The 57,166-nt window shown below is 69.1% G+C and carries 49 protein-coding genes and 6 pseudogenes; 31 read left to right on the top strand and 24 right to left on the bottom strand.

Features of this window, described 5'->3' with window-relative positions; all coding sequences use genetic code 11:
* Positions 1-33 precede the first annotated feature (33 nt).
* From IO33_RS0105510 to mdlC, 4 genes are all read left to right on the top strand, one after another.
* Positions 34-1,323 carry an acyl-CoA dehydrogenase family protein gene (locus IO33_RS0105510; RefSeq protein WP_078963303.1) on the top strand — a complete coding sequence of 430 codons (1,290 nt, stop codon included), beginning with the start codon at positions 34-36 and terminating at the stop codon, positions 1,321-1,323.
* 81 nt (positions 1,324-1,404) lie between these two features.
* A complete protein-coding gene (locus IO33_RS0105505; RefSeq protein WP_031160841.1) occupies positions 1,405-2,622 on the top strand; it encodes a CaiB/BaiF CoA transferase family protein in 1,218 nt (405 codons plus the stop codon).
* Positions 2,623-2,664: 42 nt separating this feature from the next.
* Positions 2,665-3,444, top strand: a complete 780-nt coding sequence (locus IO33_RS0105500; protein WP_031160838.1) for a crotonase/enoyl-CoA hydratase family protein — start codon at positions 2,665-2,667, stop codon at positions 3,442-3,444.
* Between the two features lie 93 nt (positions 3,445-3,537).
* A complete protein-coding gene (gene mdlC / locus IO33_RS0105495) occupies positions 3,538-5,148 on the top strand; it encodes a benzoylformate decarboxylase (protein WP_031160835.1) in 1,611 nt (536 codons plus the stop codon).
* A gap of 18 nt (positions 5,149-5,166) precedes the next feature.
* Here the strand turns inward: mdlC and IO33_RS0105490 are convergent, their stop codons facing one another.
* Positions 5,167-6,429 (bottom strand): PucR family transcriptional regulator, encoded by a 1,263-nt coding sequence (locus IO33_RS0105490; protein ID WP_031160834.1) that lies wholly within the window; start codon positions 6,427-6,429, stop codon positions 5,167-5,169.
* Positions 6,430-6,764: 335 nt separating this feature from the next.
* On the opposite strand from IO33_RS0105490, the pseudogene IO33_RS54040 reads away from it, so the two are divergent.
* Together IO33_RS54040 and IO33_RS52215 are read left to right on the top strand one after the other, a co-directional pair.
* A pseudogene (locus tag IO33_RS54040) lies at positions 6,765-6,992 on the top strand (PAS domain S-box protein); the annotation flags it as partial.
* Between the two features lie 84 nt (positions 6,993-7,076).
* Positions 7,077-7,962: pseudogene (locus IO33_RS52215) on the top strand (AMP-binding protein); the annotation flags it as partial.
* A 199-nt stretch (positions 7,963-8,161) separates the two neighbouring features.
* On the opposite strand, the pseudogene IO33_RS46980 reads toward IO33_RS52215, so the two are convergent.
* Together IO33_RS46980 and IO33_RS43795 are read right to left on the bottom strand one after the other, a co-directional pair.
* Positions 8,162-8,521, bottom strand: a pseudogene (locus tag IO33_RS46980) (transposase); the annotation flags it as partial.
* A gap of 35 nt (positions 8,522-8,556) precedes the next feature.
* On the bottom strand, positions 8,557-9,129 hold the full coding sequence (locus tag IO33_RS43795; protein WP_037684901.1) for a TetR/AcrR family transcriptional regulator: 573 nt from the start codon (positions 9,127-9,129) through the stop codon (positions 8,557-8,559).
* A 146-nt stretch (positions 9,130-9,275) separates the two neighbouring features.
* On the opposite strand from IO33_RS43795, the gene IO33_RS0105475 reads away from it, so the two are divergent.
* The 8 genes from IO33_RS0105475 (at position 9,276) to IO33_RS0105440 (ending at position 16,300) form a co-directional block, all read left to right on the top strand.
* Positions 9,276-10,094 (top strand): SDR family oxidoreductase, encoded by an 819-nt coding sequence (locus IO33_RS0105475; protein ID WP_031160826.1) that lies wholly within the window; start codon positions 9,276-9,278, stop codon positions 10,092-10,094.
* Between the two features lie 142 nt (positions 10,095-10,236).
* The gene (locus IO33_RS0105470; protein WP_031160824.1) at positions 10,237-11,190 is read left to right on the top strand and encodes an SDR family NAD(P)-dependent oxidoreductase; all 954 of its coding nucleotides are present in this window, start codon (positions 10,237-10,239) and stop codon (positions 11,188-11,190) included.
* Between the two features lie 56 nt (positions 11,191-11,246).
* Positions 11,247-12,005: an SDR family oxidoreductase gene (locus tag IO33_RS0105465; RefSeq protein ID WP_031160822.1), complete on the top strand. Its 759-nt coding sequence runs from the start codon at positions 11,247-11,249 to the stop codon at positions 12,003-12,005.
* Between the two features lie 354 nt (positions 12,006-12,359).
* Complete coding sequence (locus IO33_RS50275) at positions 12,360-12,518, top strand: hypothetical protein (protein WP_157857797.1); 159 nt, start codon at positions 12,360-12,362, stop codon at positions 12,516-12,518.
* Positions 12,519-12,599: 81 nt separating this feature from the next.
* Complete coding sequence (locus tag IO33_RS53475) at positions 12,600-12,725, top strand: hypothetical protein (RefSeq protein ID WP_280921748.1); 126 nt, start codon at positions 12,600-12,602, stop codon at positions 12,723-12,725.
* An 801-nt stretch (positions 12,726-13,526) separates the two neighbouring features.
* Positions 13,527-14,501 (top strand): zinc-dependent alcohol dehydrogenase family protein, encoded by a 975-nt coding sequence (locus IO33_RS0105450; protein ID WP_031160819.1) that lies wholly within the window; start codon positions 13,527-13,529, stop codon positions 14,499-14,501.
* A 118-nt stretch (positions 14,502-14,619) separates the two neighbouring features.
* On the top strand, positions 14,620-15,237 hold the full coding sequence (locus IO33_RS0105445) for an NADPH-dependent F420 reductase (protein WP_031160817.1): 618 nt from the start codon (positions 14,620-14,622) through the stop codon (positions 15,235-15,237).
* A gap of 55 nt (positions 15,238-15,292) precedes the next feature.
* Entirely contained in the window at positions 15,293-16,300 is a 1,008-nt protein-coding gene (locus tag IO33_RS0105440; protein WP_031160815.1) for a zinc-binding dehydrogenase, read from the top strand.
* 99 nt (positions 16,301-16,399) lie between these two features.
* Here the strand turns inward: IO33_RS0105440 and IO33_RS0105435 are convergent, their stop codons facing one another.
* A complete protein-coding gene (locus IO33_RS0105435; RefSeq protein WP_031160813.1) occupies positions 16,400-17,035 on the bottom strand; it encodes a TetR/AcrR family transcriptional regulator in 636 nt (211 codons plus the stop codon).
* A 258-nt stretch (positions 17,036-17,293) separates the two neighbouring features.
* Here IO33_RS0105435 and IO33_RS0105430 point away from each other — a divergent pair.
* Positions 17,294-17,880, top strand: a pseudogene (locus IO33_RS0105430) (winged helix-turn-helix domain-containing protein); the annotation flags it as partial.
* 7 nt (positions 17,881-17,887) lie between these two features.
* Here the strand turns inward: IO33_RS0105430 and IO33_RS52205 are convergent.
* Positions 17,888-18,373 (bottom strand): transposase, encoded by a 486-nt coding sequence (locus tag IO33_RS52205; protein ID WP_245235700.1) that lies wholly within the window; start codon positions 18,371-18,373, stop codon positions 17,888-17,890.
* Between the two features lie 10 nt (positions 18,374-18,383).
* Positions 18,384-18,545 carry a hypothetical protein gene (locus IO33_RS52200; RefSeq protein ID WP_245235699.1) on the bottom strand — a complete coding sequence of 54 codons (162 nt, stop codon included), beginning with the start codon at positions 18,543-18,545 and terminating at the stop codon, positions 18,384-18,386.
* A 340-nt stretch (positions 18,546-18,885) separates the two neighbouring features.
* Here IO33_RS52200 and rpmF point away from each other — a divergent pair, with 340 nt between their 5' ends.
* Both rpmF and IO33_RS0105415 read left to right on the top strand, forming a co-directional pair.
* On the top strand, positions 18,886-19,056 hold the full coding sequence (gene rpmF, locus IO33_RS0105420) for a 50S ribosomal protein L32 (RefSeq protein ID WP_031160809.1): 171 nt from the start codon (positions 18,886-18,888) through the stop codon (positions 19,054-19,056).
* A gap of 6 nt (positions 19,057-19,062) precedes the next feature.
* The gene (locus tag IO33_RS0105415; protein ID WP_031160807.1) at positions 19,063-20,244 is read left to right on the top strand and encodes a GTP-binding protein; all 1,182 of its coding nucleotides are present in this window, start codon (positions 19,063-19,065) and stop codon (positions 20,242-20,244) included.
* 244 nt (positions 20,245-20,488) lie between these two features.
* Here IO33_RS0105415 and IO33_RS0105410 read toward each other — a convergent pair whose 3' ends face one another.
* On the bottom strand, positions 20,489-20,983 hold the full coding sequence (locus IO33_RS0105410; protein WP_245235710.1) for a TetR/AcrR family transcriptional regulator: 495 nt from the start codon (positions 20,981-20,983) through the stop codon (positions 20,489-20,491).
* A 148-nt stretch (positions 20,984-21,131) separates the two neighbouring features.
* Here IO33_RS0105410 and IO33_RS0105405 point away from each other — a divergent pair, with 148 nt between their 5' ends.
* The 4 genes and pseudogenes from IO33_RS0105405 (at position 21,132) to IO33_RS0105390 (ending at position 24,880) form a co-directional block, all read left to right on the top strand.
* Positions 21,132-22,379 (top strand): MFS transporter, encoded by a 1,248-nt coding sequence (locus IO33_RS0105405; protein WP_051926409.1) that lies wholly within the window; start codon positions 21,132-21,134, stop codon positions 22,377-22,379.
* A 114-nt stretch (positions 22,380-22,493) separates the two neighbouring features.
* Entirely contained in the window at positions 22,494-22,901 is a 408-nt protein-coding gene (locus IO33_RS0105400; RefSeq protein ID WP_031160804.1) for a nuclear transport factor 2 family protein, read from the top strand.
* Between the two features lie 2 nt (positions 22,902-22,903).
* A pseudogene (locus IO33_RS43780) lies at positions 22,904-23,764 on the top strand (alcohol dehydrogenase catalytic domain-containing protein).
* 201 nt (positions 23,765-23,965) lie between these two features.
* Positions 23,966-24,880 (top strand): NmrA family NAD(P)-binding protein, encoded by a 915-nt coding sequence (locus IO33_RS0105390; RefSeq protein ID WP_051926408.1) that lies wholly within the window; start codon positions 23,966-23,968, stop codon positions 24,878-24,880.
* A gap of 199 nt (positions 24,881-25,079) precedes the next feature.
* Here IO33_RS0105390 and IO33_RS0105385 read toward each other — a convergent pair whose 3' ends face one another.
* A complete protein-coding gene (locus IO33_RS0105385) occupies positions 25,080-25,706 on the bottom strand; it encodes an isochorismatase family protein (RefSeq protein ID WP_031160801.1) in 627 nt (208 codons plus the stop codon).
* A gap of 222 nt (positions 25,707-25,928) precedes the next feature.
* Here IO33_RS0105385 and IO33_RS53470 point away from each other — a divergent pair, with 222 nt between their 5' ends.
* Positions 25,929-26,306: a MarR family winged helix-turn-helix transcriptional regulator gene (locus IO33_RS53470; protein WP_280921746.1), complete on the top strand. Its 378-nt coding sequence runs from the start codon at positions 25,929-25,931 to the stop codon at positions 26,304-26,306.
* A 1,082-nt stretch (positions 26,307-27,388) separates the two neighbouring features.
* Here IO33_RS53470 and IO33_RS52190 read toward each other — a convergent pair.
* The 4 genes from IO33_RS52190 to IO33_RS0105350 form a co-directional block, all read right to left on the bottom strand.
* Positions 27,389-27,676, bottom strand: coding sequence for a hypothetical protein (locus tag IO33_RS52190; RefSeq protein WP_245235696.1), 288 nt, complete (start codon positions 27,674-27,676; stop codon positions 27,389-27,391).
* 234 nt (positions 27,677-27,910) lie between these two features.
* On the bottom strand, positions 27,911-28,366 hold the full coding sequence (locus IO33_RS0105360; protein WP_031160797.1) for a hypothetical protein: 456 nt from the start codon (positions 28,364-28,366) through the stop codon (positions 27,911-27,913).
* The gene (locus tag IO33_RS0105355) at positions 28,363-29,097 is read right to left on the bottom strand and encodes a metallophosphoesterase family protein (protein ID WP_037684899.1); all 735 of its coding nucleotides are present in this window, start codon (positions 29,095-29,097) and stop codon (positions 28,363-28,365) included. Before IO33_RS0105355 ends, IO33_RS0105360 begins: the two co-directional genes overlap by 4 nt.
* Positions 29,097-29,390 carry a plastocyanin/azurin family copper-binding protein gene (locus IO33_RS0105350; protein WP_031160792.1) on the bottom strand — a complete coding sequence of 98 codons (294 nt, stop codon included), beginning with the start codon at positions 29,388-29,390 and terminating at the stop codon, positions 29,097-29,099. The genes IO33_RS0105355 and IO33_RS0105350 overlap by 1 nt, the downstream gene beginning before the upstream one ends.
* Positions 29,391-30,418: 1,028 nt before the next feature.
* Between IO33_RS0105350 and IO33_RS0105345 the strand changes: the two genes are divergently transcribed.
* The 4 genes from IO33_RS0105345 to IO33_RS0105315 all read left to right on the top strand — a co-directional run bounded on the left by IO33_RS0105345 (position 30,419) and on the right by IO33_RS0105315 (position 35,604).
* A complete protein-coding gene (locus IO33_RS0105345; protein ID WP_078963328.1) occupies positions 30,419-31,021 on the top strand; it encodes a sigma-70 family RNA polymerase sigma factor in 603 nt (200 codons plus the stop codon).
* A 25-nt stretch (positions 31,022-31,046) separates the two neighbouring features.
* Complete coding sequence (locus IO33_RS0105340) at positions 31,047-31,835, top strand: anti-sigma factor family protein (RefSeq protein ID WP_031160787.1); 789 nt, start codon at positions 31,047-31,049, stop codon at positions 31,833-31,835.
* Positions 31,836-33,202: 1,367 nt separating this feature from the next.
* Positions 33,203-33,625: an ATP-binding protein gene (locus IO33_RS45790; protein ID WP_031160785.1), complete on the top strand. Its 423-nt coding sequence runs from the start codon at positions 33,203-33,205 to the stop codon at positions 33,623-33,625.
* Positions 33,626-34,326: 701 nt separating this feature from the next.
* Positions 34,327-35,604 (top strand): vanadium-dependent haloperoxidase, encoded by a 1,278-nt coding sequence (locus tag IO33_RS0105315; protein WP_031160783.1) that lies wholly within the window; start codon positions 34,327-34,329, stop codon positions 35,602-35,604.
* A 912-nt stretch (positions 35,605-36,516) separates the two neighbouring features.
* Here the strand turns inward: IO33_RS0105315 and IO33_RS46970 are convergent.
* The 11 genes and pseudogenes from IO33_RS46970 to dnaK all read right to left on the bottom strand — a co-directional run bounded on the left by IO33_RS46970 (position 36,517) and on the right by dnaK (position 46,932).
* Positions 36,517-36,933, bottom strand: coding sequence for a DUF2267 domain-containing protein (locus IO33_RS46970; protein ID WP_078963326.1), 417 nt, complete (start codon positions 36,931-36,933; stop codon positions 36,517-36,519).
* Between the two features lie 273 nt (positions 36,934-37,206).
* Positions 37,207-37,344, bottom strand: a complete 138-nt coding sequence (locus IO33_RS51060) for a hypothetical protein (protein WP_167349429.1) — start codon at positions 37,342-37,344, stop codon at positions 37,207-37,209.
* Positions 37,345-37,495: 151 nt separating this feature from the next.
* Positions 37,496-37,738, bottom strand: a pseudogene (locus IO33_RS52185) (Hsp20/alpha crystallin family protein); the annotation flags it as partial.
* Between the two features lie 155 nt (positions 37,739-37,893).
* Entirely contained in the window at positions 37,894-39,708 is a 1,815-nt protein-coding gene (locus tag IO33_RS0105295; protein WP_031160780.1) for an FAD-dependent oxidoreductase, read from the bottom strand.
* Positions 39,708-39,971, bottom strand: a complete 264-nt coding sequence (locus IO33_RS0105290) for a UBP-type zinc finger domain-containing protein (RefSeq protein ID WP_031160778.1) — start codon at positions 39,969-39,971, stop codon at positions 39,708-39,710. Before IO33_RS0105290 ends, IO33_RS0105295 begins: the two co-directional genes overlap by 1 nt.
* A 5-nt stretch (positions 39,972-39,976) precedes the next feature.
* A complete protein-coding gene (gene trxA, locus IO33_RS0105285; RefSeq protein ID WP_031160776.1) occupies positions 39,977-40,423 on the bottom strand; it encodes a thioredoxin in 447 nt (148 codons plus the stop codon).
* Positions 40,420-43,059 carry an ATP-dependent chaperone ClpB gene (gene clpB, locus IO33_RS0105280; RefSeq protein ID WP_031160774.1) on the bottom strand — a complete coding sequence of 880 codons (2,640 nt, stop codon included), beginning with the start codon at positions 43,057-43,059 and terminating at the stop codon, positions 40,420-40,422. Before clpB ends, trxA begins: the two co-directional genes overlap by 4 nt.
* A complete protein-coding gene (locus tag IO33_RS0105275) occupies positions 43,050-43,457 on the bottom strand; it encodes a chaperone modulator CbpM (protein ID WP_031160772.1) in 408 nt (135 codons plus the stop codon). The genes clpB and IO33_RS0105275 overlap by 10 nt, the downstream gene beginning before the upstream one ends.
* The gene (locus tag IO33_RS0105270; protein WP_031160770.1) at positions 43,454-44,407 is read right to left on the bottom strand and encodes a DnaJ C-terminal domain-containing protein; all 954 of its coding nucleotides are present in this window, start codon (positions 44,405-44,407) and stop codon (positions 43,454-43,456) included. Before IO33_RS0105270 ends, IO33_RS0105275 begins: the two co-directional genes overlap by 4 nt.
* A 6-nt stretch (positions 44,408-44,413) precedes the next feature.
* Positions 44,414-45,022 (bottom strand): nucleotide exchange factor GrpE, encoded by a 609-nt coding sequence (locus tag IO33_RS0105265; protein ID WP_031160768.1) that lies wholly within the window; start codon positions 45,020-45,022, stop codon positions 44,414-44,416.
* Positions 45,023-45,030: 8 nt separating this feature from the next.
* The gene (gene dnaK / locus IO33_RS0105260) at positions 45,031-46,932 is read right to left on the bottom strand and encodes a molecular chaperone DnaK (protein ID WP_031160766.1); all 1,902 of its coding nucleotides are present in this window, start codon (positions 46,930-46,932) and stop codon (positions 45,031-45,033) included.
* Positions 46,933-47,206: 274 nt separating this feature from the next.
* Between dnaK and IO33_RS0105255 the strand changes: the two genes are divergently transcribed.
* Positions 47,207-48,988, top strand: a complete 1,782-nt coding sequence (locus tag IO33_RS0105255; RefSeq protein ID WP_031160764.1) for a PucR family transcriptional regulator — start codon at positions 47,207-47,209, stop codon at positions 48,986-48,988.
* 224 nt (positions 48,989-49,212) lie between these two features.
* Here IO33_RS0105255 and IO33_RS0105250 read toward each other — a convergent pair whose 3' ends face one another.
* Positions 49,213-50,022: a LysR substrate-binding domain-containing protein gene (locus IO33_RS0105250; RefSeq protein ID WP_245235695.1), complete on the bottom strand. Its 810-nt coding sequence runs from the start codon at positions 50,020-50,022 to the stop codon at positions 49,213-49,215.
* Between the two features lie 343 nt (positions 50,023-50,365).
* Between IO33_RS0105250 and IO33_RS52180 the strand changes: the two genes are divergently transcribed.
* From IO33_RS52180 to IO33_RS0105230, 4 genes are all read left to right on the top strand, one after another.
* Positions 50,366-50,785 carry an MFS transporter gene (locus tag IO33_RS52180; protein ID WP_483414654.1) on the top strand — a complete coding sequence of 140 codons (420 nt, stop codon included), beginning with the start codon at positions 50,366-50,368 and terminating at the stop codon, positions 50,783-50,785.
* A 759-nt stretch (positions 50,786-51,544) separates the two neighbouring features.
* On the top strand, positions 51,545-52,666 hold the full coding sequence (locus tag IO33_RS0105240; RefSeq protein ID WP_031160760.1) for a hypothetical protein: 1,122 nt from the start codon (positions 51,545-51,547) through the stop codon (positions 52,664-52,666).
* Positions 52,667-52,965: 299 nt separating this feature from the next.
* Positions 52,966-54,141: a glutathione-independent formaldehyde dehydrogenase gene (locus IO33_RS0105235; RefSeq protein WP_031160758.1), complete on the top strand. Its 1,176-nt coding sequence runs from the start codon at positions 52,966-52,968 to the stop codon at positions 54,139-54,141.
* A gap of 315 nt (positions 54,142-54,456) precedes the next feature.
* Complete coding sequence (locus IO33_RS0105230; RefSeq protein ID WP_031160756.1) at positions 54,457-56,634, top strand: FUSC family protein; 2,178 nt, start codon at positions 54,457-54,459, stop codon at positions 56,632-56,634.
* Positions 56,635-57,166: the final 532 nt, after the last annotated feature.

Below are 57,166 nucleotides of genomic sequence, written 5' to 3'. Positions count from 1 at the left end.
CGCAATCGGATCCCCGATGGGACGGAGCGGAACATGAAGGCGACACAGGGCACGACAGCCGACCCGGGCCAGACCGTGCTGAACGGCGCTCTCCCGAGCGGCAACGGAAAGCCGTCCGGGGTGGAGCCGCCGGTACTGGGCGGACCGGAGCACACCGACTACTACCTGCTGGACAACCTGCTCTCCGACGAGCAGCGGGCCCTGCGGAAGAAGGTCCGCTCGTTCATGGACCAGGAGGTCACCCCGATCATCAACCCGTACTGGGAGCGGGCGGAATTCCCCTTCGAGCTGGTGCCCAAGCTGGCGCAGCTGGACATCGCCGGCTTTCAGATTTCCGGCTACGACTGCCCGGGGATGAGCAACCTGACGGCCGGCCTGGTGATCCTCGAACTGGCCCGGGGCGATCTGAGCATTTCGACGTTCATGGGGGTCCACTCGGCCCTGGCCATGATGTCGGTCGGACTGCTGGGCTCCGAGGAGCAGAAGCAGCGCTTCCTGCCGCCGATGGCGCGCCTGGAGAAGATCGGCGCCTTCGGCCTGACCGAGCCCGCGCACGGCACGGACGTGGTCAAGCTGGAGGCGACCGCGCGCCGGGACGGTGGTTCCTACGTCCTCAATGGCCACAAGAGGTGGATCGGCAACGCGAGCTTCGCCGACTACGTGATCATCTGGGCCCGCGGCGACGACGGGCATGTGGGCGGCTACGTGGTCGAAAAGGGCACACCCGGGTTCGACGCCCAGGTCATCCAGGGCAAGACGGCTCTGCGCTGTGTCCAGAACGCACAGATCTCCCTCACCGACGTCCGGGTGCCCGCCGAGAACCGGCTGGCGAACGTGAACACCTTCCGCGACACCGAGAAGGTCCTGCTTGCCTCGCGCTTCTGCGTCGCCTGGGAGTCGATCGGCGCCGCCATCGCGGGCTACGAGACGGCTTTGGCCTACGCCAAGCAGCGCAAGCAGTTCGGGATGCCGCTGGCCGCCTTCCAGCTCGTCCAGTACCGGCTCTCCCGGATGCTGGCAGACATCACTGACATGCTGTGCATGCAGTTCCGTCTCAGCCAGCTCCTGGACGAGGGCGAATACTCGATGCCCCGGGTCGCGCTGGCCAAAATGCACTACACCGAACGAGCCCGGGCCATCCTCGCCGACGCTCGCGACATGCTCGGCGGCAACGGGATCCTGCTCGATTACCACGTCGCCCGGCACCTCTGCGACATCGAGGCCATCGACACCTACGAGGGCACCGACACCGTGCAGGCGCTGATCGTCGGCCGCGACATCACCGGCTACAACGCCTTCGTGCCTGTGGCGCCCAGTCACTGACCCGGCGTGTCTCGCGACGCCCCGTGACAGCGGGGCGGTTCCGGGCGCCGCGCGCGACCCCACTGAGGACAAGGAGTAGTCATGAGCAACACGCCCCTCCTGGAGGGACTTCACGTCGTCGACCTCGCGAGCTTCATCGCCGGGCCCGCCGCGGCCACCGTACTCGGTGACTTCGGCGCCGACGTCGTCAAGGTGGAACCACCGCATGTGGGCGACGCATACCGTTCGCTCAGCCGCATCCCTCCCAACCCCCATGTCGAAGGGGTCAACTACCCCTGGCAGCTGGACAACCGCAACAAGCGCAGCATCGCGCTCAACCTCAAGTCGCCCGGCGCCCGGCCCGTGCTCGAGAGTCTGGTGCGGTGGGCCGACGTGCTGGTGACCAACTTCCCGCCGCGGACGCGCGAGAAGCTGGGCCTGGAGTACGACGCTCTGGCCGCCCTCAATCCCCGGCTGATCTACGCCGATGTCACCGGCTTCGGCGAGGAAGGCCCGGACGCGCATCTGCCCGGCTTCGACGTGACGGCGTACTGGGCGCGCAGCGGCCTGATGGACCTCACACGCCAAAGGGACGTGCCGCCGGCCATGAACGCGTTCGGATCGGGCGATCACTCCACGGCGATCACCCTGTTCGCCGGCATCATGACCGCGCTGTACCGGCGGGAGAAGACCGGCCAGGGCGCACGCGTCACGGCCTCACTGCTCGCCGAAGGCGCCTGGGCGGCGAGCATGTGGCTGCAAGCCGTGCTGGTCGGGGCGAAGTCCCCCAGGCCCATCGACCGGTCCGACCCGCCCAACGCGCTCGGGAACATGTACCGGACGGCGGACGACCGCTGGATCGTCCTCGTCTTCGCCAACGAGGACAAGCAGGTCCCGCTCTTCCTCAAGGCCATCGGTCATCCCGAGGCAGCGGAGAACCCGCGCTACGCCGACAGCCCGAGCCGCCGCGCCCACGCCGCCGAGATCGTTGCCCTGCTGGACAAGACGTTCGCGGCTCGCTCTCTGGCCGAGTGGCGCGAGGTGCTCGACGCCGCGGGCCTCACGTACGGAGTCGTCCAGACGCTCGAAGAGTGCGCCCACGACCCTCAGCTCCTCGCCAACCGGGTGTTCGTACCGATCGACGACGGCAACGACGACCCGCACCTGACCATCGACAGTCCGGTCCGACTGGACCAGGAACAGAAGGTCCGTCCGGGCCCGGCCCCCGACCTGGGCGAACACACCGAGTCAGTGCTCCGCGACCTCGGCTTCGCCCCCGCCGGAATCGAGGAACTGCGCAAGGCCGAAGCCATCGACTGAAGCCACAGCTCAGCAGCGCCAGGGAAGAAGGGAACCACCACCATGACCACGGTCACAGACACGCCGACCGTACGGACCGAGGAACGCGACGGCATCTTCGTGATCACGATCGACCGGCCGAAGGCCCGCAACGCCATCGACGGGGCCACCGCCAGGGCCTTGGCCGCCGCCGTCGACCGCCTGGAGTCCCGCGACGACCTCAGGGTCGGCATCATCGGCGGGGCCGGCGGTGTCTTCAGCGCCGGCATGGACCTCAAGGCCTTCGCGGCCGGAGACACGCCCATCGTCGAAGGACGGGGCTTCGCCGGCATCACACGCTCCCAGATCAAGACCCCGCTCATCGCCGCCGTCGAGGGCTATGCGCTGGGCGGTGGAACCGAGATGGCGCTCGCCTGCGACATGATCGTGGCTGCGCGGAACGCCACCTTCGGGCAGACCGAGGTCCACTACGGCATCGTGCCGCCCGAAGGAGGCATGGTGCGCCTGCCCGAGCGTATCCCGCGCAACATCGCCCTGGAGCTTCTGCTCACCGGCGAGCCGCTGCCCGCCGAGCGCGCCGAGCGATTCGGCCTGGTCAACTACCTCACAGAACCGGGCCAGGCCCTGAAGCGGGCCCTGGAACTGGCCGCTCTTGTGGCGCACAACGCGCCGCTGGCCGTGACAGCCGTCAAACGCGTCGTCAACGAGCGGCGGGCGTTCAGCGACCAGGACGCCTTCGTCGAGCAGGACCGGATCGTCGCACCAGTGCTGGCGTCCCACGACGCGCAGGAGGGCGCCCACGCCTTCGCGGAAAGGCGCCCACCGCACTGGCAGGGCCGATGACACCAGCCCCGCCTGACAAGTGCTTGCGGGCCCCCGCCCAGGGCCGCCACACAGGCACAGCCACCTCCGCACCGCACGAAAGGGCGACCCATCATGACTGAGCAATCCACCGTCCGTAGCGTGACCTACGACCTGCTGCGGACCCTGAAACTCACCACGGTCTTCGGCAATCCCGGCTCCACCGAGCAGACGTTCCTTCAGGATTTCCCCGCTGACTTCACCTATGTCCTGGCGCTGCAGGAGGCGTCCGTCATCGCGATGGCCGACGCCTTCGCCCAGGTGACCGGCCGCCCCGCGCTGGTCAACGTGCACTCCTCGGCCGGGCTGGGCAACGCTGTGGGCAACCTGGTGGCGGCCTACCACGGAAACACGCCCCTGATCATCACCTCGGGACAGCAGCATCGGGAACTGGTGATCGGGGATCCGTATCTCGGCAACCGTGAGGCCACCACACTGCCGAAGCCGTGGGTGAAATGGTCCTACGAGTCGGCCCGCGCTGAAGACGTCCCCGACGCCTTCATGCGGGCCTACGCGGAGGCGCTGCAGCCGCCGGCAGGACCTGTCTACCTGTCGATTCCCATGGACGACTGGAAGCGGCCCCTGTCCGGTTTTACCCGGGTGCGGACGGTGAGCGACCGCGTCGCCCCCGACACCGAGCGACTGCGCGGATTCGCCGACCGCATCTCCGCAAGCCGGCGTCCCGCGCTGGTCTTCGGGCCGGATGTCGACCGTGCCGGCGGCTGGGACGGGGCCGTCGCCCTGGCGGAAAAGCTGCGCGCGGCCGTCTACGGCGCCCCGCTCCTGGACCGCGCCTCCTTCCCGGAGGACCATCCCCTCTTCCGTGGCCCGCTCGGCATGTCGGTGAAGACCATCAGCGACCGGCTGACCGGGCACGACCTGGTGGTCGTGATCGGCGCGGAAGTGTTCCGCTACTACCCCTACGTGCCCGGCGACTACCTCCCCGCAGGCACCGAGCTCCTGCAGATCACCGGTAATCCGGGGGTTGCCGCGGCGGCACGCGTGGGCGACAGCCTCCTGGGCGATCCCAAGTTGGCGGTCGAGCTGCTCCTGGACATGGTCGCTGAGGGATCCGCGAGGACCGCTCCGGAACCGATGCCTCGGCCCCGTGAGCTGCCGCAGGCGCCGAACAGCCCGCTCACCCCGCCGGAGGTCTACGCCACCCTGAGCAGAGTTCGGCCGTCCGACGCGGCCATCGTCAACGAGTCGACCTCCACGATGGCGCAGCAGGTCGAGTGGCTTCCCACGGTCAGGCCCGGATCGTTCTTCGCCACGGCCAGCGGAGGCATCGGCTGGGGCACCCCAGCGGCGGTGGGGGTCGCGCTGGGCGACCGGGACAGGGGCGTCGACCGGCCGGTGATCGGCCTGATCGGCGACGGCTCCTTCCAGTACTCCGTGCAGGCCATCTATACGGCGGCCCAGCACAACCTCCCGATCGTCTACGTGGTCATGCGCAACCACGAGTACTCCATCCTCAAGTCGTTCGCGGTACTCGAGGAAACGCCAGGCGTTCCGGGACTCGACCTGCCGGGGCTCGACATCGCCTCCGTGGCCCGCGGCTTCGGATGCCGCGCGGTCGACGTGGAGACAACCGAGGACCTGGAGCGGGAGTTCAAGGCGGCCCTCTCCACCGACGACACCACAGTCATCGTGGTCCCCACCCAACCCCAGAACGCCATGTTGTAGGGCACGATCCCATGCATGTCAGGCGGGGTGGGCGCGAAGGAGCGTCGAGCCGAGGTACTGAACGGCGCGCAGTGCGACTTCCAGATCAGTGTGCCCTTTCTGGACCGGCCGTCCCATGATTTCCTCGGCTTTGCGGATGCGGTACTGCACGGTGTTCTTGTGCAGAATTTGGGCGCTGGCGGTGGCAGTATAACTGCAGTTGGCGTCCAGGAAGATTTGTGCCGTCTCCCGAAGTCGTGCGGAGTTCTCGTCATCGACGGCCAACGGACCGAGGATGCCCCACACCCATGCGCGCATGTCGTCGATGTTCGTGGCCATCAAGGCGATGGGAGCGACAGTGGAGAAGTCGGTGAACTGGGGGGCCGGATTGGCCGCTGCCGCAAGTTCCTGCGTGCGCAGTGCCTGTCGGTGCGTGGAGCGGAATCCCTCGATGCCGTAGCCCACGCATCCAGCGCTCATGTGCACAGAAGGATCGCTGCGCTCGACCACATTCGACAGCTGTTTCCAGGAGACGTCGCTGTGCGAGCCGAGCGGCAGCCAGGCCCAGGACACCATGGCGTCTCGGGGGACGAAGAGCGGCCTGGCGGGGCAGTCGAGCTTCCGGGCGATCTCGTTGATGATCCGGCCGAGTACGGCCAGCCCCTCGCCCTCACCCTTCAGTGCGGGCAACCAGGCCACCAGCCCGAGGTGATACTGCAGGATCCGGTAACCAAGAGTTGGTTCAGCCCAGTTGAGATCGATGTCCTTCTCGGTGAGGATGTCTCGCACGCGCGCGGCGCGCGCGGCGGTCTGGCTGAGCAGCCAGTGATCGCGTTCCTGTTGGTAGACCACGATGACATGCTCGGTCACCCGGTCGATGTAACCGAAGCTCACCTGAAGCATGCGCCGGTTGGCCGCAGTCACGAGATCCGCGTCGGCGCCCTGTCGGTTGAGTTCGTCCAAACACCACTGCAGAAAACGCCAGTGGCCGATCCTGTAGGCCCTGACCATCGCGCTGAGAGAGATGTCCCTCTGAGCCAGCCTCCTGGCGTACTCAAGAGCAGCTGCAGGGCCCTCGACCTTTTCCAGAGGAATACCATTATCGAAAATGTGCAACAATGTGGCGACATTTTCAGCGATACTCGCATTCAGGATTTTAGTGACGGTTGCGTCGCCCCTGAGTTCCGGAATCTCGGCAATAACATACTCCCCTATGTCGCGGCCAACTTCCGGGAGGTGTGACCCTACGTTCTCCGCGACCACGGACAGTTGTTTTGCCGCCTCTGGATGCTCCGCAGCCATACCTCAACCCTACAGGGTGGTCCTGGCCCGTACGCAATCGTCAAGACGCGATAGGCCGCACTCCCTCGAGCCTGCGCGAATACCGCCGACGGATTGGTTCATCGGCACCAATTCCGACCCGGAGGTCGTACTGTGCGCCCAGTGGCTGTCGTGCGGTCCACGCCTAGCCTCTGGTTACTGAAGGGACTCTCCGACGTGCCGATCCGGGGGGAATCGACTCGTCTTCAAGCCGTTCTTCGGAAACGTCCCAGGGGTGATCCGAGTTGAGCAATATTCTCCGATACAGCGTCACAGAGCCGCTGAGCCCTCGAGAGGTACCCGACTCTGCGATTGCGATGATCGACGGCGAGGGGACGGTGGTCGGTTGGACCAGCACCGCGCAGCAGCTTGTCGGATACGCCGCCGGGGAGGTGGTGGGTCGGCCCGTCTGGTTCGCGCTGCCATTTCTCCAGAACGCATTTCACGCATGGGCGGCCTGCGAGCAGCGCCGCGCCAGGGGCGGCTGGTCCGGCACAGCGACGATCCGTCACCGCGACGGCCGCACACTCCATGCAAGCCTGCGTGTATCGCTGTTGTGGGGGCGCGACGGAGCAGCCCACTGGCTCGTCTCCGGCACCGATATCGCCGCGCTCTCCGCGGGGAAGACCGCCGCCCGCATGGCCGGGCTGCTCCAGGACCGTGGCGTGAAGCCCGGCGACCGAGTTGCGGTCATGCTGCCCAACGTGCCCGAGTTCGCCCTCGCCTACTTCGGCGTACTGCGGGCCGGCGGCATCGTCGTCCCGATGAACCCCCTGCTCAAGTCCCGCGAGGTCGCCTACTACCTCGGCGACTCGGGTGCCCGGCTCCTGCTCGCCTGGGACGCCTTCGCCGACGAGGCACGGGCCGGTGCGCAGCAGGGCGAGGCCGAGGTGGTCGCCGTCGGTGCCGGCGGATTCGGTCCTCCGCTTGCGTCCGCCCCATCCGCCGAGGACCTGGCCGACCGGCACGAGGACGACACCGCGGTGATTCTCTACACCTCGGGTACGACCGGTCAGCCGAAAGGCGCTGAACTGACCCACGCCAACCTCACTCGCAATCGTGATCCGCGGGCACAACGTGATGAAGCGGTACTGGCAGCGCCCCGAGGAGACCGCCGCCGCGATCCGGGACGGCTGGTTGCACACCGGCGACCTCGGCCGGATCGACCAGGACGGATACTTCTGGATCGTCGGACGGAAGAAGGACATGATCATTCGGGGCGGGTACAACGTGTACCCCCGCGAAGTCGAGGATGTGCTGTACGAGCACCCTGCGGTCGCCGACGCCGCGGTCATCGGCCTCCCCGACGCCGATCACGGTGAGGAGGTCGGGGCGGCGGTCGTTCTCAGGCCGGGCTCACAGGTGACAGCCGAGGAACTGCGTGAGTACGTCAAACGCCAGGTCGCCGCCTACAAGTATCCGCGCAAGCTATGGATCGTGGACGCGCTGCCCAAGGGACCGACCGGCAAGATCCTCAAGCGCCAGATCGTCCCGCCGAATGAGCCGGACAGATGAGGCGACTGGGCTCGTTCATGCTTTCGTCGCAGCCGGCCAGACGGCGGACAGTCGGCGATCACCCACCAAGTAATAGCTCAGGTCGGCCCCGGCCCCTTCGCTCTGGTCGCCGAGGGCGTGCCGGACGCGGTCGCTCTTGCGTCCGCCGCTGTACCAGAACCGGGTGTGCGTCGCCCAACTGCGGCTCCTGCAACCAGGCCCTGTCCGACAGACAATCTTGGGTGGGTTCACGGAGCCAGAGGATGAGTGCGGCGAGGTGGACTCCCACCGTGTAGCGAGCGGCGAGTTTGTCCAAGCGGGTGGCGATCGCGCGGAACTGCTTCAGGCGGCTGAAGCAGCGTTCGACGACATTGCGGGCCGTCTAGAGATCGCGGTCAAAGGCCGGCGGTCTGCCGCCGGCCTGCCCGCCCCGCACACGGTTGGCCTTCTGGTCCGCCCGCTCCGGTATCACGGCTCGGGCGCCGCGCCTGCGCAGGGTCTGGCGGATGGCCCGGGACGAGTAGGCCTTGTCCGCGATGACCGCGTCGGGCCTGCTGCGGGGTCGTCCAGGGCCGGTCCGCCTCCACCCCCAGGCAGAAGCCTTCCCCTCACCCGTCACTCGACGGGCGTGCCGGGGCCGGCCTGCCGTAGGCAGCGTTCCAGGCGTCGCAGATACCCGTTGAAAGTCTCTTCCGCAGGCCAGGTCTCGTAGGCGGTGATCGTGGCGGCTACCGCGAGGTTCAACTGGAGGATGGGGGTCAAGTCGTCGGCATCGGTGATGCGGGACTCCACCCAGCGCCTCAGGTCGTTGAAGAACTGCTCGCCGAAGCGCTGGGCCGACTGGGCGAAAGCCGGTGATTGCGCCTTGAGACGGCGCTGCAGCGGCATACGGTCGCGCAGACTCTCGCAGAACCCCGTCAGGATCGCGGTGAGCGAGTCCCAGAGCGGTTCGTCCGCAGGGCGCTCGTCCATCAGGCCCTGCCAGGTGAGCCGTTCCTCAGGGTCCTGATCTAGGACCGCGGCGTCCTTGCCGGCGAAGTAGTTGAAGAAGGTGGCGCGCGAGACATTCGCCGCTTCCGCGATCTGCTCGACCGTCGTGGCCTCATAGCCCTGCTCGTCGAAGAGCCGCAGCGCGGCGGTCTGGATGGCACGCCAGGTCGCCAGCTTTTTGCGCTCGCGCAGGTTCATGTGGTTCCTCCCATGAGCCCATGTTACGTCGATACCTGTACGGATACATTTCTGGATGAGGCTATCTTTGGACTAGTCTAACTTTATGGGTTACAGTGAATCCCGGTGCCGGGGCAGCCCCGGGAGGCCACCCTCAAGGAGAAGTAGTGAACAAGGTCTGGTTCATCACCGGTACATCCCGCGGCATCGGCCGCGCCTTCGCCGAGTCCGCGCTGGCGCGCGGGGACAAGGTCGCTGCGACCGCGAGGAACGCGGTGACGCTAGAGGATCTGGTCACCAAGTACGGCGACGACGCGGTCCTGCCACTGACACTCGACGTCACCGACAAGGCGGCCGTCGCCGCCACCGTGGATGCGGCGCACGAGAAGTTCGGCCGCCTCGATGTCGTGGTCAACAACGCCGGCTACGGACTGTTCGGCATGGTCGAAGAGGTCACCGAGCAGCAGGTGCGCGACCAGATGGAGACGAACTTCTTCGGCGCGTTCTGGGTAACCCAGGCCGTGCTGCCGATCCTGCGCGCGCAGGGTAGCGGCCACATCGTGCAGGTCTCGTCCGTCGGTGGCGTCGCCGCCTTCCCGTCGCTGGGCGCGTACCAGGCATCCAAGTGGGCGCTGGAGGGCTTCAGTGACTCCCTCTCCCAGGAGGTCGCCGGCGCGGGGATCAAGGTCACCATCGTCGAGCCGGGCGGCTTCAGCACCGACTGGGCCGGTTCCTCGGCCACGCATGCCGAGCTGAACCCTGCCTACGACGCGGTCCGTGAGGTGATGGCGGCCCGCATGGGCGAGGCCCGCTACAGCGAACCGGCCAATGCCGGTGCCGCCCTGCTGCAGATCGTCGACGCGGAGAACCCGCCGCTGCGTGTGCTGTTCGGGACCGAGCCCATCGAGATCATCGAGCCGCTCTACGCCGAACGACTCAAGACCTGGGCCGACTGGCAGCACGTCTCCCAGGTCGCGCAGGGCTGACCAACCCGTCACAGACCGGCGACGCAGGAACCCCTCCCACCCCCTGGGCCTGGCGGCCAACCCTTGCCGAGTGTCGGACTCGTTCGACAGTGACCACACATGACGTGGTCCTCGGCTCCTCACACATCAGGAGACACAGTTCATGTCCGTCCCTCAGACTCCCCGCACGTTCAGTGCGACCACAACTGCCGCCGAAGTGATCGACGGCGTTGACCTGCACGGCCGCCGCGCCGTGGTCACCGGAGCCAGTTCCGGGATCGGGGTGGAGACTGTCCGCGCACTCGCCGCGGCAGGCGCCGACGTCACCTTGGCCGTCCGGAACACCGACGCGGGCGCACAGGTGGCGGCGCGCCTGGAGGCGGAGCTTCCGTCCGGCTCGGGAAAGTTGTCGGTTGGCCGGCTCGATCTGTCAGACCGGTCGACGGTAGCTGCGTTCGTGGCGGCTTGGGACGGTCCTCTGGACATCCTTGTCAACAACGCCGGAGTGATGGCGCCACCCCAGATCGCCCGCACAATTGACGGCCGGGAATGGCAGTTCGGTGTCAACCACCTGGGCCACTTCGCCCTCACTGTCGGCCTCCACCCGGCGCTCGCAGCGGCGGACGGCGCCCGGGTCGTCGCCGTGAGCTCCATCGGGCACCTCTTCTCCCCGGTCGTCTTCGACGACCTCGACTACCGCTATCGCCCCTATGACCCGTGGACCTCCTACGGGCAGTCCAAGACGGCTGTCGTCCACTTCGCCGTAGCCGCCGCCGAACGCTGGGCCGACGACGGGATCAGCGTCAACGCCGTGATGCCGGGCAACGTCGGTGACACCGGCCTGTCCCGCAACACCGACATGGAGGCGGTGGCCGGGATGATGGCCGCAGGCGAACTCGCCCTGCCGCCGGGCAAGACCGTCCAGCAGGGCGCCGCGACCTCCGTCCTGATAGCCGCATCCCCGGCCGTGGCCGGCGTCACGGGCCGCTACTACGAGGACTGCGCCGAGGCCAAACCCGTCACCGAGCGCGCCGGAGCCATAGCCGGTGTCGCTCCCTACGCCCTCGACCGCGACAACGCCGCGCGTCTTTGGGCCGTATCCGAGTCCTTGATCTAGCGCCTCTCCCGGGACTAGGAGCGACACGTTCGAACCCGAACTGGAATGAGCGAGAAATGACCGATCTGACAGGCAAGACAGCCCTGATCACAGGCTCTGCGCGAGGTCTCGGCAAAGCGATCGCGCTGCGTTACGCGACCCTCGGTGCCAACATCGTCGTAAACTACGCCGCCAACCGGGAGGCAGCGGACGCCACGGTCGCGGAGATCGAGCAGCTGGGCGTCAAAGCGCTCTCCCTGCAGGCTGACATTTCCAAGGTGTCCGACATCGAGCAGCTCTTCGCCCAGGCCCTTGAGCAATTCGGGCAGATCGACATCGCCGTCGCGAACGCCGGCATCGAACTGATCAGCGTTCCCTTCGTCGAGATCACCGAGGATCAGTTCGACCGTCAGTTCGCCATCAACACCAAGGGCACTTTCTTCACCCTTCAAGCAGCGGCCCGTCACGTCGTCGACAACGGCAGGATCATCTACATCAGTTCGAGCACGGCGGCTCTGCCGTTCGCCGGTGAGGCACTGTACGGCTCGAGCAAGGTGGCGCCGCATTACGTCGTGCGCGTGCTGGCGCAGGAGCTCGCGGACCGGGGCGTCACGGTCAACACCATCATGCCGACGGCGATTGACGGCGCGGGCGTCTTCACCGCGGCCGACCCAGATCACCCGATCCGGCAGTTCGTCACCAGCCAGCCCGGGCGCATCGGCCGACGGATGGGGACCGTGGATGACGTCGCTGACGCAGCCGAGTACCTTGCCTCGGACCTGGCTGGCTGGGTCAGCGGGCAGGGTCTGGTAGTGGCCGGCGGCGCGCTGCAGTGACCGTGTCGCGCCATCGGGCGGCACAGCCAGGGTTGGCCGAGGCGCTCGTACCGGTCTCGGCAGCGAGCACCAGCGGGTGATCTCCTGTCGCCGACTGGCCGCCTATCGGGTGAGTCGGTGACGCATGAAGCGGACCGCGGGGCCGATACGGGTCCTACTAGTAGAGCTTGGTCAGCTTCACTCGTGAGTGGCGTGTCTGTTGGGCTGTCGGTGTCGTTGTGGTGGTGTGCCACCTGGGGAGATGGCCGAGGTCCGGGAGGACTTGGAGGCGTTCACGCCGGAAGAAGACGGCCTCGCCCGTTTTCGAAGACGAAGAGTGGCTTGGCGTCGAGGGCGGGTGTTTCGGCGCGCGCGATGGCTTCAGGGAACCGTTCGAGCGGGAACGGCTGGCCCTGGGGGATGCTCAGCGGCAAGGGCGGCGGATCGGCGCAACTGGCCCAGGGCGGCGGCCTGTCCTCGGACCGTCTGCGGCACGCCCTGGAGTCCGTACCGACAACTCTCCACGAACGCTGAGGTCTTACGGCTCGCCTCCGTTCGAGCGAACGTGCGGCCGCATGCGACAACTCCCGCCACAGTGAGGGGAGATATGAATACATGACCGTTACCGTTCAGGTCGACACGACCCGCCTTGGGGCCACCCTCATCAATGTGTTCACGGTCTCTCCCGACCGTCAGGACGAGCTGATCGAGCGCTCGCCCGTGCGACTGAGGAGACCATGAAGCACCAGCCCGGCTTCGTCTGCGCCAACTTCCACGCCTCACTCGACGGTGAGCGGGTGCTCAACTACGCCCAGTGGGAGACCGAGGAGCACTGCAGGACGATGCTTGACAACCCCGAGAATGTAGGAGAGCCCCGACCAGGCGGGGCGGGCTCCCGCCTCTTGGACCGGCCGGCGCCTGGCCGTGCGAGGGCCGGAGGCACTGCGCTTCCCTCACTCGTCCGGGGCGGACGAGGATCGATGACGAGACGGCCCCCGCCGCTGACCGCAACCGGTTTGGCCAGGTGGTGGCCTGAGTCGTTCGCTTGACTGAGGCCACCCTGCGTCTGCCCGACCTGGGTCAGGCCGCCTCGACCACTGCCTCGAATGCGGCACCGGTCAGGGCGAGTGCCTCTCCGGTTGCGGCGCCCCGGTAAGGGTTCTTTAGTGGTAGGTACAAATCTGGCTGCACCAAGCGGTGCACGAGGTGGCGGGCCGGAGCAATCCGTCGTCGGTGGGCGTTACAAAGTTGCCGGGCACGAGTTGCCGCGGGTCTCTGTGCTGTGGTTTCAGCCGGTCTCCGGAGGCATTGCATCGAAGAAGAAGCGGACAACAGCAGACAACTGAATGGCAAGGCCGGTTTGGTGGCTGCTTGACCGGCATCAGTCTGTCTCCAGCCCGCCGGTTCCTCTCCGAGGGCTCTGCCGTTCCCCTCGCGGGCCGAGCAGGACCGAACTGGATGCACCCGCGGAAACCCTCGGGGCCGAGCCGTCGACGTCCAAAGCGGTCTCTCGAACTTCGACGAGGCAAGGAGTCGTGTCCCATGCTCGCCATCCACCTCACCGAGTTCGGGGAACCGGAGAAGAGCCTGGAGGTGACGGACGTGCCCGAGCCCCCGGCCCCCGCCGCCGGACAGGCGCTGATCCAGGTTGAGTACGCCCCGCTCGACCACCACGACCTCCTCCTGGCGCAAGGCATCTACCCCGTACGCCCTGAGCTGCCCACCGCCATCGGCAACGAGGGCGTCGGCACGGTCGTGTCCGTGGGGCCCGGCGTCACGGAGGTCCGTCCCGGCGAGAGGATCCTGCTTCCCTTCGGGGTCTTTTCCTGGTCCGAGCGGGTCGTGGCCGAGGCAGCGGACCTGACCGTCGTGGACAGGTCCATCAGTCTGGAACAGGCAGCGATGCTCACCATCAATCCCGTCAGCGCGGGACTTCTGGTCGGCATGCGTGACCTTCCGGCCGGTTCCTGGGTGGTGCAGAACGCGGCCAACAGCGGGGTGGGCCGGTCCGTCATCGTGTTCGCCAAGGAACGAGGGTTGCGCACGATCAACATCGTGCGCCGTGCGGAACCCGTGAGCGAACTCCGTGACCTCGGCGCCGACATCGTGGTGGTCGACTCCGCGGACGCCGGCGCGCGCGTGCGGGAAGCCATCGGATCCGATCCGGTGCTCCTCGGCCTCGACGGTGTCAGCGGAGCGGCGACCGCGCTGTTGCTGGACGTGTTGACCGACGGCGCCCTGCTGGTGGTCTACGGGTATCTGAGCGGCCGGCCGTTCACGCCCGATCCTGACGTGCTGGGGACGAAGAACATCACCACGACGGAGTTCTGGATGTACCAGGACGAGTTTCTTCCCCGGCTTCCGGCTTTGAACGCGGAGTCCGCGCGGCTGGTCGCCGAGGGAAGACTCGTCCTGCCCTCCGCGCCCGTCTACGAGGCGGCGGACTTTCCCGAGGCGCTCGCGTACTTCCGGGAGAACGGCAAGGTCCTCCTGGACTTCAACCCGCATCGCGCGTAGGCGCCGCCGCACCTGCCGCTGAAGCCGGGACCATCCCGGCAGGAAGCGGCCGGAGCCGATCACACCGCCGCTGCCGGGGCGTCGGCACGGACCCGACATACGATCAAGGATGGGCAGCATGGCCGCATACAGCACCATCGGCATTCTCGGGGCGGGCGAGATCGGGCGGCCCATCGCCGACAAGGCCGTCCGTCACGGACATGAGGTACTCATCGGCAACAGCCGGGGCCCGGAGACACTCAAGGCGGTCGTGGAGCAGCTGGGGCCGAAGGCCCACGCCGTGACAGCAGAGGAGGCGGCCCAGCCGGACCTCGTCTTCCTCGCCGTGCCGTTCTTCGCCGTCACCGACCTGACCGGCCTTACCGACTGGTCCCGGAAGATCGTCGTCGACACGACGAATCAGTTCGCCGCGGCCAACCCCTGGAGGGGCCGGTACGACGTCGGTGACCTCACGGGCAGCGAGTGGGTCGCCGAGCGCCTACCCGGGGCGCGGATCGTGAAGGCGTTCAACAGCCTGTTCGCCGCGTTCATCGCCGCGGACCCGCAGCACGAGGAAGGCCGTCAGGTGGTCTTCTACGCGGGCGACGACGCCGACGCGAAGGCGGCCGTGTCCGGTTTGCTGGACCAGTTCGGGTTCGCCGCACTGGACCTTGGCGGTCTGCGGGAGGGCGGGCGGCTGATGCAGCTCGACGGCCCGCTCAACGCACGGCACTTCCTGCTTCAGGATGCCGGCTGACGTCCCAGACCTCGCGCCCCCCGGCCACGCACGCCGAACACACAGGAGGAGCGTCATGAGCCGTCGTGCCGTCTACACCTGCGGCGGGTCTCCCGCCGACGTCCTGACCGTCATCGAGGAGCCCGAGCCGGCTGCGCCCCAGACCGGGCAAGTACTCGTCCGCGTCACCGCGTTCCCCATTCACCCTGGTGATCTCCAAGCGGTCGAGGCGTACCAAGGCAGCGGCGGACAACCGGTCCCGGCCGGTGTCGAGGCCACCGGCGTGGTGGAGGCCGTCGGCCCGGACACCCCGGTGGCGCCGGGGGTCGAGCCCGGCGCACGGGTGACGGTCTTCCCGCACCCGGGCGCCTGGTCCCAGTGGATCACGGCGGCCTCCCGGGCGGTGGTCGCCGTACCGTCAGGGGTGTCGGACGAGGTCGCCGCGCAGATGCTGGTGAACCCGATCACCGCCGTGATGCTGCGCCGCGAGGCGGAGGCACACGCCTCCATCGGGTACGACGGTGTGTTGCTGCAGACTGCCGCCGGCTCGTCGGTCGGACGTCTGCTGACCGCCGTGAGCCTGGCCCACAACATCTCGCTCGTCAACGTCGTCCGCAGTGAACGCGGTGCCGCGGCACTGCGAAACCGCTTCCCGGACGTGCCGGTGGTGACGACGGACCATGCAGGCTGGGCCGATGAAGTCCGCGGCGCGGCCGACGGCCGCCCGCTGGGCGTGGCACTCGATCCGATCGGCGGGAAACTCGCCGAGAGCCTTGTGGACCTGCTGATGCCAGGCGGAACGCTCATCTGCTACGGGCAGATGGCCGCGGAGCCGATCTCGCTGCAGGCGTCGACGCTGCTGCACAAATCGCTGACGCTGCGCGGCATGACCGTCGGCCAGTGGTTGTCGGACACCTCCCTCGACAGGCAGGCATCCGACGTCGCCGCCGCGAAGCTGATCGCAACGGCCGCCAAGGACCAGTTCGACGTAGCCGGCACCTATGGCCTTGGTGACCTGGCAGAGGCCATGGAACACGCGCAACGGCCCGGCAAGGTCGGAACCGTCCTCATCCGCCCCTGGTAGCCCTCCCCTGCGCTGCTGATCGTCCTGTCCGGGGGCCAGACCTCCACGGCGTGCGGCCCCGGCACGGAAACCCGAGGGCTGTCTACGTAAGACCCCGGGTCACAGCGCTGAACGGCCCTCTTGCCGATCCGGCGCCCGCTCGTTCGTCGACGCACGGGGCAGAAGGGCCAAAGCCTGCTTGGCAGCACCGATAACAACCTCCGCTGCCGCTCCCGCCCTGCCCAGGGCCTCCAGCCCTCGCAGCACAGCAAGGAGAAGGCTTGCGAGCCCGTCCGTGTCCGCGTCGGCATCCAGCGAGCCCTCCTCTTGGGCCCGGGCGATGCAGTCCGCCAGCTCGCCGTACAGCCCGCGGACGGTGGCAGCAGTCCGCTCGGCAACGCTCTTGTCGACTGCGGCGAGTTCCGTGGCACTCCTGGCCATCATGCAACCGCGCCGCTCCACGTCCCTGCTGATCGCTTCGGAGATGTCGCATACAAGGCGTTCCAGGCGAGGCAGGGCCGGGCCCGGGCCGCGCAGAGCCGAACGCCAGGCTCCGATCGCGTCACTGTTGTAGTTGTCCAGAGCCTGCAGGAACAGGGCGTGTTTGTCTCCGAAGGCCCCGTACAGGCTTCCGCGTCCCAAGCCCGTGACAGCGCTCAGATCGTCGATGGAGGTCCGGTCGTAACCGTGGGACCAGAACTGGTCGCGAGCAGCCCGCACAACCTCCCCGTCGTCAAACTGCCGAGGCCGAACCATGAGAAAACTGTACGCCGTGAGTGGGGCATTATGAGGCGAAGACAGGACAGTACGAGCCTGTTTCGAGGCTTGCAACACCGGCTCGCCCTAACGGCCAAGCTTGCGCTTCCCGCCCCGCTCGCCCTCAGAAGGGCACCCCAGGGACCCCTATGATCCGACCCCTACTTCTCCGACGGCTGGGAGTCGCCATCAGCGCTACTGGGATTTTCGGCCCAGGGCGACGAACGATGATCTCGCTGGTGAGCGTATCCCGGTGTGATGCGGTATCCCGATGTGGGCGGTCTGACCGCGAAGCAGCGGGCTCAGCGGGAACAAGTGCGGGTCTTGGCCGCCGAGTTATTCGTGCAAGGGGCGGCGCCGCCGCAAGTCGCCCGGCGGTTACGGGTCTCCCGCAAGTCCGCGTATGCCTGGCACGCTCGCCGGCTGGAGGGCGGCATGGACGCCTTGCGGTCCAAGGGACCGTCGGGCAGGCCGTCACGGATGAAGCCCGACTGGCGGGTGTGGCTGGCCGCAGAGCTGGAGAAGGGGCCGGCCGCGCATGGCTGGGCGGAGGACCGGCGATGGTCGCTTGCCCGTATCGCCATGGTGATCGCGCGGCGTTTTCACGTGCGGTTCAGCCCGGCGCAGACCTGGCGCATCCCGCGCCAGATGGGCTGGACGGCGCAGGTCCCCGTGCGCCGGGCGGCCGAATGCGACGAGGACGCGGTGGCTACGCGGATCAAGGAGACGTGGCCGCGGGTGGAAAGACGGTGAGGGACCAGGACGCATGGCTGTGCTTCGCGGACGAATCGGGACAGCATCTGCGGCCGCCGAAGGCACGGACCTGGTCCCGACGCGGTCACACGACAGCCCCTACGAGCGGGGTCCTGACTGTAGCTGTCTGACCAGGTGGAAGACCTCCCGGGCCGCGTACCGTTTGAGGCAACGGACGATTTCGCGCCGGGTCTTGCCCTCCTTGATGCGGCGCTCGTAGTAGTCCTGGGTGCGTGGGTCGACCCGCAGGCGGGTGAACACGATGCGATGCAGCGCAGCATTGGCCTGCCGGTCGCCGCCGCGGTTGAGACGACGGTACTGCCGGCGTCCCGAGGAACGCTCGACCGGACTGACCCCGCACAAGGCAGCGGACGACGCCTCACTGCCCAGCCGTTCCGGGTTGTCCCCCACCGCGATCAGCAGAGCGACGGCCGTGTCAGGACCGATCCCCACCACCTCAAGCAGTTGCGGGGCATGACATTCCACGAGCCGGGCCAGACGAGCGCCCACATCCCGGATCTGCTCGGAGAGCCGGCCGATCCAGGATGCCAGCAGACCCAGCGTGATCCGAGTCGCCTGCAGCACCGACTCTTCGCTAGACCTCCTCGCGACAGCTCACCTCAGCGAACCGCGTACAGGTCCGGAAGAGTTCGGCATTGCCCGGTCCGGCCAGCTCTTCCCGCAAGGCGGGATCGGCAGTGATCAGGACGGACTTGCGCTGATTGATGGCCTGCGTGCGGGCCTTGACGGCCGACACCTTCGTGAGTTTGTACATCCTTGCGATGTGCACCGGCCCGTCGCCCGCTTTGGCCCGGCTCGGGCCCTCCCGCTCTATACGGCTCGCGCCGCGCTCTCGGCATCGAGCGGATCCGATTTGCCGCGCCGACGCCGATCTGCCCGGTCCATCCGATTCACGTCAAACACATCTATGCCCTGCGCCAGCGGATAGCGGGACAGGGACGCTCCGAAGGAGCCGGTGTGCACTCCACCCCGGCGGGGGTGGCGGCGGAGCATTCGCCCTGCAACGCACCATCGATTTCGTAATGGTGTTCATTTTCATGTAGCCTTTTCTCGCCATCCCAACCAGGAGGACCCCCATGGCCGTTCCCAAGCGGAAGATGTCCCGCAGCAACACCCGCCACCGCCGCGCCCAGTGGAAAGCAACCACGCCGACGCTCGTACCGGTCACCGTCGACGGAGTGTCACACCTGGTACCGCAGCGGCTGGTGAAGGCGTACGAGCGCGGGCTGCTGCGCCCCGAGGGCTGAGCGTTGATGCCGTCCGATCCCTCCGGCCGACTGCCCGTCACCGTCTTGTCCGGATTCCTCGGCGCGGGCAAGACCACCCTCCTCAACCACGTCCTCGGCAACCGCGAGGGACTGCGCGTCGCGGTCATCGTCAACGACATGAGCGAGGTCAACATCGACGCCGCCCTGGTGCGGGGCGGCGAGGCGGCCCTGTCGCGCACCGAGGAACGCCTGGTCGAGATGACCAACGGCTGCATCTGCTGCACCCTGCGCGACGACCTGCTTCAGGAGGTCGACCGGCTGGCCCGCGAGGGCCGCTTCGACTACCTGCTCATCGAGTCGTCCGGCATCTCCGAACCCATGCCGGTCGCCGCGACCTTCGCCTTCGCCCGCGACGACGGCGCCACCCTCGGCGACCTCGCCCGCCTGGACACCATGGTCACGGTCGTGGACGCCGCGAACTTCCTGCCCGAGCTGGCAAGCGGTGACGAACTCGTCGAACGCGGCCTGGACCAGTACGAGGACGACGAACGCACCGTCAGCGACCTGCTGATCGACCAGATCGAGTTCGCCGACGTCATCGTCCTCAACAAGCTCGACCTCGTGGACAAGGAGTCCGCCGACCGGCTGCGGGCGACACTCACCCGCCTCAACCCCGCCGCACGCCTCGTCCCGGCCGTCCACGGCCGCGTGAAGGTGGGCGACGTGCTGGGCACCCGGCTGTTCGACCTGGAACGCGCCCAACAGGCCCCCGGCTGGGTGAGGGAACTCAACGGCGACCACGTCCCCGAGACGGAGGAGTACGGCATCTCCTCCACCGTCTTCCGCTCAGGACTGCCGTTCCATCCGGGCCGGTTGTGGACCTTGGTGACGGAGCAACTCGACAGCGGCGCATACGGACAGATCCTGCGCTCCAAGGGCTTCTTCACCCTCGCCAGCCGTCCGCACGTGACGGGTCTGTGGTCACAGGCCGGCTCCGTCGCGCGCTTCGAGCCCTCAACTGCACGCGACGCCGACAGCCCCGAATGCCAGGAACTGGTCTTCATCGGCACGCACCTGCACGCGGACGCACTGCACGCGGCACTGACCGACTGCCTCATGGCCGACGACGAGAGCCTGCCGTCCACGGACCCGTTCCCCGCCTGGGACACCTACGGCATCGACGACACCTGCGAGCATGAGCATCCCGAACTCGCGGCGGGCCCCTGAGGACCCCGGGCCGGGCGTGGCCGCCGGTCCTGCACACGAGAGAGCACCATGGGCCACGTGAGCAGACAGCGCCGACGCGGTGGACCGCCGCCCCGTGCAGGCACGGACACGGAAGATCCGCCGGTCATGCGCGTCACGGGAGTCAGGGAAGCCGCCCCACTGCCGGACGAGACGTCTGGGCGCCCGTCACCACCGAACGCGCCCCCGGCCTGACGCGCCGAAGCCGCTCACGGAGGGGCGAGGATCAGACGGACCGGCCGCAGAGATCGTCGACGTAGGTGCACGCATCCAGCTCGGACAGCGTCCAGGGCAGGAAGATGACCCGGTAGATGATGGGGGCCACGACCTTGTCGACGACCTGGTCGTGACTGAAGGTGCTACCGGGCCGGCCGGCGAAGGCGGCCGCTTCGGCCCGGCGGTCACGCAGGCAGTCCGACTCACTCTCGCCCGCCGCGGCGGCCCCGCCACGCAGGAGGGCTGCGTTCACCGGTTTGCTGTAGTGGTTGATCAATTCCTGTGCCCACGCCGTCAGATCGGCGCGCAGGTCTCCGGTGTCAGGCAGGCCACGGTCCGGATCGAGCCGGTAGGTCGCGAGGTCGTTGATCATGCTCCGGGCGTCGCCCCAGCGCCGGTAGATGCTGGAGTGATTGACGCCCGCCCGCTCCGCGACCATCGGGATCGTGACGGCGTCGCTGCCGTGCTCGGCGATCAGGTCCTCGACGGCCTTCCTGATGGACATCAGCACCACGGCGCTACGACCGCCGGTGCGCCGGCGCGGGGACGATTCAGCAATCATGTCCACACCGTAACGCACAGCACTTGGCATTAAGGGTCGTCCGGGTCTACCGTGAATCTAAGGCACACATTTTGGCCTTAGGAGGCCCGAGGTGTCCCCCACCGTTTCACGGCGGCCCCAAAGCCCCGCCCGCGTGACCTCTGGACCCCTTCGGGCCCGCCGAACACTTCCTCCTGTCGCGACCTTCGCCGGATCGGCCGCAGCCTTCGCGGCGCTGTACGTGGCAGCAGGCGCGCCCACACCGCTCCTCGTCGTCTTCGAGCAGCGGTGGCATTTCCCCGCCTGGGTCCTGACCGTGGCGTTCTCCTCCTATGCGCTCGGACTCCTCTCGGCACTCCTCTTCGCGGGGTCGCTGTCCGATCACACAGGGCGCCGTCCCGTGCTGGTCGGCTCGCTGGTCGTGGAGCTCGCCGCGATGCTCATGTTCGTCTTCGCTCCGAACATCGGCTGGGTCATCACCGCCCGCACCATCCAGGGAATCGCCACGGGAGCAGCCACGAGCGCGTTCTCGGCGTCGGTGGTGGAACACGCCCCGCGGCGGCTCATGCAGCTGGGCACGATCATCACCAGCATCGCCCCGGCCGGCGGGCTGGGCATGGGAGCCCTGCTCACCGGAGTGGCGATCCAGTTCAGCAGCCACGCCAATGGGATCGTGTTCTCGGCTCTCGCACTGATCATGGTCGTCGGTACAGCGGTCGTCGCGTCCTCCGCGGAGACGGTCTCCCCTCGGCCCGGAGCGGCGCGGTCCCTGATTCCCCGCGTCTCAGTGCCGGGCGAGGCGCGCCGTGAGTTCATCGCGAGCGTCCCCGTTCACATGGCCGCGTGGATGCTGGGAGGTCTGTTCATGGGGCTCGTCCCGACCATCATCCGAGACCTACTGGGCCTGCGCAGCGGTCTGCTGAACGGTGCCACGGCCTTCGTCGAGCCCGCGGCGGCCGCCGCGGCCGGCGTGTTCCTCGGCCGTCTGTCGGCCCGGCGCACCATCCTCGTCGGCGGCGCGGGCGTACTGCTGGGCACCGCGGTGATCGAGGCCGGTGTGGCCGCCGACATGCTCTCCCTGCTGTGGGCGGGAGGCATCATCGGCGGCGTGGGATTCGGAGCATCGTTCTCCGGCGCCGTCCGCACGGTCGCCCCGCTCGTTCAGCCGCACCAAAGGGCCGGGCTCTTCGCGTCCGTCTACCTGGTCGCCTACCTGAGCTTCGGCATCCCTGCGATCATCGCGGGCCTCCTGGTCGCTCCGGCCGGCCTGCTGGGAACCGTCCTCGGCTACGGCGCCGCCGTCATCGCCGTCGCAGCCCTCGGGCTCTTCGCGCAGTACCGCATCAGCGAGCGTCACTGACCCGGCATGCGGGGAGCGTCAGGAACACCCTGCGTTTCATCGGCACGCATCACCCGATCTTTGGCTTCCCCCAGACCAACCCTCCACAAGAACCAGGCAGAAGGTGACCACCTCATGAGCACCGTCGAGGACAGGAACAAGGCCGTCGTCCGCGAGGCGTTCGACACCCTGTTCAACAAGCGGGACTACGCCGCCGCCGAGCAGTTCTGGTCCCCCTACTACATCCAGTACAGCGCCCACATCGCACCCGGCCGCGACGGACTCTTCGACCTCGTCCGGAGCCTGCCGGCCGAGCTCAGGCACGAATGCGAACTGGTCATGGCCGACGGGGACATGGTCATGGTGCGCGGCCGGTTCTCCGGACACGGCCAGCCCGCCCCGTGGATCGCCGCCGACTTCCTCCGCCTCGACGGGGACGGTGTCCTCGTCGAGCACTGGGACGTGATCGAAGAGGAGGCCACTCGCGAACAGTCCCTGAGCGGCCTGCCCATGTACGGCGACGACTTCCCCGAAGAGCGGTGAACATGAGCACCTACCGAGTCGCGCACACGACCGAACCCAACACACTGCAGCTGACCGAGAAAGAGGTGCCTCAGCCCGGCGCCGGCCAGGTCAGGATCGCGGTGGAGGCATGCGGTGTCTGCCACACCGACGCCCTCTTCGTCAGCGGTGGTCTCCCCGGCGTCTCTTTCCCCGAGGTCCCCGGCACGAGATCGCCGGACGCATCGAGGAACCGGGCGAAGGCGCCGAAGACCGTGGCTGGCACGTCGGCGACCGCGTCGCGGTCGGCTGGTTCGGGGGCAGCTGCGGCCGCTGCACGTCCTGCCGCAAGGGCGACTTCATCCTGTGCGCCGAGCTGAAGGTCCCCGGGTGGGCCTACGACGGCGGCTTCGCGGACAAGGTGATCGTGCCCGCCGACGCGCTGGCCCGCATCCCCGACGCGCTCTCGGCCACCGATGCCGGCCCGATGGCCTGTGCGGGCGTGACCGTCTTGAACGGCCTGCGACACAGCTCCGCCAGGCCAACTCGGCGCCCACCACCCCGGTCGCCGAGGCACTCCAGGCCCTCGGCGGCGCCAGGGCCGCCCTCGCCACCGCCGAGAACTCCGAAGCCCTCACCGCCACCGTGCGCGGCCTGGCCCCGCGGGGGAACTCATGGTCATCGGGGCCGACACCACCCCGTCCCAGCTGCTCACGGGCGCCCATGTGCTGCGCGGCCACCCGGCAGGCACCGCGCAGGACGTCGAGGAGGCCATGGCTTTCAGCGTCCTGCACGGCATCCGGCCGCTGATCGAGACCGTGCCGCTGGACCAGGCGGACGCACCCTTCCAGAAGATGCAGGCAGGCAAGGCCCGCTTCCGGATGCTGCTCACCCCCGGCGGATGACGGCCCGTCAGGACGTCAACCGGGTGCACCGGCATAACCCTTCAGCGGTCTCCGCTCTTGGAGATCCGGTACGGCGGGAGGGCATGCGGGCACATGTGCCCCAGGCGCGTTCCGGCAGGCGCGTGGGCGATCGGCAGAACACAAGGCGGACAGTTGCGAGCGGACCGGACACCCCGGCCCGAAAGTCAGGAGGCGATCGACGTGGGCGTACGGCCCATCCTTGTCACCGGCGTCGGTGGCACAGTAGGCGGAGTCGGACGCATGGTCCTCGACCATGTGCGCGCACACGGAGTGCCGGTGCGGGCTCTGGTGCATCACGACGACGAGCGGGCCTCGGCCCTGCGGGCCCTGGACGGCGTCGAGGTGGTGGTCGGCGACCTCACTCGGGGCGCCGACGTGGTGGAGGCGCTGGCGGGCTGCCGCCGCGCCTACTTCGGGATGAGCGTCTCCCCCGTCTTCCTGGAGGCCGCCACCACGGTCGCGGCGGCCCTCCGGGACAGTGACGACTTCGATCTGCTGGTGAGCATGTCGCAGATGACGGTGTCGCAGATGAGCCTCACCAGCACCACCGAATCCCGCCAGCAGCGGCTGCACTGGCTGGCCGAGCACGTCCTCGACTGGTCGGGGGCGCCGGTCGTCCACGTACGGCCCACGGTGTTCATGGAGAACCCGCTCTTCGCCCGGGTCGCCGCCGCCTCGATCCAGCGGGACGGCACGATCCGCCTCCCGTTCGGCCACGCCCGCACCTCTCCGGTCGCCGCGGCCGACGTGGCAGAGGTCATCGCACACCTCCTGCTCACCCCGGCCCCGCCCTCCCGCCGGGTCTACGAACTGACCGGGGCGCGCTCCCGCGACATGGAAGCCATCGCCGCCGAATTCTCCACCGCCCTGGGCCGTACTGTGACCTACGTCGACGTGCCGTACGAGGAATGGCTGGCAGAGGACCTGGAGAAGCAGGACCTGCCGCCCCACGTCTTCGACCACATCGCCACCATGGCACGGCTGCACAGCGAGAACCGCTACGACCGCGCCACGAACGACATCACCGAACTCCTCGGACGCCCCCCGCTGGAGTTCGACCACCTCCTGCGCAAGACACCCACTGCACAGCTCTAAACATCGGGACCGTCTGACCATCGGGACCGATAGCCGATTCACCTCACCATCCCCAAGCTCTCGTGACCCGCCCTCAGTAACCAACGCGGACCATCAAGGGCTGGAGCTGTCGGGTCTGTGCGATCGCTCGCGAACAACGGTGCTGACCGCCTTGCCCGGCCCCAGCGGCCAAGCAAGGCGGGCGGCGCCCCTCGTGCCTCTAGGCTTGGTAGGCGGCGGAGATCTGGCCGACCAGGACGGCGAACGGCATGTCGAGTGCGGCGTAGCAGGGTCCGGCCTCGGGGGAGGCGTTGTCGGCCAGGGCCTCGACCATGAGGGTGGCGTAGTCGCTGACGATGACGCCTGCCTGTTGCATGCGCAGCAGTCCGGCCTCCCGCTTGGTCTGGCTGAAGGTGCCGGAGGCGTCCACGGCGACGTAGGCGTCGTACCCGGCGGCCGTCGCCGAGATCGCGGGCAGTGCCGCGCATACCTCGAGGGACACTCCGGCGAAGATCAGCTTTCGCCGGCCGGTGCCCTCGATGGCCTCGCGGACCCGCTCGTCGTGCCAGGCGTTGACAGTGCTGCGGTCGATGATCTTCTGTCCGGTCGGCAGGGTCTCGACCAGCTCGGGGGTGGTCGGTCCCCACATACTGTCGGCCGCGGTGGTGGTGACGACCAGCGGGATGTCCAGCACGGTGGCCGCCCGTGCCAGCGCCACGACGTTGTGCTTGAGCTCCCCGACGGGGATGTCCCGGACGCCGGACAGAAGACCCACCTGGTGGTCGACCAGCACCACGGCGGTGTTCTCCCGGGTGACCGGCTCCAGGAACTTGTTGCGCTCGCTCATCTTCCGCTCCTTCGAGGGTTGAGCCACAGCCACATTGGTCACTAAACTTGATAGTCATCATTAGTGACTATTTGAGGCTATGCCTCGGCCTTCCGAAGCGCAAGCATCGACCGTCCCGGGTCCGTCGGAGCTGGGACGCGTTGTCCAAGCGCACTGGGCAGGTGACTAAAATGGCTGGTCACACGTCCCAAGTGGCGGGCGGCCGCGGAGATGGGAGCGGCGTTGACCGGGCACCAGGCTGCGGAACCGGACCTCGGCGTGCTCGCCGCCCGGATCCTCTTCTCCGTTCAGCGTGAGCTGTTCGCCGAGCTCGCCGAGCAGGGCTTCGACGACATTCGGCCCCGCGCCGGCGCCGTCCTCGCCTACCTGCGCGCCGACGGCATCCGCGCCAGCGAACTCGCCCGCGCCTCCGGACAGCACAAGCAGGTCATCGGCTCCCTCATCGACGACCTCGAACGCCTGGGCTACGTCGAACGCAGACCCGATCCTGCGGACCGCCGCGCGAAGCACGCGTGGCCGATCTCCAACACAAGGTCCAGCACCACCGCCAGGACACCGCGACGCAGCCAGGGCGACTGGGCATCGACTGAGGCTGGTTGATCCTCGGCGCTCCACGAACGCACCTGTTGGAAACGGAACATGCGGCGGGTCGTCGAGCCCAGCGACGACCCACCGCTCCTACGGCCTGTCCCTCCACCTGGACCTGTCCGTGCTCCGCTTCCTGGAGATCCGCCGCACCGCGAGCCCGTCCCGGCCGACTTCGACCACGACTTCAGCACCCTGCCCCACCTCGCCCCCGACGAACACCACGTTCGTCACCGCCCGCCGGCACCAGCTCAACAACAACCGGTAGCAGCGAGCGGACCTGGAAGCCGCGCCTCCCAACCGGCACGCTTGTCGGACACCGGCCGAGGCGACGCTGCGGGGCGGGCGAAGCCGCGTGATCGGCAGAGGTTCCCAGGCGTCGTAATCCGGCCCTGATGGGTGGTCACTCTGATGTGTCGGCAGGGCTGGCCAGGGGTGATTCAGGGTTGATCCCGATACCTGTCCACCAGCGCCCGAGCAAGATCGGTCACGTCGCCCAGAGGCTGCTCAACCGCAGACTGTCCAACGGGGTGTCACATGAAGCCCCTCGCCCCGCCGTGCTGCCGCCTTCGGGCTGGCCTGTTCCGTCCTCGTCGGCCTCACCGCCGTCTCGGGTGCCCAGGCCTTGCCCAGCCCTCCACTTCAGCAATCCCCTCCACGACCGGACAACGAGAAGAAGCAGCTCAGAACACGATTTCTGACTGGAGTACTAAGGGTATTGCCGAGATGAGCCCAAAAGGGGGCTGGGGACGAGGCGTGCGCAACGCTGATCTGCGGCACCAGCGAGTGCCGCGTCGATGCCTCCGCTCATGGGGTGCTGGTGCCCCCAGCACACAGTGCGTGGTCAATCAGGGCGCTGGCCGAGTTCTCTTGCTTCAGTATGTGCTCCCGGGTGTCACCGCGTGCCTCGGACATGGAGACCACGGCGCTTCGCCTACCGTCGTCGGTGACGCCGTTGAGGGTGCTGTAGCCGCCGTCCCCGCCCTCGTGGCTCCAGTAGGTCGCTCCGCAGCTTAAGGGGCGCTCGACCAGGCCGAGCCCGTATCGGCCGCCGGGCCACAGCCGTTGCACCTCCGCGCTCACCGGGACGGTCTGCTTCATCCCGGCCAGTTGCCGCTGCGGTACCAGCCAACCGCGAGAAGCGCGCGGAAGCGGTTCTCGTTCCTCGTGGTGGTGACCCATGAAAGGTTCTCGTAGTCCACCGGCATCGGGTCGGTGACGTCCACTCGGGATCCGGGGCCGAAGAGCTGGTACGCCTCGGCGTTCGGCCGCGGCAGGGTGGGTGAGGTGCCCATCCACCGGCTTTGATCCAGGCCGAGCGGGCGCACGATGCGGCCTTCGATCTCCTGGTGGGCGGCGTGACCGGTGGCCTTCTGGATGACCATGCCGAGCAGGACGTAGCCGGCGCCCCATCGTCGGTGGGTGCCGCCTCAGTCCCGGCCGCCGGGTCCGGTCAGTGGATGGCGAACCCCATCAGCACCCAACCCCAGGGCGCGAAGATCACTGGAAGCGATATGAGCCAGCCCATCCTCCAGGAGGTCCTGGACCCGATGAAGACGCGGAACAGCGCCATGTTGACACTCCCCAACGGCTTCACCGCCGAGACCGGTGATGGTGGTTCAGTCGGGTGGTGTTCGGGTGATGGCTCGGTTCCAGATGGGTGTACTGACGGGCGGTCGGACAGCGCGGCGTTGCCTGGCCACACTCACCTGCCAGATGGCGAGGAGCAGCAGCGTGCCGGTTTCGGCGAGGAGGCTGAGGACGGCCTGTGGCGCTGGCTGCAGACCGCGCTCGGTGAATCCGAAGACGCCTATGGTGCGCGAAGCGGTGAAGCCGCCGAGGGCGCCGAGCGCGACGCCTGCCTCGGCGATCCTCAGCAGCGGGGGTGGTGTCCCGATCAGCAGCAGGGCAGCGAGGGCGAAGGATGCGCTGGCCTGAAGCAGGAACAGGGGGCCGATGATGTGGATGAAGCGGTACCCGCCGGTGTAGAGCTGGGCGTGGATGTATCCGCCCGCGGCGAGGGTTGCGGCGGTCGCTGCCCGCAGGGCGGGGACGAGGAATCTTTGTGTGCTCATGCCAGCCTCTGGTCCTTGACGGCCAGTTCGCGATCGCCTCGGCGGTAGCCGACGCTGCGGATGCCGAGTGCGTCTCTGAGTTGTCGGGCAGGGAGCACCTGGGGCGTGGGGGCGGGGGCGCGGCCCGGTTGGGGCAGGGGGTAGGCGGTGGTGGTGGCGGAGTGGAAGGTGATGTTGCCCTCTGTCTTGGTGAACAGCTGATGGACGTGCCCGTTGAGACAGGTGACGGAGGAGAAGCGGCGCAGAAGGGCGATGACCTTGAGAGCGTCGTCGGTGCTCCAGCCCCACTGCGGGTACATGGCGAACAGCGGGATGTGGCTGAAGATCACGACGGGGGTGTCCGATGGCAGTCCCGCCAGGTCCTTGCGTACGAAGTCGATCCGCGCGTTGCCGAGGTGCCCGAGTTTCTCCAGGCTCAGAGTGTTGACCAGGGCGATGAAGGCCACGTCCATGTTCGCCGGGCCCTGGAACCCGATATGGCTGTCGGGGACCTGCACGAACCGCAGCGCGCCGCTTCCCGCTGCGACGGCCCCGGCGGCGGCCCCGGCGTTGGTGTCGTGGGAGTCCGCGATGTGGCTGATCACCTCTCCACTGGCCACGGTCAGGACCACCGCTCCGCTGAACCACCCTGCGTGCCGGATGAGTTGACGTTGAGTCATACCGTGTTCGGTTTCAGGCCGACCGGCGTCGTCGGCCGGTGCCCCGTCGTGGGTGTCGTAGTAGTCGGTCATCAGGTCACCTCCACGGTGGCGGTCATGAACGGATGGATGGTGCAGAGGTAGGCGTAGGTGCCGGGTTTGGTGAACGTGTAGCTGTAGGTGGCGTGGGTGGCCAGGGCGACCGAATGCATGGGGCCGCCCGATCCGGCGCTGGTGACGGTGTGGGCGTCGGTGTCCTGATTCGTCCACGCCACCGTCGTGCCCGCCTTGACCTTCAGCGTGGCCGGGGAGAACGCGAAGTTCTTGATCGCCACGGTATTCCCGGCCACCGGCGCGGCAGCCGGGCCCGTACTCGAGGGACTCATGGGCATGCTCATGCGAGGCATCGGGGAGTCGCCGGGAGCGGAGCCCACCGCCTTCCCTGACCCCGTGGCACCGGGTATTCCAGCCGTCTGATGCTGACCTGGACCGGGCGTGATGGCGCCGGCACCGATGGGCGAGGCATGCGACGACTGGCCGCATGAGCTGAGGAGTCCCAGGGCACCGGCAGTGGCAATGGTGGCGACGGCCAGCCCGGCCGCGGCACGTGATCGACGACCTGGTGGGTGAGGGTTCAAGTACATGGCGTCCGTTCTTCACTGATCAGGCAGAGACAGGAACTGCACCGGCTCGGATGCACGCAACCGCAGGGATGTGTGGCGGATGCCGTGTTCAGGGGCACGCGCCCCTGATGGACACAGCGATCGAGCATGGATGCTGTCCCGCGCCGGCCACCCGCCTCGACGCGCCCGCGCCCGCGCCCGCGCATCCACCCTGCCGCGCCACGAAGATGCAGGCGGCACGCGGCAGTTCCCCCGAGCAGGCGGTCGCGAGTGACTCCGGGCAGGTCGGCGTCGTCGCCCATACGGGCGATGTGCACACTGACCCGCCTGGAGCGCCGCCCCGGTGGTCACGCAGCCCCCGGTCGCCCTGAGTAGGGCCGTCGCCGTGATGTGCGCCGGGCACGGGCCGGGGCTGCAAGGTGGCACCGGCTTCGATGCACGGGGGCGGGGTGAGCGTGGCCGGTGGCGAGAGCGGCGGCGTCGCATGATGCATTTCGGTCACCTCTGTTCCATCCTTTGCCGTACAGGAAAGCGGTGAGGAGTTGCGACGTAAGGTCGGTTCTTGTTCGTCTCCACGGACGGTGAGGGTCCTGCGGTTCGGTGGATATGCACCTTTTGTGGAATATCTTTGGGGCGCTGCAGATCAGCTGACTCCCGGGCCTCACGCACGCTTGACCCTGGCGAGGCCGTAACGCGCGGCAAGGACATCCCCCGCGCGACGCTCACAGAGCGTGACTGGCACGGAGCTGCTCGCGCAGGACAAAGCGGTGTACATACGCGATGATCGGCCTATGCCCTGGAGTTCCCGAAGACACGGTCCAAGGACCGATCCGGATCGCTCCGCGGACCGTGTCTCTGGTAGAGGGACTCTATCGACCGCAGATGAGGAACTGCTGCGCACTCTGTACGCGGAGCACGCAGGACCCCTCTTCCATTACGTGCTGCGACTGACCTCGGGAGACTGGCAATGGGCAGAGGACGTGGTGCAGGAGACACTGCTGCGGGCGTGGCAGCATCCCGCCGCGTTCGACCCCGCACGCGGCCCGGCCCGGGCATGGCTGTGTACGGTCGCCCGGCACCTGGTCATCGACGCCCACCGGGCCCGGCAATCCAGGCCGGCCGAGGCCGGCGGCGATGTGTTGGAGCGTGCCGCCCAGCAGCAACCGGGCAAGGACGAGATCGAGCAGGCACTGCAGAGCTGGGCGGTTGCCGACGCCGTGCGGTCGCTGTCCCCGGACCACCGCGCCGTCCTGCTGGAGACCTACTACCGGGGCCGGACGATGGCGGAGGCCGCACAGATTCTGGGCATCCCGCTGGGCACCGTGAAGTCGCGGACGTACTACGCCCTGCACGCCCTGCGGCTGGCGCTGCAGGAACGGGGTATCGAGCCATGACCGCGGCGGGAAGGAGGCGGCGACCATGAGTGCGGAGCACGACGCCCTCCGGCTGGCGCTGGGAGCACACGTCCTGGGCACGCTGCCCTCGGCGGAAGCGGAACAGGTGCGCGCCCACCTCGCGGCATGCGCCGAATGCCGGGCCGAACACGCCCAGCTGGCGGAATTGCCTGCGCTGCTGGCAACGGTGACCGAAGCCGAAGCCTCGGGCCGGACGGTGCCGACGGGCGACAGTGACCTGACCGACCGGCTGGTGGCACGGGCAGCCGAAAGCGCGCACGGCTCCCTGCCCGAGCAGCTCACCGCGCCCGCGGCGTCACGGACGCCGGAGGGGGGTGTGCTGGAGAGGCTGCTCCAGCAGGCCGCGGCCAGGCGCCGCAAGTCCTGGCGTCTGCAACTGGCCGGCGCCGCAGTCTCGCTGACGCTCATCGCGGCAGCGGCCGGCGGCACATGGTTGGCGACCATCGGATCCGTGGGCAGTCAGGCGGGGCCCCCCGGGCCGACCGCGCCGACGGTCTCGCGCACCTTCTCCGGAAGCGATCCCACCACCGGCGTCACGGCCTCGGTGAAGGTCTCGCCCTCTGCCTGGGGCAGTGTCCTGCAGATCTCCGCCGGGGGGGCACCCGCTGGAATCACCTGCCGGCTACAGGCGGTCGGGCCCGGCGGGGCCAGGACGGACGGCGCTACCTGGCGGGCAGGCCATTACCCGCCCGGCACCAGGATCCCAGGATCGCTTCCCATGGCTCCGGGGTCCATCGAACACTTTGAGATCCTCGCAGGCAACGGCCAGAAGCTGGTCACCATCCGGGCGTGAGGCCGGGCCATGCCGGTCATGTCACAGGATGGCCCGGCCGCCCAGTGACATGACGACAGCAGTCGGGTGTGAGCGCATGGTGACACAAGAGGCCAAGAAGACGTCGCCTTCGAGAGGCCGGGCCGTCAGCGGGGAGGGGGACCGGGCAGTCGACAACCACCGGGCCGGCTCAAGACCGGTGAACCGGGTTGGAAGAGCACGCACAGGACGTCCAGTCAATGGCCGTCGAAGACGGCTTCTGCTCATGCCGCCGGCTGTACAGGCATGCTCGTGACCACCATCGTCCGCCGATTCCGCCACACCGCACGGCTCCGGGATCGGTGAGACGGTCCGACAAGGGCTCCCGTCCGATGAGCGGCGGCGTCGGAGGCCGACACCGGCACCTCTATGGCCGAGGGCTGATCGGCACCAAGCGCGCGGAGGCGGCTGATGGTCGATGCGGCCGTCACCGGCCGGGAAGGATCACCCCCGCGGCCAGGCTGATCAAGGTGAAGGCCATCCGTGTGCACGACCAGCGGGCCGTCCGGGCGGCTTCAAGCAACCACCCGACCAATCTGTCCGCCGTGGTGCCACACATCGCGGGGCCGGTCAGCTGCTGCGGCTGCTTCGCCTGCACGACCTGTCATCGGGCGACTGCGTCGGTATCGGGGCAGTTCTGCAGCTCGGTCGTGGGGCTCTGGCCCGCTTCCGTCACGCGACGTCCGCAGTGGCAGGCCGGCCATCCCGCGCCGAGCTCCTCGGATGCCGGCTGCGCACACGGGCGGGCACGGCTGTGCGGGGGGCCTGCGGCATACAGCTCAACTTCCGCCGGGGAGGCGAAAGCCAGTGCCTTGGTCCTTCCCGCGACGCTCCGACGGTTTCCGGGCCCTGGTCGCTCTCGCCCCCGCTCCGGCGAACCGGCCCAGTCCGCAGCCGACTTCATGCATGGGTGGGCCGACGGGGCGTGCACGACTCTTCCTTTCCCCGAAGTCCGTACAGCCCGGAGAAGAGGATCCAGCACGTCTGCACACCGAGGGCCGCGACCCAGCCGGAATGCGGGCAGGGATGTCCGTCCCGCTCTACGGCGCGACGCTCCGCAGGGCCGTCCGGAAGACCACGGGCGAGGGGACCGAGCTCCCGGTGCCCGTCCGGCCGTGAGCTCTGGGCAGAGGCGGCTGAGCCCAGACAGGCGCCGACATTGCCATGACTCGCAAGAATCCGAACAAAAGAGGCGAACAGCTCGAACCGTCCGGCATACGTCGTCCGTGGAACTGAATGAGCGCGCCCATAAAGGATCAGGATCCGGCCTATCGACCGCCCCCGAAATTGTTTGCGGTCACCCCGTTCCGGTCTCCACACATCGACAGAAGAGCCAGAAGACCATGTTTGTGACCGATTCCGCCAGCCCGACTTCACTGCCCGGCCGGCCCTGCCGCCGCCAGGCACTGCTCACCCTGCCGGCGCAGGAGGCGCACGTCTCCGCCGCCCGTCACTTCGCGGCCGATCTGCTGGAGACCTGGAGTGTGCCCACGAGCGAGCGGGACTCCGCCGTCCTCATCGTCGACGAACTCGCCACCAACGCCGCCCAGTACGGCCATGAGCGCATGACCCTGCTGCTCACCCTCGACCACGGCACTCTGCACATTGTGGTCACTGACTCCGGCGCGGCCGTGGAACGCCATCGCCCCGACCTCGCCCCCGATGAACACGGTCGTGGCACCGGCATCGTCCAGTACCTCGCCCAGTCGACCGAGACCCACCAGACACGCAGCGGCCGCGAAGTCCGCGCCTGCCTGAGGTGCTCGCCATGACCGGGCCGTACGCTCCTCACGAGCTGCGACCCCCTGCCGGGGCCGGCACCGCCGCACAGCGACGGGCTACCGGGGTCGGCCGCGGCGCCGGGGCACCCGAAGCCCGAGCCGAGTGGGCCTTCGCGACCCACAAGCCGTGCCCCATCGACGGCTGCCCGGGCCCGGCCCACGTCCCCATGCGGTCCACGGCACGCCCATCGGCCCTCTACCACGGCGGCCCCCACCACGACACGGTGCTGTGTCGACGCTGCGGCGCCGGCCCCTGCGTACCGGCGGAGGTGTGAGCGTGGACGCCACCCCGAACAGCGGCAAGGGCATCGACGCCCCGCCCTCGCACGAGGCATATACGAATGCGCCGGATCTGCGCCGCGGGATGCACCAAGTGCTCGTCCTCGGAGCCGAACGCGACGGCCGCCAGGCCAGGCCCCTCACCGGCCCCCGACCGATGCGACGGCCGCCGAACGCGCCTGGCTGCTACGGCGGGCCGCCCTCATGGACCCGATGGCCCACCCGGCCCCGGCCCGGTCGCGGCTGCCGCAGAGACCGCCGAACAACTCCTCCTCCACGACCGCCGCCATCCCGGCCTGCCGGCCGGCCCGCACCACCCCGACACCATCACACTCGCGTGGCCGGCCCGGATGAGCCACGTGCATGACCGCCAGGTGCCACAACCCGCCACCAGAAACAAGGAGCCACAGAACATGGGTGGAAAGCAGAAGACACTCGCCATACTTGCCGGAACCGCGCTGGCAGCCGGACTCACCAGCCCGGCCTTCGGGTTCACCACCGCTCACTCGCCGGCCCTGCGCACAACCGCGAGGGGGTCGGGGGTCTCGGTCGTGCAGTGGAACCGCGAGCTCATCACCATACTCGGCGATCCGAAGGCGCAGCCGTCCACCGTCCAGCCCACGCGCAGCTTCGCGCTTCTCCAGGCCGCCGAGTACGACGCCGTGGTATCGATCACCCGGGCTGGCCCCGCCTACGTGTTCTCGGTGTCGGCGCCAGGAGGCGCTCGTGCGGATGCCGCGGCGGACCAGGCAGCCCACGATGTGCTGGCCGCCCTGTACCCGGCCAAGCGCGCAGGCGTGGACCAGCGGCTCAGCAGCCAGTTGTCCGCGATTCCGGGCGGCCCGGGCAAGCAGGCTGGCATCGGTGTGGGAGCCGAGGTCGCCCGCCGACTGATCAGCCTGCGGTCCCACGACGGGTCCTCGGCCAAGCCGCCGCGGTTCCGCCCCGGCGACAAGGCCGGTGACTACCGGCCCACCCCGCCGGCCTTCCCGGCACCGGTGTTCACCAACTGGGGCTCGGTCAAGCCGTTCGTGCTGGCCAGCGGACGCCAGTTCCGCCCGGCAGCGCCGCCGGCCGTGAGCGGCGCCGCGTACGCCACCGCTTTGAACGAGGTCAAGAGCCTGGGGAGCAAGACCAGTACCACCCGCACCGCCGATCAGACGGCAGCTGCGAAGTTCTGGGCGGCGGCGCCCGTCTGGAACGTCTGGAACCAGGTCGCGCAGGGCCTTGTCACCTCCCAGAACGCGAGCCTGGAGAAGGCGGTGAAGGTCTTCGCCCGGCTCGACCTGTCCCTCGCCGACACCGCGATCGCGATGTACGACGCCAAGTACGCCTACCGTGTATGGCGGCCCGTCACCGCCATCCGGCTCGGCGGCACGCACTACAACCCGGGCATCGTCGGTGATCCCCACTGGACCCCCCTGCTGCCGACCGCACCGGATCCGTCCTATCCCGGCGCTCACGGTGCTCTCAGCCAGGCGGCGGCAACGACGCTCGCCGGGTTCTACGGTGCGCGCCATCATCTCGCGGTGACGTCGAAGGGCGTCACCCGAACCTTCGCCGGCTTCCAGGACGCCGCCACCGAAGCGTGGCTCAGCCGGATCTGGTCCGGCCAGCACACCTCCCTCGACAACCGCGCGGGCCAGCAACTCGGCACCCAGGTGGCCGATTTCGTGGCGCGTCATCTCTGACCCCCACCGCGCGACAACCATGCACAGCATGGCTGTGGCCGGAAGCCAGTGGTCCCGGCGCAACGGGTACCACCGGCTCGGACCACGTTCAAAGAGCGGCCATCCTCCGCGCCGAGGGCCCGCGGCTGCTGGCCGGCAGGCCGGATGTCCGCCCGCAAGAAGTCCTGGCTTCCCATCACCGCGACGCACTGACTGAATGACTGTCGCGGTGGGACCCGCCCGGTCGGTACTGCGGATGATGGCGACGGCTGGCTGGATCAGGCCCCCGTGATGGGGTCTGATCCAGGTTAGGGTGACAGGTTCGGTCACGCGGCTTGAGGGGCCGGTGTGGTCATGCCGACACGCCTCTCACCAACTGTGTCGACTCCCGCCGCAGGGCCTTTCCTGTGCCCGCAGAGACTGAGCGGCGCTGTCGGGCGCGGTCTCTCAGCCGATCACCCACCACACAATGCCTCTGAACCGATCAACCCCAGATGTCCGAGTTCAACGCAGCGCAGTCAGCACCAAGTCAGCACGGGAGTCAGCACCGCACCGTCAAAACACCCCGAACTACGCGTCCCGGATGGCATGCGTTTCGATCGCCTCCGAGCCCCTGAACCGCCTGTCCGCAAGTCGGCATGGTGGCCGCACGCACAGTCAGCCGCCGAACTATGGTGTGCCGCCACATGTGCCCCTGACCTGCATCTTCCTACCGTGTGCCGACACGTACCCGTCCCCACCGCACACGAGGAAGTGGCGCCCATGGCCTCCGGAACCACCGCTCCCCCACCCCGCGCCAGTCTCCCCAGAATCGTCGCCGCCAGCCTCATCGGCACCACCATCGAGTGGTACGACAACTCATTCGATCGGGGCTAGGACCTGCGGTTTTCTGTGATTCCGGCCTTCGAAGTCAGCACGGAACCAGCACGGGGTTCATGGCATGCTGACTCGGTGCCGGCCGACCTGCGTCGCAGCGCGCTTCACTCCCCCCGGCGGCCTCCGAACACGGTTGCTCAGTGTCACCAGCAGCCCGAGCTGACAGGGATGAGCCAACCGCCTGATGAGGGACAACGCCATGCGAATCGCCGAAGCAGGCGAGGGGCACCACACGAAGCTTCGCGCCCGCTGCGGCGCGGCACGGTCCAGCACTTGTCCCAGCGGGCCGGGCAGCTGGGATGCGAGGTCCTTGATCTCTCCCGGGCTGATCCGTTGGGCCAGCACTTCCAGCACGGCGTTGGTGACGTCCGCGGCTTCGTCCTGGTCGTTGTATTCGCCTCGCTCGCGCACACGGGCGAGGAATCCGTCGTATTTTGTAGCTGACTTCCTTCTGCCTTGCTCACCGCTGGTCATGGGGATCGCCCGAGGCGCCGCCGTCGGGCCGACCGGGTCCGTCCGCCGGCGCGTAGCTGCCGTTCGCAAGGCCCTTGGCCCGAGACTCCCGCACGGACTTACGCAGGGCACGTCGGAAGCGCCCGGAGCGGAGCGCGTGGGTTGTCTGTTGATCTCGTCGTCGAGGCGTTGTCCGGCCGTGGCGGACGTACGACTTGCCGTGCCACGGTGCCGGCCATCCTCGGCAAGTACAGGGTGCTGCCCGCTCCGGTGCCCGGCGGTGACGGCGGGCTCCTACTCCCGGCGGCGGGCGGCGCGGTCGGCAATTCTCAGGACCTCGCTCACCGTCAGACCGGCCGAGTTCGCTCCCGCGTACGCCTCGAATAAGGTCAGCGAGACCAGCAGGAAGAACCACCAACGGTGAGGAGCCACGTAGCGCGTCTCCGCCACCGTGAGGCGTGTCGAGCCTCGCCGGCCCGGCCGCATTCCCGGCTGGGTGCCCGGAACCGCGGCGCTCGCGTCTCAGCCCGTCCTGCATCTCAGCCTTGATTTTGTGGGTGTCCAACTCTCCGGGCAGCCGCAAACGGTACTCGAAGGCTCCGACGCGGCGGGTGCTGCGTCGCAGGACGCCCTTGCGCTCCCGCTCCCTGATCTCTCCGGTGACCACGAGTTCGGGACCGTTGGCCTCTACGTCAATGTCCCTGCTCTTCACTCCGGGGAGTTCGATCCCTATGTGGAACGCGTCCTCGGACTCCGACACGTCCGCGAGAGGCGTCCACGCAACCGCGGGTGCCGCGCCCACCGTCGACTCCACCAGGCCGCTCATCTGGTTGAGCAGTTCGGCGAACTCGGACAGGGATTGAGAGGGGTGGGCGCCCAGACGGGCCTTTCCTGCAGGCCGCCACCGCGGTGGCGGCGGACGGGCATGGCCATCCCAACCGTCTCCTTCTTCTTTCTCGTAATCTCATCGTCCGCCATTCGTCATGCGAGCCATGCGGACTCCTTGTGACGTATGCGCGGGAAGACGTCCGAGTGGCCCGCGACAGCTGACGTGCCCGTGGTGCCGGGTACGGCCGAGTGCCCCAGGTGCCGGTGCACGAAGTGGATGGCCATCGCGCCCTCACCGGCCGCGGAGGCCACCCGCTTCACCGAGCCGCTACGGACGTCCCCTACCGCGAAGACCCCGGGCAGGCTGGCCTCCAGGGTCATGCACGAGCGCCCGCGGCCGTGCCACACCTCGGGGTAGGCACAGGCTTCCTGGGCCTCCGGCCCGGTGAGGACGAAGCCGCGGGAGTCGAGGGCGATGATGCCGGCGAGCCACTCGGTGTGAGGTTCGGCGCCGGTGAAGACGAACAGGCTCCGTACCGCGAGCCGGCGGTGCCCGCCCGTGCGGTTGTCGACCACGTCGAGCTCCTCCAGCACTTCCTGGCCGATGACCTCGGTGACCTCGGTGTGCAGCATGACCTCCACCCGCGGATGGTGCTCGACCTGGTCGACCAGGTAGCGGGACATGTTGGCCTCAAGGCTGGCTCCGCGGACCAGCAGGTGCACCTTCGGCGCGTACCCGGCGAGGAACAGGACCGCCTGGCCCGCCGAGTTGCCTCCGCCGACGACGGCCACCGGGTCGGTGCGGCACTGCTGGGCCTCGTAGACGGTCGCCGAGTAGTGCACGCTCGTTCCCTCCAGGCGTTCGATGCCGGGCACCTGGAGCCGGCGGTAGCGGGCACCCACGGCCAGGACGACGGCGCGGGCGGCGATCTCGCTGCCGTCGGCGAACGCCACCACGTAGTGGTCGTCGTCCTTGGCATGGAGACCGGTCGCCTCCAGCGGAAGGCTGATCCTGGCGCCGAACTTGTCGGCCTGGAGCACGGCGCGTTCGGTGAGTTCGGCGCCGGAGATACCGGACGGGAAGCCGAGCAGATTCTCGATGCGGGACGACGTGCCGGCCTGGCCGCCGGTGGCCATCGCCTCCACCACCGTGGTGCTCAGGCCCTCGGAGGCGGCGTACACCGCGGCGGCGAGGCCGGCGGGTCCGGAGCCTACGATGAGGACGTCGCCGTGACGGTTTCCGGCGGGTAGTGACGGCAGGCCGATGAGCCGGGCCAGTTCCGCATTGCTGGGGTTGCGCAACAGGGTGGTGTCCCGCCAGATGACGAGTGGTGTCTCCCCGGGACCGACGCCGAAGCGGCGCAGCAGCTCCTCGGCCTCCTCGTCGGTCTCCAGGTCGATCCAGCGGTGCGGCAGCCGGTTGCGGACGGCGAACTCGCGCAGCCGTCTGGTGTCGGGCGAGTAGCGCGAGCCGATGATGCGGAAGCCGGCGCCCTGTCCGACGAGCAGCGCGCGACGGCCCAGGCAGGCGCGCAGCACGACGTCCCCGATGGTGGAGTCCTGGGACACCAGGCGGCGCAACCGGTCCACGGAGACGACGAGAACCTCGCCCGGCTCCCTGGCGACAGCGGTGTAGAAGGCCACTTGTCCGTACAGCAGGCCGAGTTCACCGATGAAGCGACCGGGGCCGTGCACGCGCAGCACGTGCTCCTCGGGAGTGCCGTAGTCCTCGACGACGGCGACGGTACCGCTGAGGACGACGAAGAACGTCTCGCAGCGCTCCCCCTCCCGGATCAGCACGTCGTTGGGAGCCATGGTCCGGCGTTGCCCGTGCTCCGCCAGACGTGCTGTCTGGTCCTCCGTGAGGCGCGGGTACGCGCCGTAGATGTCCGGGGTCTCCCAGAAGGCGGCCTCGTCCGCTTTCTCCGGGACCGGTTCTCCGCCCGGCAGCGACTGGTTGCCGGACATCAGACGAACGCCTCGTGAACGTAGCACCAGCGCCATTCCTCGCCGGGCTGGAACGACTGCACGATCGGATGGGCGACGGCAGACGCGTGCCTGCGCGCGTGCTTGTTCGGTGAGGAGTCGCAGCAGCCGACGTGCCCGCAGGTCAGGCAGAGCCTCAGGTGGACCCACGGGGAGCCGAGCATCAGACACTCCTGACACCCTTCTGGGCTCAGCGGCTGGACCGGCCGGACAAGCGCGAGGTGGGGGTCTGCGTGCAGGGTCATCCGGATCACCTTTTCCGGGCGGTGATCGACTGTTCCACCCATCGGCGAAGAGCGGGGGCGGGCGCCGCCCCCGCCTGCCGGGCGACCGTCTCGCCCTGGTCGAGGATCAGCAGTGTCGGTACGGCCTCGACCTCGAAACGCTGCGACAGTCGCGGGTTCTTGTCGACGTCGACCTTGACGAGTTTGATGCGGCCGGCGAGATCGGTGGCGACCTTCTCCAGTGCGGGGCTGACCATGCGGCAGGGGCCGCACCAGGTGGCCCACAGGTCGACCACGACGGGGACGTCGGCCCGCTCGGCGACCTCGGTGAAGTCGTCGTCGCCCGCGTCCACCATCCACGGTAGGGGCTGCTTGCAGTGGCCGCAGTTGGGGCGGCCCTCCGCGGCCACGGGCACCCGGTTGGTGCGCCCGCAGTGGGGACATCTGACGGTCGTCGCCTGCATCGTGCTCATGCCGCCCGCGCTCCCTTCACGTCCTCGGGCTGGTCGTAGGTGACCACCAGCTCTCCATGTTCGGCGTCGACGCGGACCGTCGCGCCGTCCTGGACGTCACCGCGCAGCAGGGCGCGCCCGACCATCGTCTCGACCTCGTGCGAGATGTAGCGGCGCAGCGGCCGGGCCCCGTACACCGGGTCGTAGCCCTGGTGGGCGATCAACTCCCGGGCGACTTCCGTGAGTTCGACGGTGATGCGGCGTTCGGCGAGGCGGCGGCGCAGTTCGTCGAACTGCAGCTCCACGATCCGCTCGATCTGCCGCTCACCGAGCGGCTTGAACAGCACGATGTCGTCGACGCGGTTGAGGAACTCCGGGCGGAAGTGCCCGCGCAGCTCGCCCATCACCAGGGCCCGGGCGTCGGGCTTGATCTCGCCCTCGGCGGTGGCGCCGTCGAGGAGGTGCTCGGAGCCGATGTTGGACGTCATGATGATCACGGTGTTGCGGAAGTCGACGGTGCGGCCCTGGGAGTCGGTGATGCGGCCGTCGTCGAGGACCTGCAGCAGGGTGTTGAAGACATCGGTGTGCGCCTTCTCGATCTCGTCGAACAGCACGACCGAGTACGGCTTGCGGCGTACGGCCTCGGTGAGCTGGCCGCCTTCCTCGTAGCCGACGTATCCGGGTGGTGCGCCCATGAGCCGGCTGACGGTGTGCCGCTCCTGGTACTCACTCATGTCGAGGCGGACCATGTTCTCCTCGGAGTCGAACAGGGCCGCCGCGAGGGTCTTGGCCAGCTCGGTCTTCCCGACGCCGGTGGGACCGAGGAAGATGAACGAGCCGATGGGGCGGCGCGGGTCGCGGATGCCGGAGCGGGCGCGGATGATGGCGTCGGCGACGAGTTTGACGGCCTCGTCCTGGCCGATGACGCGCTCGCGCAGGATCTCGTCGAGGCGCAGCAGTTTCTCGCGTTCGCCCTCCTGGAGACGGGCGACGGGGATGCCGGTCCAGGCGGCGACGATCTCGGCGATCTCCTCCTCGGTGACGACCTCGCGCAGCAGCCGGTTCTGCCCCTGCTTGGCGGCCAGTTGCTCCTCCTCGGCCTTCAGCCGGCGCTCCAGGTCCTGGAGGCGGCCGTAGCGGAGTTCGGCGGCGCGGTTGAGGTCGTAGGCGCGTTCGGCCTCCTCCGCCTCGAGGCGGACCTGCTCCAGTTCCTGGCGTAGTTCCTGCACGCGGCGGATGGCCTGCCGTTCGGCCTCCCACTGGGCGTGTTTGGCGTCGGCCTCGCCGCGCAGGTCGGCCAGTTCCTTGCGCAGTTCCTCCAGGCGAGGCTTGCTGGCGGCGTCGGTCTCCTTGGACAGGGCCGCCTCCTCGATCTCCAGACGGGTGACGCGGCGGGTGATCTCGTCGAGTTCGGCGGGCATCGAGTCGATCTCGGTACGCAGCCGGGCGCACGCCTCGTCGACGAGGTCGATGGCCTTGTCGGGCAGGAACCGGTCGGTGATGTAGCGGTGGCTGAGGGTGGCCGCGGAGACCAGCGCGGTGTCCTGGATCTTCACGCCGTGGAAGACCTCCAGGCGTTCGCGCAGTCCGCGCAGGATGGAGATGGTGTCCTCCACGCTCGGCTCGTCGACCAGCACCTGCTGGAAGCGGCGTTCGAGGGCGGCGTCCTTCTCGATGTGCTTGCGGTACTCGTCGAGGGTGGTGGCGCCGATCATGTGGAGTTCGCCGCGGGCGAGCATCGGCTTGAGCATGTTGCCCGCGTCCATGGCCCCTTCGGCGGCGCCCGCGCCGACCACGGTGTGGAGTTCGTCGACGAAGAGCAGGATGCGTCCCTGGGCGGCCTTCACCTCGGACAGCACGGCCTTGAGGCGTTCCTCGAACTCGCCCCGGTACTTGGCGCCGGCGACCAGGGAGCCCATGTCGAGAGCGAACACCGTCTTGTCGCGCAGGCCCTCGGGGACGTCGCCGCGAACGATGCGCTGGGCCAGGCCCTCGACGATGGCGGTCTTGCCGACGCCGGGATCGCCGATGAGGACGGGGTTGTTCTTGGTCTTGCGGCTGAGGATCTGGGTGACGCGGCGGATCTCCGCATCACGGCCGATGACCGGGTCCAGCCGCCCGGACCGGGCCTCGAGGACCAGGTCGCGGCCGTACTTCTCCAGAGCCTCATAGGCCACTTCAGGGTTGGCGGAGGTGACGCGCTGGTTGCCGCGGACCTGGGTGAGCGCGCTCAGGAACGAATCCCGGGTCACGCCGTACTCCTTGAGCAGGCGTCCGGCGGCGGTCGCCGAGCCCTCCTCGGCCAGGGCGAGCAGGAGGTGCTCCACGGACACGTACTCGTCCTTGAGGCGTTTGGCCTCCCGCTCGGCGGTATCGAGCAGGCGGGACAGGCGCTGGGTGACGAAGACCTGGCCGGGTGCCGCGCCGGGACCGGTGACCTTCGGGCGGCGGGAGAGTTCCTCGCGCACGGCCGCGCGCAGCTCCTTCGGCTCCGTGCCGGCCTGTTGCAGCAACCGCGGGATCAGACCGTCCTCCTGATCGAGAAGCGCGAGCAGCAGGTGTTCCCCGTCGACCTCGGTGTGCCCCATGCCGACGGCCGCGCTCTGGGCCTCTTGGAGGGCTTCCTGCGACTTCTGGGTAAGACGGTTCATGTCCATGGGGGTGTTTCACTCCTCGTGCCGCGGCCGCGCAGGGCGGCTTCGAGCAGGCTGATGCGGTCGAGCAGGTCGAGCACCAGGCCGATGGATGCGTAGTTGAGGCAGAGTCCGGTGCGCAGCCGCTGGATACGGGCGAGAACCGCCGGGGCCGTGGGGTCGAACACCAGTCGCCCCGCGGAGTCTCGTTCGGCCTCCACCAGGCCGAGGGCGACGAACCGGCGGATCAGATCGGGGTGGAGGCCCGAGCGAAGGGCCACGGCGGCCAGGGAGAGCCTGGGGACGGGGACGAGCGCGTACCGGACAGCCGTCGAGGCGGTGATGTCGGCGTCCGCTCGTACCGGACGGGCGCCCACGTCGGCCCGGCCGATGCCCCCCGCTCCCGCGGGTCGGTCGTTCATCGCGTCCTCCTGGGGTCGAACGAGGAAGTGGCGGCGAGCTCCTCGAACAGTTCGCGCTCCCGGTCGCCGAGGGCGGGAGGCACCATGACGCGAAGTTCGGCGTACAGGTCGCCGTTCGCGCCCCGCGGGTTCGGCATGCCCTCGCCGCGCAGCCGCAGCCGCCGGCCGCTGGACGAGCCCGCGGGCACCGTGACCTTCGCCGTGCCGCCGCCGGGCGTGGGCACCGGCACGGTCGCGCCCAGGGCCGCCTCCCACGGGGCGATCGGGACCTGGACGTGCACGTCACGGCCGTCCAGCCGGAATTGGGGGTGGGGCTGGATACGCACCCGCAGGTACAGGTCGCCCGCGGCGGCGTCACCACTGCCCTGGCCACCCTCACCCGCCAGCCGGATGCGCTGCCCGTCGGTGACGCCCGGCGGCACGTCGACCTCGTACCGCCGCGGCTGCCCGGTGGGACCGGCGAGTGTGACGGTGCGACGGCCGCCTCGGTACGCCTCCTCGACAGTGAGCGGCAGTTCCGCCTCCTGGTCCGCTCCAGGGACGCCGCCTCGGGCGGCGCCGGCTCCGAACATGGAGCCGAGCAGGTCCTCGACGTCGATGCCCTCCGCGCCGAAGCCGTCTCCGAAGCCGGTGGCGTACCGGACGCGAGGACCGCCCCCGCCTGCGGTCCTCCGACCGCGGAAGCCGCCGCCGGCTCGGGCCGCGACCCGTTCGTCGAAGTCCTCGGGGATCTTCCGGAAGTCCTCGCCGAAGCGGTCGTAGCGGGCCCGGGTCTTGGGATCGGACAGGACGCTGTATGCCTCGTTGAGGTCCTTGAAACGCTCCTCCGCCTCGGGGTCCTTGTTGACGTCTGGGTGGTACCTGCGGGCGAGTTTGCGATATGCCTGCTGGATCTCGTCCTGGCTCGCGGTCCGCGACACGCCCAGCACCTCGTAGAAGTCCCGTGCCATGACCGGTCACTCCCGCTTCGCGACCGTCACGGCGGCGGGCCTGAGCTGCCGTTCGCCGTCCCCGTAGCCGGGGCGCAGCACCTCGACGACGGTGCCCGGTGGGGCGTCGGGGTCCTGGACGACGCCGACCACCTCGTGCCGGGCCGGGTCGAAGGCGACGCCGGTCTCCGCGTGCCGCGGGTAGCCGAGCAGTTCGAGGACGTTCACCGCCTGGTCGCGTACGGCCCGGATGCCCTCCACGATCGCGCCCGGATCGGCGCCGGCGTGGGTCAGGGCGAGTTCGAGGTTGTCGAGGACGGGTAGGAAGGCGGCCGCCGTGCGGGACCGCTCGACCGCCCGTTCGCGCTCCAGTTCCCTGGCGTGGCGCTTGCGAAGGTTGTCGAGGTCGGCGAGTGCGCGCCGCCAGCGGTCCTCCAGTTCCTGGATCGCGGTCGTGTAGTCGTCCTCGGCAGGCACGGGGCCGGCGGCATCGGGTCCCGGTTCGCCGTTCGCCGCTTCGGGCCGGGGCGGGCCCGGGTGGGGCAAATCCCCGCGAGGAGGAGGTCCGGCGCCTTCCGGGACGCGTGCGCCCGGATCCGACGCGGCCCGGTCGGGTTCCTGGGGGTGGGTGGGCATGGCGCGCCTCAGCTCTTGTCGAACTCGGCGTCGATGACATCATCGTCACCGCCACCGCCACTCGCGGGACCGCCGGTGGCGGCTTCCTGGCCGGGACCGCCCCCTGTGGCGGCGGCGCCCTGATGGGCCGCCAGCCCGGCGAGTGCCTGCTGGAGTTCGGAGGTCAGAGGCCGCACGCGCTCCACGCCTGCCTCTTCCTTGACCGCCGCCCGGGCGTCGGACACGAGCATTTCGGCGCGTGCCTTCTCGTGCGCGGGCGCTGCGTCGCCCAGTTCGGCGAGGCGCTTCTCGACCTGGTACGCGACGGCGTCGAGTTCGTTGCGGGCGTCGACGCCCTCGCGGAGTGCCTGGTCCTGGCCCCGGTTGCGCTCGGCCTCCTGGACCATGCGTTCGACCTCACTGCGGTCCAGGTTGGAGCTCTCGCTGATGGTGATGCCCTGTTCCTTACCGGTGTCCCGGTCGCGGGCCTTGACGTTGAGGATGCCATTGGCGTCGATGTCGAAGGTGACCTCGATCTGTGGTTCGCCCCGCGGTGCCGGCCGGATGTCGGTGAGCTGGAACCGGCCCAGCACCCGGTTGTCGGCGGCCCGCTCACGCTCGCCCTGCAGGACCACCACATCGACGGCCGGCTGGTTGTCCTCGGCGGTGGAGAAGGTCTCGCTGCGGCGCACGGGGATGGTGGTGTTGCGCTCGATGATCTTCGTCATCACTCCGCCGCGCGTCTCCACGCCCAGCGACAAGGGTGTGACGTCGAGCAGCAGGACGTCCTTGACCTCGCCCTTGAGCACCCCGGCCTGGATCGCGGCGCCCAGGGCCACGACCTCGTCGGGGTTGACGCTCATGTTGGGTTCCTTGCCGCCGGTCAGCCGGCGGACCAGAGCCTGGACGGCGGGGATGCGGGTGGAACCGCCGACGAGGATGACCTCGTCGATGTCGCTCTCGCCGACCTTCGCGTCGGCCATCGCCTGCTGCACCGGTCCGAGGCAACGCTCCACCAGGTCGCCGGTGATCTGCTCGAAAGTGGACCGCATGATCGAGTCGGTGAGGTGCTTGGGGCCCGAGGCGTCGGCGGTGATGAACGGCAGGCTGACCTGTGTCTGCGTCACAGAACTGAGCTCGGTCTTGGCCTTCTCCGCCGCCTCGAACAGCCGTTGCAGCGCCTGCGGGTCCTTGCGCAGGTCGATGCCGTTCTCCTTCTGGAAGTCGTCCGCGAGGTAGTCCACCAGACGCCGGTCGAAGTCGTCGCCGCCCAGGTGGCTGTCACCGGCGGTGGAGCGCACCTCCACCACGCCGTCGCCGACGTCGAGGATGCTCACGTCGAAGGTGCCGCCGCCCAGGTCGAAGACCAGGACGGTCTCGTGCTGCTTCTTGTCCATGCCGTACGCGAGGGCGGCCGCCGTCGGCTCGTTGATGATCCGCAGCACCTCCAGTCCGGCGATCCGTCCGGCGTCCTTGGTGGCGGTGCGCTGAGCGTCGTTGAAGTAGGCGGGCACCGTGATGACCGCCTCCGTGACCCGCTCCCCCAGCTGCTTGGACGCGTCGTCGGCGAGTTTGCGCAGCACCTGTGCGCTGATCTCCTCAGGCGCGTACAGCTTGTCCCGCACCTTGAAGCGGGCTGCCCCGCCGTCGCCCTCGACGACGTCGTACGCCACCGCCCTGGCCTCGTCGGAGATCTCGTCGAAGTGCCGGCCGATGAACCGTTTGGCCGAGTAGATGGTGCCCTTGGGGTTGAGGATCGCCTGGCGCCGGGCCAGCTGGCCCACCAGACGTTCCCCGGTGTCCGTGAAGGCCACCACGGACGGTGTCGTGCGGTTGCCCTCGCTGTTGGGCACGACGGACGGCTCGCCGCCCTCCCACACGGCGATCACCGAGTTGGTGGTGCCCAGGTCGATGCCCACTGCCTTGGCCATGAGGAACTCCTCCCGGTGCAGCGCCTGCGTCGACTCTCCGGATCACGTTCGTTTAGATAGAGGTGAGCGGCCGGTTTCCCACCGGCGCGCACGGAGGGTCTCGAGCACTCCCCAGGGTGACGAACCGGGTGGCTCCACGCCTGCGCCTGGCGAGTCAGGAATGCACGGGTCCGGTCGCCCCACGAGTACGAGACAAGGAACCCACCCGTCTCGGGTAGCCGGCCCGCGTGCGGGTACGCGAAAGCCGCTCACCTCCGAAGGACGGAGTGATCCCATGGCCGGCAGTCGGGCATACAGCCCGTACCACCGCTACTCCGACCGGAAGGGCAGCCTTCGGCGCGGCAGCGTCGGGCGACACCCCACGGCCACGCGCAGAGGGCCCCGCCTGCCCGTTCGCACCCCAGCCGACCATGCCCTCCCCGAACTGGTCGTGCTCTCCCGCGCCCAGTTCGACGCTCCGGACGAAGGCGAGATCCTGCGCCTGGCCATGGATCACGTAGTCGCCGCGGGGCCTTACAGCGCCGAGGCCGGATACCTCAAGGTGGGCGGCGACCTGGTCCCCAGCCCGTGGAACGGGCGAACGCATGCCTTGGCCGTGGGCCGGAGGGTGCGGGAGCTGGCCGGGCAGGACGGCAACGTGACCGTAGCCGGCAGGCCCTGGGGCCGGGCCCTGGGGCTACGCGGACCTGGGGTACTCCACGGCTACCTCGTGGTCACGTCCCGCTTCCCGCCCACCAAGGTCGAGCGATTCCTGCTCGCCATGCTCGTCCGGCACACCGCTGCCGCGCTGTCGGTCGCCTTCGCACACCGCCGCCAACGCGAGGACGCGCTGGAGCTGCACCGGCTGAGGGAGGAACGCACAGCCCTCCAGCGGAAGCTGATCTCTGTGATGGCTGAGCTGGGCTACGAGCGAGCCGTTCACGCTCTCATGGCCGACGTCGCTGCCTCGGGTGGCGGCGAGGAGGCTGTCACCCGCGCACTGCACGGGCTCACCGGACTTCCCGCGCTGGTCGAGGACCGCTTCGGTCGGCTGAGGTCCTGGACCGGCCCCGGCCGCCCCATCCCCTATCCCGAACCTGACCCCGTGCGCCAGGACGAGATGCTGCACGCCGTCGCCAAAGAGGCCGGGACGGTGCGGATAAGGAACCGGCTGATCACCCTGATCCGCCCGCACGGCGAGATCCTGGGCGTGCTGGCCCTGGTCGACGCGCGGGACGAGGCCGACGAGCACACCGTGCTCGCGCTGGAACACGCCGCCGCGTCGCTCGCCCTGGAAATGACGCACCTGCGCAATCTGGCCGAAACGGAGCTGAGGCTGCACCGCGAGCTGGCCGAGGATCTCCTGGCAGGGACGGACGAGCCGAGCGCCTACGCCCGGTCCGAGGCAGTCGGACACGACCTGCACCGCAGCCACTACATCGTCGTGGTGCAGTGGGCGAACCGGACCGCCGACGATTCCTTCGCACAGACCGTGGGGCGGGCGGCCTCTGCCGTGGGCATGCGCGCGCTGCTGACCCGCCGCTCTGACCACGTCGTCCTCATCGCCGACGAGAGGCCACACGCCCGCGCGCTGTACGAGGAGCTCGCCCGGGAGACCGGAACACGGTCCGGAACGATCGGGGTGAGCGCCCCTTCCGACTCCCCGAACGACATCCCCCACCACTACCAGGAGGCACAGCGCGCCCTGGACGTGCGCCGCCACTCCCGCGAGCGCTACGGCGCGACGTTCTTCGACGAGCTCGGCCTCTACCGCATCCTGGGACCCGGCAACAATTACCGGGAACTGGAGACGTTCGTCGACGAGTGGCTCGGGGAGCTCATCGACTACGACTCCCGGCAGCACGCGGCCATGGTGGAGACCCTGTCCCGGTACTTCGACTGCGGCGGCAACTACGACGAGACCGCCGACTCCCTCGCGATCCACCGCAGCACGCTGCGCTATCGGCTCCAGCGCATCCGCGACATCAGCGGCCACGACCTCGCGAACGTCGAGGACCGGCTGAACCTCCAGGTGGCGACCCGAGTGTGGAAGATCGTGCTGGGCGGACCGGGCTGACGCCTCACTGGAACTTTTGCGCCGAGCGGTGTCGGTAGCAGTTGGGGCGGGCTGCCCTGCTACAGCGCTGCAGTGGGTGGGTGGCCCTTCCTCGGATTGATCCAGCAAGGTGGCGTCGCGCCAGGAGACGGAGGCCTTGGTTCATCACCGCCATCGCTATGACCGGCGGGGCCTTCGGCACCGGCCTCGGAGGGGCCGGGAAGGCCCGGGCCGCAGCCCGGGCGTCACAGGGCGATGACGTGGAGGTCGACCAGGTCGAGCAGCGCCCGCAGAGCCGCGCTGGGCCGCCGGGTCGACGACGTGCCGAGGTGCATGCTCCAGCGGAGCATGGCGTCGTGGACGTCCAGGACGTGCAGGCCGGAGGTGCGGGCAACGGCGAACGCGGGCAGGAAGGCGATGCCCAGACCGTGCCGGACCAGTGCCGCCCCCATGTCGATGTCGGGCACTTCCAGTGCCACCCGGCGTACGACGCCCGCCGCCACGAACACCCGGTCGACCACCTCGCGGTTGCCGTAGCCCGGCGGGAAGTCCACGAAGGGTTCCCCCGCGAGGTCCGCAAGTGCCACCTTTCCCCGCTGCGCGAGCGGATGGCCGGCGCTCACCACCAGGACGAGCGGCACGGTGGCCAGCTCCCGTGCCTCGATCCCGGCGGGTTTGCGTTCGGGCAGCGACAGGAACGCCACGTCCAGGTCGCCGCTGAGCAGCGCGTGCGCCAGTTCCGCCGATCCGGTCGTCGCCAGCCGCAGCCGGACGTCGATCGCCGGATGCCGCGCGTGCAGCTGCCCGAGAAGCGCAGGCAGGTCCACCACCTCGACCGAGGCCATGGCGCCGACGTTCACCGTGCCGCGCAGCGTGTCCTGTGCGGCGCGCACGGCGTCCTGGGCCGCCTGGGCGGCGTGCAGGGTGGCCCGAGCCTCCGGCAGCAGCGCCGCGCCCGCCCCGGTGAGCCGGACCTGCTGCGACGTGCGCTCGAACAGCGCGCAGCCGAGCTCGCGCTCCAGGGAGCGGATCGCGGCGGACACCCCCGACTGCACCACGTGCAGCCGACGGGCGGCACGCGTGAAACTCAGCTCCTCGGCTACCGCGATGAAGTTTCCAGCTGACGAAGCTCCACACGAGAAGTATCACTCGCATTGCTCGAGCTCAGCGAAAACATTCGTTGGCACTGATCCCGGCTGGTGAGGAGGGTGGAAAGCGCCATCCACTTCCGCCCGAGGAGGGGTACCCCTGCCTGCCGTTCCGACGCCGCTGAGCCATCCCACAGCCGACGCTCCCGACGACCCGACTCACCGGGTCCTCCCAGCACCCGCTCCCGCCGGCCTGCCGCCCCGCGCCCGCGCCCGGCGCCGTGCCTCGCACACGACCGGCTTCTGGTTCGTGGCGGTGGCCTTCACCGTGCTGATGGCTTTCGGCACCGTGCCGACCCCACTGTGGCCGCTGTACCAGGCCCGGGACCACTTCGGCGCGACCACGGTCACGATGGCGTACGCCTCGATGGTCGTGGGCGCAGCGGACGCCTTCCTCGGACTGGGCCACCTGTCGGACCGGCTCGGCCGGCGACGCGTCATCGTCCCGGCGCTGCTGGTCGGCATCGTCGCGTCGGTCGTACTGATCGTGTGGCAGGACCTGCCGGGGCTGATAGCGGGCAGGATCCTGAACGGTGTCGGACTGGGGCTGATGGCCTCGACCGCGACGACGTACCTCCACGACCTCCACCACGAGGCCCGTCCGGAACGGACGGGTCCGGTGCTGCCCGGCATCGTGGCCACCGCCGCCGACCTCGGCGGCCTGGCCTGAGGGCCCCTGATCGCCGGAGCCGCCGCCGAATGGCTTCCCACGCCCCTGATCACCACTCAGGCGATCTTCACGCTCGCCATGGCAGTGTGCCTGGTGCTGGTCTTGTCCACGCCGGAGACCGTGGACCTGGAGCTGCCCGCGGCCGAACCGCCCAGCAGGTTCGTCCCGCGCCCCGGCGGCCGGCGGACGTTCGGCGGGGCCGGGCGCGCTGGGCGCCTTCGCCTTCGCGATCCTCGGCCTGATCTCCTCCCTCGGGGCGAGCGTGCTCCACGGCACCCTGCACACCGATTCGCACCTCGTGGTCGGCCTGGCGGCCTTCCTCATGTTCGGTTCCGCGGCGGCCGCCCAGCTGGTGCTGGGCCGCCTCCCACTGCCCCGGCTCCTGACCGTGGGGGCAGTGGCCTTCCCGGTCGTATGTGGGCGTGAAGGGAACTGTGTCCCCGGGCCTGACCCTTTGCCATGAGGACGATCGTTCGGCGGAAGCCTCATGGAGCCCCCGCCGCGAGGCGACCGCCCTTCGCGCCCACTCTCGATCGGCCCCGGCTGGGCTCCCCCGAACCAGTCGGGGCCTTCGCCTGCCCCCTGCCTGCGCACTTCCGGGCAGGACACCGAAGCGGGGTGTCCGGAGATCTGACCGTACCGCCTGCACCTGCCAGCGGGGGCCAGCGTGTCACGCAGCGTCGGCGTTACCTCGAGGGCATCCTGTGGGCACGCATCCTGTGGGCACTCGCGATCGCGGGGTAGCCGACGAGAGGAGTCATGCGGGTGTCGTCTCAGGGCGTTACGGTCGTGGCCCTCCTGGCGGATCCGGACGCGCCCACGGAGATCGCGCAGCGCATGGCCCCGATGCTTTCTGATCGGCTCACCGACAGATCAGGCCAGGGACGACGGTTCAACGTCGAGGTGGTCAGTGAGCCCTTCACCGCGGGGACCGAGGACCCGCCCACCTTGATGCGCCGGATCATGGACCGCGGAAGTGAGGGGAACTGGGACATCGTCGTGGCTCTCACCGACCTTCCGCTGCACTCACATGGGCGCAAGCTCGTGGTGGATCTGAGTCACGAACACGGCCTGGCGCTGCTGTCTCTTCCCCCGCTGGGGGGATTCCGGCTGCAGACAAGGGCCCGGCAGGCCGTGGAAGAAGCCGTGCTCAGCTTGGCGGGCCCGCAGGCCACCGGGCCTGAGGGGCCTCCGGGAAGCCAGCCGCTGCGGGGGCCCTTCATCGGTCGTCTCGCCCCCATCCATCCGGGCCAGGTCGGTGAGGAGGAGATCGCCGACCTGCGGTACGTCATCAGTGGGCCGCGCGGTTACCTGAGGGTGCTCCTCGGCATGGTCCGCGCCAACCGGCCGTGGCGCTTGGTGCCGGGCTTGTCGAAAGCCCTGGCGGCCGCGCTCGCCACGGGAGCGGTCGCCACTGTGAACTCCACCATCTGGAGCCTGGCCGCGTCCCTGAGCACGCCCCGCCTGGTGATCGCCATGGTCGGGTCTGTCGCGCTCATGATCGGCTGGCTGATCGTGGACGCGAACCTGTGGCATCGAACGGACGAGGTTTCGCCGGAGGCGAGGAAGAGGGCGGCTCTCTACAACGCCTCGACGGTCGTGACGGTGGGTATCGGGGTGCTCGTCTGTTACGTGGGTTTGATGGTCATCAACCTGGTGTGGGCTCTGTTCATCCTCAACGACCGAGTGTTCGCCTCCATGGCACGAACCCCGCTGCATGCCACGCAGTACTGGACGTTGTCATGGTTCGTCGCTTCGGTCGCCACGGTGGGCGGCGCGCTGGGATCGGGCCTGGAGAGCGACGAGGCGATCCGGGCAGCCGCCTACTCCAAGCGCGAGCAGGAGCGTCGCAGCGTGCTGCAGGACGACCACGGTGACTAGCGGGTGACCTCAGTCGGAGATGTGCCGTCGGTCGGTGGTCGTCCGTGTCCGGAGATTCCGCTGATCGGTCGGTGCGTGGTTGTTTCGCCTCGGGGGCCGACGGGGACCCGCACGGGACGCCGCCGGAGCGCCGAAACTCCGCCTGGCGGGGTCGGCGGCACAACGACCGTTCCACCTGATCCAGGTGAACGGCCCGCAGAGGCGTGTCGGAGCCCCGAACCCCGTCACAGCACTTCCGAGAGTCACGCTCTCTGCGCCCTTCCCATCACCGCCATGCCGCGACATCAAGGGAAGTCACCATGAAAGCAGCGGTATACGAAGGACCGCGAACGGTCACCGTGAAGGACGTACCGGACGCGAAGATCGAACACCCCTGCGACATCATCGTCAAAATCACCACCACCAACATCTGCGGTTCGGACCTGCACATGTACGAGGGCCGTACCTCGTTCGAGTCCGGCCGCACCCTGGGACACGAGAACATGGGCCAGGTCGTGGAGGTCGGCTCGGCCGTCCGCAAGGTCCAGGTCGGCGAGTACGTGGTCCTGCCCTTCAACATCGCCTGCGGCTTCTGCAAGCAGTGCGAGCAGGGTCTGACCAACTACTGCCTGACCATGCAGCCGGAACCGGCCCTCGCCGGAGCCGCCTACGGATTCGCCGACATGGGCCCCTACCAGGGCGGCCAGGCGGAGCTGCTGCGCGTGCCCTACGGCGACTTCAACGCGCTGCGTCTGGGCGAGGACGCCCCCGAGCGGCAGACCGACTACGTGATGCTCGCCGACATCTTCCCCACCGGGTATCACGCCACGGAGATGGCCCACGTCAAACCGGGTGACCAGACCATCGTCTTCGGGGCTGGCCCCGTCGGACTGATGGCGACCTACTCCGCGCTCCTCAAGGGCGCCGGCCGCGTCTGGACGGTCGACCACCAGCCCGACCGACTGCGCAAGGCGGAGGAGATCGGGGCCATCCCGATCAACACCGCCGAGCAGAACCCGGCGGAGGTCGTCAAGGAGGCCACCCTCGGTCTGGGCGCCGACAACGGCTGCGAGTGCGTCGGCTACCAGGCACACGACCCCCAGGGACACGAGGACGCCAGCCTCACGCTCAACGGACTGATCGACTCGGTCAGGTTCACCGGCGACATCGGCGTGGTGGGCGTGTTCCTGCCCCAGGATCCCGGCGGCGCGGAAGCCCAGGGCGAGCTGGAAGCTCAGGGCAAGGTCCCGATCGACTTCGGCATGATGTGGTTCAAGGGCCAGCACATGGGAACCGGGCAGGCTCCGGTGAAGAAATACAATCGGGCGCTGCGGGACCTGATCGCCGGCGGGAAGGCGAAGCCGAGTTTCGTCGTCTCCCACGAGCTCAGCCTGGACGAGGCCCCCACCGCCTACGAGCACTTCGACGCCCGTGACGAGGGCTGGACCAAGGTGGTCCTGCATCCCAACGGACACGGCAACGGCCACAAGCGGTAAGAGGCTCGGGGCCGCTGTGCCACCTGTTTTCCCCCGGACCGGCCCGGGGGACGGGTGCCGATCTGCCCGTGCGCCGGACGGGGCTGGGGGCGATCGCCGCGCTCCGGCCGGACCTGAACCAACAGCGATTGCCCGCGCTCCGGCCCGGAGGACGGACGGCGGACGCTCAGCAGTGTCCGCCGTGGCAGCACCCCGTCCAGCGGCTGCGGCCGCCGGCCGTTCGCAGACTGTGTGGGAGGCTTCCTTGTCCGACGGCTGCCACACCCCAGCCAGGCCGACGCGACCCGGCAGGGCGCTCCGGCCAGGCGGACACCCGTGACTGGGCTGCGGGCCTTCGGGGAGGTCGTGCGATCCGGGCTCACGATCGAGGAGACGCGACTGGAGCCCCTGCTCGCGCTGCGCACGGCCGCTGGGGTGGCGATCGTCGTCGGGCCGACGCTGTGGATGGTCTCCCCTGCGTATGCCGCGTCCGCCGCCCTCGGCGCCTACTCCGCGGGTGGGGCCACCTTCCAGCGCAGCTGGCGTCCGCGCAAGGTGGTCGCGCTCGGCGCGGGCGCGGGTCTGGCGCTCAGCACCTTCGTGGGCTACCTGGCGGCGGGGCGGCTCGTGACGTTCCTCCCACTGCTGGCCGTATGGGCCTTCGCCGCGGGAATGGCGTGGGCCGTCGGATCGACCGCTGGGATCGTCGCAGCGACGACCGTGGGCGCCATGCTCGTGACCATCACCCTGCCCACGAGCGTCGGGCGAGCCCTGGAGCACGCCGGGGTCATCGCACTCGGAGGCGTGACACAGGCCGTGCTGATCTTGCTGTTCCCGATCCGGCGTTGGGGAGCGCATCGTGACGCGCTCGCCGACGCCCTCGCCGCCGTGGCGGACTACGCCCGCCGGCTGCGGCACGACCCGACCGCCCCGTTCGACCCGGAGCCGTTGATGACGGCCCGGGACGCGGCCGCCGTGACGCCGTCACAGGCCCGCACCCGTCCCCCCGTCCTCCATGGCCCTCGCGGCCTCGCCGAGCGCATCCGGCCGGTCGTCGCCGCGCTCGCCGACCCCGACGTCGGCGCCCCGGCGGAAGGACCCGGGCGGGACCGCGCGCGCGAGTTGCTTGACGCGGCCGCCGACGTCCTGGACGCGGCCGCCCGTTCGATCCGCCACGGCGCTCCCGCCGAGGTGCGGCCCGAGAGCCTCGACGTCCTGCGCGTCGACGAGGAGCACGAGGTGCTGGAGGGCCCCGCGCGGCAAGCCGCCGAGCGGCTCGTGGAACTGCTCGGTGAGGCGTTGGAGATCGCCGGGAGCGGCTGCGTGAGCGGGAGGACGCCCACGCCGCCCGGCCTCGCCGGCGCCCAGTTCCTGGTGCGCCCGACCCTGCTCCGGCTGGTTCCGGTCGTCGTCCGGGCGGTGCGCCGTGAGCTCCGCCGGGACTCGCCCGTGTTCCGGCACGCCGTCCGCCTGGCGGCGGTGGCCACACTCGGCTATCTGATCGCCGCCCGGCTACCCCTGGGCCACGGCTACTGGGCGCCCATCGCCTCGGTGATGGTGATGCGGCCGGACTTCCACCGGACGTACGCGCGTGCGGTGGCCCGTCTCGCCGGGACCCTGGCGGGAGTCGCGCTCGCCAGCGGGATGGTGCGGGCCCTGGGCCCGGACGCCCATGTGTCCGGCGCGCTGGCGGTGGTCTCGGCGGGCCTGTCGTACACGCTGAACCGTACCGGCTACGCGTACTCCCAGTGCTTCACCGCCGCGTACGTCGTCTTCCTGCTCGGCATGGGCGGCCAGGCGTGGGAGCAGACAGTCCCGGAGCGGGTGGTACTCACCCTGCTCGGCGGGGCCCTGGCGATGCTGGCCTACGTGGTGTTCCCCGCATGGGAGACACCCCGACTGCCGGGCCGGCTCGCGGACTGGCTCGCCGCCAACGGCCGCTACGCGGCCGCGGTGCTCCGCAACTACGCCGAACCGACCCGGGAGCATCACGCCGACATGCGCCGGGCACTGCTGGAGAGCAGGGAGGCACGTGCCGCCTGGCAGGAGGCATACGACCGGGCAAGGCAGGAACCGGTCCGCCCCAGGGGCCTGACGTCGCGCGAGGCGCAGGAGGCACAGGAGGCGCTCAAGGGGTTCGGCCGGGCAGCGATGCTCATGGAGAGCCACGTCCCGCGGGCCGACAGCCGTTTCGTCCCCGAGGCCGAGCGATTCGCCGAGGCCCTGGAGACGGACACCGCAAAAGCAGCAGTCGCCGTGCGCGAGCACAGGAATCCGGACTGGGGACGCGTGGAGGAGGCGCTTCACGCGTGGGAGGACGCCGCCGCCGGCAACGGGAGCCCGGTCGTGCGGCGCGAGGCGGAACTGCAAAAACGGGCCTTGGAAGACCTCGCGACAGCCGTGAGCCGCACGCCCCTGGAACGGGACGTCGGCTCTGCTCGTGAGGAGCAGCGGGTGCGGGCCGCCGTGGCGGCGGAAGGTGACGGATCAGGGCCCGCGCACCGAGGTGGGTGACGGCGCCGACGACGCTTGGAGAATGGCCATCTCCTCGCGGTACGGCCCCTGGACCGATCGGGGACGTCCCCAGCGCTCAGGCGCCCCGCGAGCAGTACGAGGAGCGCCACCACGACGAGGTGGATGCCACCATCGATGAGCCGCAGGAGGCCTCCTACCCGCTCGCCCTTCATCTTCAGGAAACCAGGTCGCAGATCGCACGGTCAGCGTGCGAGGGTGCCCCAGCCCGCAGGCGCGGTCTGCTGCCAAGCGGGTGGACCAGCGGATCCCTCTCTGGCACGTTTGCGACGGCCGGTGGTCACGGCCGCGGTGCCTGGAGGGTCTGTGTGTGGTGGTGATCAAGCAGTGTGACCGAAAGGCCGAGTCGACCACTGAATTGGACTGGCTTCCTCGGCCGCGGCGCGACGTTCTTCCTCGCCGGGGCAGTGGATCTCCTTGACCTGGCCATTCCTGCAGTGGGACGTCGGTGTAACAGACCGGTCGTCCCAGAGTTGCGGAGACCTCCGACGCCATGGCGGCGATGTCCTGCGAG

The organism is Streptomyces durhamensis (assembly GCF_000725475.1).
Classification (GTDB): domain Bacteria; phylum Actinomycetota; class Actinomycetes; order Streptomycetales; family Streptomycetaceae; genus Streptomyces; species Streptomyces filipinensis.
This window is presented reverse-complemented; position numbering and strand designations above follow the sequence as displayed.

Bases quoted from the DNA above. Each gene is read 5' to 3' on its own strand.
- clpB (WP_031160774.1), bottom strand. From the start codon at position 43,059: ATGGACATGAACCGTCTTACCCAGAAGTCGCAGGAAGCCCTCCAAGAG.
- IO33_RS0105340 (WP_031160787.1), top strand. From the start codon at position 31,047: ATGAGTGCGGAGCACGACGCCCTCCGGCTGGCGCTGGGAGCACACGTC.
- trxA (WP_031160776.1), bottom strand. From the start codon at position 40,423: ATGAGCACGATGCAGGCGACGACCGTCAGATGTCCCCACTGCGGGCGC.
- IO33_RS0105255 (WP_031160764.1), top strand. From the start codon at position 47,207: ATGGCCGGCAGTCGGGCATACAGCCCGTACCACCGCTACTCCGACCGG.
- IO33_RS43795 (WP_037684901.1), bottom strand. From the start codon at position 9,129: ATGAACCTGCGCGAGCGCAAAAAGCTGGCGACCTGGCGTGCCATCCAG.
- dnaK (WP_031160766.1), bottom strand. From the start codon at position 46,932: ATGGCCAAGGCAGTGGGCATCGACCTGGGCACCACCAACTCGGTGATC.
- IO33_RS0105350 (WP_031160792.1), bottom strand. From the start codon at position 29,390: ATGAGTCCCTCGAGTACGGGCCCGGCTGCCGCGCCGGTGGCCGGGAAT.
- IO33_RS0105295 (WP_031160780.1), bottom strand. From the start codon at position 39,708: ATGTCCGGCAACCAGTCGCTGCCGGGCGGAGAACCGGTCCCGGAGAAA.
- IO33_RS50275 (WP_157857797.1), top strand. From the start codon at position 12,360: ATGGCTTCAGGGAACCGTTCGAGCGGGAACGGCTGGCCCTGGGGGATG.
- IO33_RS0105345 (WP_078963328.1), top strand. From the start codon at position 30,419: ATGCCCTGGAGTTCCCGAAGACACGGTCCAAGGACCGATCCGGATCGC.
- IO33_RS0105410 (WP_245235710.1), bottom strand. From the start codon at position 20,983: ATGTCCATCAGGAAGGCCGTCGAGGACCTGATCGCCGAGCACGGCAGC.
- IO33_RS52190 (WP_245235696.1), bottom strand. From the start codon at position 27,676: ATGGTCATCCAGAAGGCCACCGGTCACGCCGCCCACCAGGAGATCGAA.
- IO33_RS0105275 (WP_031160772.1), bottom strand. From the start codon at position 43,457: ATGAACGACCGACCCGCGGGAGCGGGGGGCATCGGCCGGGCCGACGTG.
- IO33_RS0105510 (WP_078963303.1), top strand. From the start codon at position 34: ATGAAGGCGACACAGGGCACGACAGCCGACCCGGGCCAGACCGTGCTG.
- IO33_RS53475 (WP_280921748.1), top strand. From the start codon at position 12,600: ATGACCGTTACCGTTCAGGTCGACACGACCCGCCTTGGGGCCACCCTC.
- IO33_RS0105445 (WP_031160817.1), top strand. From the start codon at position 14,620: ATGGCCGCATACAGCACCATCGGCATTCTCGGGGCGGGCGAGATCGGG.
- IO33_RS0105505 (WP_031160841.1), top strand. From the start codon at position 1,405: ATGAGCAACACGCCCCTCCTGGAGGGACTTCACGTCGTCGACCTCGCG.
- IO33_RS0105435 (WP_031160813.1), bottom strand. From the start codon at position 17,035: ATGGTTCGGCCTCGGCAGTTTGACGACGGGGAGGTTGTGCGGGCTGCT.
- IO33_RS0105385 (WP_031160801.1), bottom strand. From the start codon at position 25,706: ATGAGCGAGCGCAACAAGTTCCTGGAGCCGGTCACCCGGGAGAACACC.
- IO33_RS0105490 (WP_031160834.1), bottom strand. From the start codon at position 6,429: ATGGCTGCGGAGCATCCAGAGGCGGCAAAACAACTGTCCGTGGTCGCG.
- mdlC (WP_031160835.1), top strand. From the start codon at position 3,538: ATGACTGAGCAATCCACCGTCCGTAGCGTGACCTACGACCTGCTGCGG.
- IO33_RS0105500 (WP_031160838.1), top strand. From the start codon at position 2,665: ATGACCACGGTCACAGACACGCCGACCGTACGGACCGAGGAACGCGAC.
- IO33_RS0105440 (WP_031160815.1), top strand. From the start codon at position 15,293: ATGAGCCGTCGTGCCGTCTACACCTGCGGCGGGTCTCCCGCCGACGTC.
- IO33_RS0105400 (WP_031160804.1), top strand. From the start codon at position 22,494: ATGAGCACCGTCGAGGACAGGAACAAGGCCGTCGTCCGCGAGGCGTTC.
- IO33_RS0105450 (WP_031160819.1), top strand. From the start codon at position 13,527: ATGCTCGCCATCCACCTCACCGAGTTCGGGGAACCGGAGAAGAGCCTG.
- IO33_RS0105360 (WP_031160797.1), bottom strand. From the start codon at position 28,366: ATGAGCACACAAAGATTCCTCGTCCCCGCCCTGCGGGCAGCGACCGCC.
- rpmF (WP_031160809.1), top strand. From the start codon at position 18,886: ATGGCCGTTCCCAAGCGGAAGATGTCCCGCAGCAACACCCGCCACCGC.
- IO33_RS0105465 (WP_031160822.1), top strand. From the start codon at position 11,247: ATGACCGATCTGACAGGCAAGACAGCCCTGATCACAGGCTCTGCGCGA.
- IO33_RS0105315 (WP_031160783.1), top strand. From the start codon at position 34,327: ATGGGTGGAAAGCAGAAGACACTCGCCATACTTGCCGGAACCGCGCTG.
- IO33_RS0105265 (WP_031160768.1), bottom strand. From the start codon at position 45,022: ATGCCCACCCACCCCCAGGAACCCGACCGGGCCGCGTCGGATCCGGGC.
- IO33_RS0105270 (WP_031160770.1), bottom strand. From the start codon at position 44,407: ATGGCACGGGACTTCTACGAGGTGCTGGGCGTGTCGCGGACCGCGAGC.
- IO33_RS0105470 (WP_031160824.1), top strand. From the start codon at position 10,237: ATGTCCGTCCCTCAGACTCCCCGCACGTTCAGTGCGACCACAACTGCC.
- IO33_RS0105240 (WP_031160760.1), top strand. From the start codon at position 51,545: ATGCGGGTGTCGTCTCAGGGCGTTACGGTCGTGGCCCTCCTGGCGGAT.
- IO33_RS0105415 (WP_031160807.1), top strand. From the start codon at position 19,063: ATGCCGTCCGATCCCTCCGGCCGACTGCCCGTCACCGTCTTGTCCGGA.
- IO33_RS0105355 (WP_037684899.1), bottom strand. From the start codon at position 29,097: ATGACCGACTACTACGACACCCACGACGGGGCACCGGCCGACGACGCC.
- IO33_RS0105290 (WP_031160778.1), bottom strand. From the start codon at position 39,971: ATGACCCTGCACGCAGACCCCCACCTCGCGCTTGTCCGGCCGGTCCAG.
- IO33_RS0105235 (WP_031160758.1), top strand. From the start codon at position 52,966: ATGAAAGCAGCGGTATACGAAGGACCGCGAACGGTCACCGTGAAGGAC.
- IO33_RS46970 (WP_078963326.1), bottom strand. From the start codon at position 36,933: ATGACCAGCGGTGAGCAAGGCAGAAGGAAGTCAGCTACAAAATACGAC.